We start from the raw sequence: 53,840 nt of genomic DNA, 5'->3' as shown, positions 1-53,840 counted from the left end.
CCTTCTACGTCGGCCGTGCCGTGGCCGCGCTGGCCGCCGACCCGGACGTCACGCGCTGGAACGGCCGCTCGCTCTCCAGCGGGCAGCTCGCCCGGGAGTACGGCTTCACCGACCGCGACGGCAGCAGGCCCGACGCCTGGCGGTATCTCGTCGAGGTCCAGGACGCGGGCAGGCCGGCGGATGTGACGGGGTACCGGTGAGCTCAGGCGGGACGCACCGGCGACAGCGGCCAGCGCGCGGAGTGGCCCGGGGGCAGCGCCAGATCGTTCCGCACGGCCGCGTAGTAGCCCTCGCGCCCGGCGCGCTGCCGCTCCAACAGGGTCTGCCATGCCTGCGGGTCACGCGTCCCCTCGCGCAGGAACTGCTCCATCTCCATCACCCTGACGACCCACGTCCGGGCCCGTTCCACCACCTCCGGACTGCCCAGGAGGATCAGCGTCTCCCCGGACGGATCCCGCGCGAGGGTGGCCTCGGCCAGCAGCGGCTCCGCCTCCTGCGGGGACAAGGGGTGCGGGTGCGGGTCGTTGCCCAGGTGTGACGCCACCCGGTAGGTCAGAGTGACGCTCTTCTTGAGCGACCGCGCGTAGTCGGCGTACACCGCGAGCCGCCGTTCCTCCCATCGGGCCGTCTGCTCCCGGCGGAAGCGGGCCCGATCGCCTCGCACGATCGCCAGATATGAGCCCAGCGCACCGATGACCACGCCGATCAGTGCCGGAAGTTGTTGTATGAACGCGGACATGGGCGCACGGTATCTGTCATGAGGCGCTTTGAAGGATACGGAGTTCTGATCACGGGCGCGGCCCGCGGCATCGGCGCGGCCACCGCCCGCCGGCTGGCCGAGGAGGGTGCTCGGGTGCTCGTCACGGACGTGGACCCGGCCGAGGCGGAGAAGACGGCCGCCTCGATCCGCGAACTGGGGGCCCGGGCAGAGGAGTTGGCGTGTGACGTGGGGGACCGGGCGGCGGTGGAGGCGGCCGTCGCGTACGCCGTGGACTCCTTCGGCTCGCTCGACGTCCTGGTCAACAACGCCTACGGGTGCTCTCCCGACGCCCCGCTCTTCGAGGACGAGCCGGACGAGGTGTGGGCGCGTGACCTCGACCTCACCCTGACCGGCGCGTACCGCTGCAGCCGTGCGGCCCTCCCGCACCTGGTGGCCTCGGGCCGGGGCGCCATCGTCAACATCGGTTCGGTGAACGGCATCCAGGACTTCGGCAACCATGCCTACAGCGCGGCCAAGGCGGGCCTCATGTCCCTCACCCGTACGCTCGCGGGGCACGCGGCCCCGCGAGGTGTGCGGGTCAACCTGGTCGCGCCGGGCACGGTCCGCACCCCGGCGTGGGAGGGCCGCGACGACGATCTCGCCCAGGCGTCGGGGATCTATCCGCTAGGACGGGTCGGTGAACCGGACGACATCGCGGCCGCCGTCGCCTTCCTCGCCTCCCGGGACGCGGCATGGATCACCGGGACCACGCTGTGCGTGGACGGCGGCCTCACCGCCGTCAACACGGGTTTCCGGAGCGCGGTGAGACCGTGAGGGCGGCCGACCGCAGGACGGAGAACACCCTCTCGGTGTCGGCCTTGGTCGTACGCCAGTTGCTGAACGCGGCCCGCAGCCCCTGAGTCCCCGCGTACACGGTCGGCGTCACGTAGGCCTCGCCCGAGGCCGCGACCGCCGCCGCCAGCGCGTGCACCCGCTCCCGCGTGGGCTCGTCCGCGAGGGTGAAGCAGACGACGTTGAGCCGCACGGGCGCCAGGAGCCGCAACTCCGGTACGTCCGTGATGCGTTCGCCCAGCAGCCGGGCGAGCGCGATGTTCCGCTCGACGATCTCGCGATGCCCCTCGCGTCCGTACGCCATCAGCGAGAACCACGCCGGGAGCGCCCGCAGCCGGCGCGAGTTCTCCGGTGTGAGGTGCAGGAAGTCGGGGTCGCCGGTCGGCAGGCCCAGGTACGGGGACTCGTTGTGGAAGACCCGGACCTGGAGGTCCCGGCGGCGCGTGAACTGCACGGCCGCGTCGTAGGGGACGTTGAGCCATTTGTGCAGGTCGACACAGACGGAGTCGGCCGCGTCGAGCCCGTCGACGAGATGCGCGTACGACGGTGACAGCGCGGCGAAGCCGCCGAACGCCGCGTCCACGTGCAGCCAGAAGTCGTACCGCTCCTTGAGCGCGGCGATGGCCCGCAGATCGTCGAAGTCGACGGTGTTCACGGTTCCGGCGTTCGCCACGACGATCGCCGGGCGCCCGTCGAGCGCCTCGAGGGCGGCGGCGAGCCGCTCGACGTCGACGGCCTCACGGTTCCCGGGCAGCACCGGCACCGTACGCAGCCGGTCCCGGCCGATGCCGAGCACCGAGAGCGCCTTGGTGACGCTGGAGTGCGCGGAGCCGGACAGGACGTCGACCGGTCCGAGCGCGGCGGCGCCCTCCCGTGACACGGACACGCCCAGCCGCTCGCCGAGCCACTCCCGCGCGATCGCCAATCCGACCGTGTTCGAGACGGTCGCGCCGCTCACGAACGCCCCGCTGTGCGCCTCGCCCAGTCCGAACAGCTCGCGCAGCCAGCCCACCGTCTCCCGCTCCAGCGCGCTCGCCGACGATCCGCCGCCGCCGGACACGTTCTGGTCGTACGCGCCGGTCAGCCAGTCCCCGGTGAGCGAGGCGGGCGTCGCGCCGCCGGTGACGAAACCGAGGTAGCGGGGCCCCGCGGAACCGGAGAATCCGGGCGCCCAGCGCTCGCCGAACCGGCTCAGCGCCCCCTGCGCGCCGTGTCCCTCGGCGGGCAGGGGCTCGGGATCGGGCACCTTGCCGGGGTGGGCGACGGGACGCCCGTCCAGTCCGTCCACCTCCCCGGCGGCGAAGTCACGGGCGGACTGCAGGAGCTCGGGAAGCCGGGAGAGATCGTCGGCGAGTGTGCGGTGCATGGCGGCAGCGTAGATCGGGCGGCGCACCCGGAGCCTGGTCCAATCCGGGGTAACTGGACTGCTCCCAATGTCACCGTTTCGTCGCAGACCGGACAGCCGTACAACGCCTGCGCCCCGACGCGGGTCTAGCAGGCGGAGAACGAGGGAAACACCCGGGAACACGCAGACAGAAGGGCCTGACATGGGGGACATACGCAGACGGGGAGCCGTCGCTCTGGGGATCACCGGACTGGTCGCGCCGCTGACGCTCGCGCTGGGCATGGCGCCCGCGCAGGCCGCGAGCTGCACGACCCAGACCGGCCCGTACCAGAAGCAGGTGGAGAAGTTCCTCGGCCGACCGGTCGACGGCCGGCAGTCCACCGCCGACTGCAAGGCGATCCAGGCCTTCCAGACCAAGCACGGCATCACCCCGAACGCGGGCTACGCCGGGTCCGTCACCTGGGGCGTGATGGACCTGATGAACAAGCAGAAGGCCGTCGGCAACAAGCCCAACAAGGACGGCAAGTGTCCCGTCAACAAGGGCCGCATCGCCTGCGTCAACCTGACCCTCCAGCTCAGCTGGATCCAGGACGGCAGCAGGCTCGTCTACGGTCCGGTGCCGGTCCGCACGGGACGCAACGGGTACGAGACCCGCACCGGTCTGAAGAAGATCTACTGGCGGGACATCGACCACGTCTCGAACATCTACAACGTGCCCATGCCCTACAGCCAGTTCTTCGACGGCGGCCAGGCCTTCCACTCGGTCGGCCTGAGCATGTGGAACCCGCCCGGCTCGCACGGCTGCGTCAACATGACCACGACCACCGCCAAGAAGTACTGGTCGCTGCTGAAGAACGGCGACGACGTCTTCGTGTACGGCCGCAAGCCGGGCACCTGACGGCACCCGGCCCCGCCCGGGGACCTCACGCCCCGGGCGCGTCCCCGAAGTCCGGGATCTCCAGCCTGACCCCGCCCTGCCGCGCTGACTCGTGCGCGACGATGCCCGGCAGGGTGTAGCGGGCCGCGACCCACGCGTTCACCGACGGCAGCGTCCGGGTGTTGACCGCGGTCACGAAGTCGTCCACCAGGAAGTGGTGGCTGCCCTCGTGCCCGTTGTGCAGGTGGTCGAACTCCCGGGGGAGCCGCGCCCGGTCGTGCACGGGCGCCGACCCGGACGTGAACGCGGCACGCAGCGCCGGCGCGATGTGCTGGAGCGAGGGATCGTCCGGCGCCATCGTCGGCTTGGGCTCGAGCAGCTCCGTGATGTCCTTCACCCCCTTCTTGTCCTGCCAGAAGCTCACCGTGGCGAGCTGCTCCATGCTGGCGTCGGTCCCGAAGAACCGGAAACGGGACTCCCGGATGTGCGAGGGATATCCGACCCGCCGGAACTCGTTCGTACGGAACGAGCCGCCGCCCGCCACCTCGAACAGTGCCGTCGCGTTGGAGAAGTCGTTGCCGAACTGGCTGACCTCCTTGTCGAACACCCCGTCCCCGCGCTCGTCGCGCACTCCGATGGCCGACACGCTCACCGCGTGCGTCCGCCAGGCGCCGAGCACCCCGCCCACCGAGTGCGTCGGGTAGAGCAGCGGGGGATAGCTGGCGGTCGCCTTCCAGTTCTCGCCGCCGCTGTACCGGTACGCCTCGTAGAACCCGAGATCCATGTCGTGGACGTAGTCGCCCTCGGCGTAGAACAGCCGCCCGAAGGCGCCCTCGGCGATCTGGTTGCGGGCGTGGACCGTGGCGGGGTTGTACTGGCTGGTCTCGCCCATCATGTACGTCAGTCCGGTCGCCCGTACCGCGTCGATGATCGCGGCGATCTCGTCCCGGGTGATGGCCATCGGCACCGCGGAGTACACGTGCTTGCCCGCCCGGAGTGCCTGAAGCACCAGCGGCCCGTGGGTCCAGCGCTGGGTGAAGATCGCGACGGCGTCCACCGCCTTCGACTCCAGCATCGCCTCGTACGAGGGGAAGGTGCCCGACAGCCCTTCGGCGCCCGCCAGTTCCTCCGCCCGTTCGGGGAGCAGATCGGTGACGTGGACATCGGCGACGCCGGGGTGGGCGAGGAACAGCTTCGCGAACTGGCCGGAGAACTGGCCGGCGCCGACGATGCCGAGAGAGAACGCCATCTGAGCAACATCCTTCACTGGTGGAGACTTCACGGGTCGGGCTCGTCCTGGACTCATTTACTTTTGATGCGGAACAATCGAAGCGTCAAGAGTCCTGTACGCATCTTTTCCGGCGAACTGCCGCGCCATACAGTGATGTCATTAATTCCGAGGCGAAATGAAATCTTCTGGGAGCCCGACCCTCATGACCACACGCGCCGCCGGCTGGCTGCCGCTGAGTCCGGGTGAGCGTGCGGTGGCGATCGAGGTGCTCGTGCACGGGCCGCTGTCGCGCAGCGAGATCGCACGCCGCCTGAACCTGTCGGCGGGCAGTCTCACCCGGCTGACCAAACCGCTGATCGAGTCCGGCCTGCTGATCGAGGCCGCCGAGTCGGGGGAGGGGGAGAGCGCCGAGGTACGTCAGGGGCGTCCCTCACAACCCCTGGACATCGTCGCCGAGTCCCGCTCCTTCATCGGATTCAAGATCACCGAGGACATGGTCTACGGCGTCGTCACCACCCTGCGCAGCGACATCGTGGCGCGGCACGACCGCCCTCTCACCACCCACACCCCGGCTGAAGTCGCCGACCTGCTGGCGGAGATGACCGAGGAACTCACCCGGTCCTTTCCCGCGCCGGCCGGAATCGGCATCGGAGTCGGCGGCCGTGTCGAGAAACGATCGGTCGTCGCCGAGTCGGCCTTCCTCGGCTGGACGGACGTCCCGCTGGCCGAACTCGTCGAACCGCGCACCGGGTTGCCGGTGGTCGTCGAGAACGATGTCGCCGCCCTCGTGGAGGCCGAGACATGGTTCGGCGCCGGCCGCGGACTCGAACGCTTCGTGGTCCTCACCATCGGCGCCGGGATCGGCTACGGCCTCGTCCTCGGCGGCAGCCGGGTCGCCTCCGTCGAGGACGGGCGGGGTGTGGGCCGCCGCTGGATCGTGAACCCGTACGGCCCCCTCACCCCCGAAGGGGAACGCGGCAGCGCCATCTCCCTGCTGACCATCCCCAGCATCCGCTACCAGGTCAGGGCCGCCACCGGCGAGGACCTGAGCTACGAGGAGATCCTCGCCCGTGCCGCAGCGGGTGACCCGCTGTCGGCCCGCGTCCTGGACGAGGCGGCCCGCGCGCTCGGCACCCTCGTCGCGCAGATCGCCAACTTCGCCATGCCGCAGAAGATCCTGCTCGCCGGAGAGGGTGTCGGACTCGTCGACGTGGCGGGCCCGGCCGTCGAGGAGACGATCCTCACACACCGCCACCCGCAGGCCGATCCGGTCGATCTGGAGACGAAGGTCTCCGACTTCCACGACTGGGCGCGCGGGGCCGCGGTGCTGGCCATTCAGGTGCTGGTGCTGGGGACGGGGGAGAGAGGGTGAGCAGGTGCGGACGGTGATCCCACGTCGGACGAGTGATCAGGTTCACGGTCCGTAATGTCGTAAGGCGTACCTTTACTCACAACGCCTTCACGCCAAGGCCCGTATGCTTCACACCATGTCCACCACTCCTGAAACCGACTCCGTGCGGTCCGCCGCCGATGTCAACGAGGAGATCCGGGCCCTGTGGTTCCGGGCCGGTGGGACGCTGAGCATGGAGGAGCGGCGGGAGTACCAGCGGCTCGTCCTGGAGTGGGCGGAAGCCGCCCCCCAGTCGCCCACACAGGCGGCGTGAGCCCGCTCGGCCGCCCCCCGGGTCCGTGACGAACGGGGCGTGACTCCTGGTTGCGAGTCTCCGCCCCGTCACCTCGTCCGCCGCCCCGGCCTCAGCCCCAACTCTGCGAGTACTGCCGCCGGTAGCGGTTGCGATCCTGTTCCGTACGGATGTACCGCGTGGCGACCAGCGCGATGATGCTGCCGGCGATGACCAGCAGCCCCGGACCGATGTTCTGCGGGTCCGTGAGGCGGGTGAGGAGTGGCTCGGAGGCGCCCGACCCGACCGCCTGGACCGAGCCGGGCGCGGCGGATCCCGGCACGACGGCCGCGCCCTGCGAGGACGCGGGGGCGGGGGAGGACTGGGCGGTGGCTCCCGCCGCGCCCTGGGCGGCGGCACCCGGTCCGGTCAGTTTCACCCCGAGCGCCGTGAGCGCCTTGGTGATCGGCTGGAAGAACGTCGTACCGCCCGCCGTGCAGTCCCCGTTGCCCCCCGAGGTCACGCCGAGCGCGATGCCCTCCGAGAACAACGGACCGCCGCTGTCGCCCGGTTCGGCACACACATTGGTCTCCACCAGACCGGTCACGGTGCCCTCGGGGTAGTTGACCGTCGCGTTGAGCGCCTTCACCTCACCGTCGTGGAGTCCACTGGTGCTGCCGCTGCGGAAGACCCGCTGGCCGACCGTCGGATCGGCGGCGCCGATGATCTGGACGCCCTTGCCGCCCCCGATCGAGACGACGTTGTTCCCGGTGTCGTTCTGGCCGTTGTTGTACTGGATGAGGGAGAAGTCGCTGCCGGGGAACGCCGTGGTGACCGTCTGCCCCAACTGCTTGGCGCCCTGGTTGTCCCCGAACCAGACGGACCCGGCCGGCCCGCAGTGCCCGGCCGTCAGGATGAACTCGTTACGCCCGTTGGTCACGTTGTAGCCCGCCGAACAGCGCCCGCCGGTCGAGAACATCGGCAGGGCGGCGTTGAGCCGTGTGGTGAACGTGCCCTCGGTCCGCTCCATCCGGACCGAACTGCCCATGCTCGCGGCGAGCTTCTTCATCCGGGACCAGTCGGAGGCGGACACGGTGCGGTCGGCCTGCACCACCACCTCGTTGTGGACGTAGTCCATGGCCCAGGCGGTGCCCGCGACCCGTGGCGCCGCCTTCAGCGCCTTCGTCACGGACGTGAGGTCCTCCATGCTGTGACTCACGACCTTGGGGCGGGCGCCCGCCTTCTTCACCTCGTCCGCCGCGGCCGAGTCGGTCACCGCCACGACAGGGTGCCCGTCGGCGGCGATCCAACTGCCCGCCGTACGCGCGGTGCCGAGGGTCGACACCAGACCCGCGCCCTTGCCCGCGGCGGCCAGGGTGGCGCTCTGGGGGGCACGTGACGCGGCGGACGGCTCGCTCGCCATGGCGTGCGTCACCATCAACCCTCCGCAGAGGACCCCGCCGACGGCCGCGAGTCGCGCCCCCCGTCGGACGATCCGTCGTCGTGCGTGCCTCATGCATGGGCTCCCGAAGCCGTACGGTGCGGCGTCGACGCCGCCGGGGCTCCGGTCGTGAGCCCTCCTTCCATACGTGCGCCCGTGCCCTCGCGTTCACCCAGGCCGCATTCCGGTTCAGGGTTTGCGGCCCACCCCGCCGAACATGGCCACTTCCGCCGGTTCGTCCCCGTCCGTCGGCTGCGGACGCCAGCGCGAACAGGAGACGACACCGGGCTCCGTGCGGCCCTCGGGGGCACTGGTGAGCAGGGCGCGGGCGTGCGCCAGGACCAGCGGGTCGTTGTCGGCGTAGACGATCCGGGCGTCCGGTGCGAGCCGCTGCGCCACCTCGTGCGTGTTGTCCGCGGTCGGCAGGCCGGTGCCTATGTCGAGGAACTGGTGTATTCCGCACGCGGTGACCAGATGGCGTACGGCGCGTCCCAGGAACAGCCGGTCCGCCCGCGCGTAGTCGCCGATGCCCGGGTGCAGTTGGCGGATCCGCTCCCCGGCCGCCCGGTCGACCTCGTAGTAGTCGCCGCCGCCGAGCCAGTAGTTCCAGATCCGGGCCGTGTGCGGGCGGGTCGTGATGATCCGGCTGAGTACCCCCTCGGCGGGGAGTTCCGAGGTGGCCGGGTTCTCGGGCGCGGAATCAGCTCCTGGGCATTTCCTGTGATGACGTGCAGACCGGCAATGTAGGCGTCAACAGGCCATCGGGGAAGGGAAGTTGTCACTCTCCTGTCGGCCGTACCGGTGGCAACCCCGGGGCCTGCCATGATGGGCGCATGCGCGTGCTGATGCCGGTACCCGACCGCGACTTCGACGTCACCGAAGTGGCCGTTCCCTGGCGGATCCTCACCGATGCGGGGCACGAGGTGGTGCTCGCCACCGAGCGCGCGGGCACCCGGCCGGCGGCGGACCCGCGGCTCCTGAGGGGGGTGCTCTTCGGACAACTGGGCGCCGCCGAGGAACCCCGGCGGTTCTACGAGCAGCTGACGAAGTCACCGGAGTTCACCGCCACCGTCTCCTGGGCCGGGGTCGACATCGAGGAGTACGACGGTCTGTTGCTGCCCGGCGGACACGCACCCGGCATGCGGCAGTACCTCGGCTCGACGGCGCTTCACCAGCAGATCGCCCGCTTCTGGGCGCTCGGGCGGCCCGTCGGCGCGATCTGCCACGGCGTCCTCGTGCTCGCCCGCGCCCGCGACCTCACCACCGGCCGGGGCGTCCTGGCCGACCGGCGCACGACCTGCCTTCCCACATACATGGAACGCACGGCCTACTTCACCACCGCCTGGCGCCTCGGCCGCTACTACCGCACCTATCCCGCGTACGTCGAGGCCGAGGTCAGGGCGGCCCTCGCCGACCCGGGAACGCAGTTCGTACGCGGCCCCCGCACCCTGACCCGGCGCGGCACCGCCACCGACGACACGGACGCGTTCGTCGTCGAGGACGGCCGCTATCTCTCGGCCCGCTGGCCGGGTGACGCCTACCTCTTCGCCCGCCGCTACCTCGCCCTCCTGAACAGCTCCGCCTCCGCGGCATGATCCGCCGGACAGGCCCTAACGGCTCAGGCGGGCGGCGACCTGCTCAGGCGTCAGGTAGTGGTCGGTGTGCTCGAATTCCCGCAGGGTCCCCTTCCGGTCGGCGAGGAAGCCGGTGCGCACGAAGTCGTCGCCCGCGACCGCGTTGAGGAACCAGTTGGCGGCCGTACGGAACCTGGCCGAGCCCGTGCGCAGCGCGTACAGGTGGTATCCACGGGCCACGACCTGTGCGGGCACGCCCTTGAGACCGATACCGAGCGGCTTGGACACCGCGTCGTGGCCGCCGAGGTCGACGACCAGGCCGAGGTCCTTGTGCTTGTACGGCGTCATGGGCTGTCCCTGCAGCAGTGCCGTCAGGTTCTTCGCCGCGTGCCGGCCCTGCCGGGCGGCGTGCTGGGCGGTCGGCGGACAGTAGGAACCGTCGGCCCTGGCCAGGTCGGGCACGGCGGCGGCGTCGCCCAGCGCGAACACCCCGTCCAGGCCCGGCACCTTGAAGTCCGGCTCGGTGAGGAGCCGGCCGCGTACGGTCTCCGCGCCCAGTGAGTCGACCAGCGGACTCGCCGCGACACCGGCCGTCCACACCAGTGTCCGTGACGGCAGTACCCGGCCGTCCGTGAGGGTGATCTTGCCTTCCGTGACCGAGGCGACGGTCGTCTCGAGGGAGATCTCCAGACCGCGCTCGCTCAGCAGGCGCAGCGCACTCGCCCCGAGCTTGTCGCCGAGCTCCGGGAGCAGCTTGGGGGCGACGTCCACCAGGTGCCACTTGATGAGCCCCGGATCCAGGCGCGGGTGGTAGCGCTTCGACGCGGCGGTGGTCAGGCGCTGCAGGCAGGCCGCGGTCTCGGCGCCCGCGTATCCGCCGCCGACCACGACGAACTGCAGTCGCGCCGCCCGCTCGTCCTCGTCCGACGTGGCCGCGGCCAGGTCGAGTTGGGCGATCACATGGTCACGCAGATACACCGCCTGGGCGAGCGTCTTCATCCCGCGCGCCTCGTCGAGGAGACCGGGGATGTCGAAGGTGCGGGTCACGCTGCCGGGCGTGAGCAGCAAGTAGTCGTACGACAGATCGACGAACTCCCCCGTGATCTTGCGTACGACGCACCTCTTGGACGCGGGATCCACGCCGATCACACCGCCCGGCAGGAACGTCGTGCGGCGCAGGATCCGGCGCAGCGAGGGGGCCACGGACTGCGGGGTGACGACACCGGCGGCGACGTGCGGCAGCAGCGGCAGATAGAGCTGGTAGTCGGTGGGGCTGACCAGGGTGATCCGGGCGTCACCCGGCTGAAGGGTGCGCTCGAGCCCGCGTGCGCACTCGACGCCGGCGAACCCGCCGCCGACGATCACGATGTTCGGTGCGTCCATCCCAGCTACCTCTCTCCGTGTGCCAGACATCGCGGCCCGCGAGCCCAGGCTCACACGGGACGGCACCGAGTGCCACCCCGCGCCGGAAGGGAGGACGGCGGCCACGAGTTCTTCTACCGATCAGTAACTCCGTCTTCCCTTCTTGTACATCCTTAGGCACGATCATCTGTCCAGCGGCGATGGTCGAGGCACCTCGCCGCTCCGACATGAAAAGGGGACGAGCATGACAGGACGCGGTGTGGGGCGCCGGATCGGCGCGGTCTCGGCGGTCGTGGCGCTGGGCATCGGGGGGACGGTCACCGCTGCGGGGACCGCCGCCGCGGCTCCGGCCCAGACGGCGGTGAGCGCGACGGCTACGACGGCCGCGGTCGACTACGCCACCTGGCAGAGCGACGTCAAGGCGGTCATCGACCAGGCAAAGCCCTACGTCGAGCAGCGCACCGCGAACGCCGCCGGGCAGAAGCTGGCCCTCGTCTTCGACATCGACAACACCACGCTGGAGACGGACTTCCACCCGTGGTACGAACTGCCGACCCCGGCGGTCAAGCCCTCGCTCGACCTCGCCCGCTACGCGCGCTCCCGCGGCGTCGACATCTTCTTCATCAGCGCACGTCCGGGCATCATCTCCTCCCTGACGCAGTGGAACCTGACGACCGTCGGCTACCCGGTCTCCGGTCTCTACACGCGCGACCTGCCCGATCTCTTCGAAGAGGTCAGCGCCTACAAGACCGGCAAGCGCGCGGAGATCGAGTCGCGGGGCTACACGATCATCGCCAACGTCGGCAACAACGACTCCGACCTCGTCGGCGGCCACGCCGAGCGCACGTTCAAGCTGCCGGACTACAACGGCCAGCTGTCCTGAACGGGCGGCGTGGACTCCCGGCCGTGACTGCTTAGACTCCCCGCATGGACGAGACGAAACTGGACGCGCTCGCTTCAGGCAAGTTCCTGCTGATCACGAGCTACCGCAAGAACGGTACGGGGGTGGCGACGCCCGTGTGGGTGGTCCGGGACGGCACGGCGCTCGGCGCCTGGACCAGCGCGGACTCGTGGAAGGTGAAGCGGATCCGCAAGCGGGCCGACGTCCTGGTGGGTCCGTGCGACGTGCGCGGCAATCCGACCGGCGAGCAGATCCCCGCCACGGCGGAGATCCTCGATCCGGCCGCCACCGCGCGCTACCGCCGGCTGATCGCCGGCAAGTACGGCATCCTCGGCCGTCTCACCCTCTTCGGCAGTCGACTGCGGCGGGGCACGGACGGCACGGTCGGGATTCGCATCTCCCCGACCACGTGAGCAGGGGGTGAGGGCCCGGCCACCGCCGGGCCCTCACCCCCTGCTGTCCGTTTCCCTGTCCGTGTCACCCGTGGAACGGTCCCGGAGTGCTCCAGGCCGTCGTCCCGAGGACGGGACAACTCACCTGTACCGGCGGGAAGTTCACGTAGAACTTCGGCCCCTCGTCCGAGGGCCGCTCCTCAGGGGGTTCCGTAGCCGGTCCAGGCATGGAGCTTGTCGGGGTTGAGGACCATCCACACGTCGGTGATCAGACCGTCGTGGATGTCCAGGGCGACGACGGCGATCGTGGTACCGGCGATGCGGACGCTGACGCCGGGGGTGCCGTTGACGTCCTCCTCGACGAGTTCGACTCCGGGTTCGTTGCGCATGAGGCCGAGGAAGAGGCGGGCGACCTTGTCCCGGCCGATGATCGGGCGCAGGGCGGCGCGCACCCTGCCGCCTCCGTCGCTGCGTGACTCGACGGCGGGGTCGAGGAGCGCGACGAGGGTGTCGAGGTCGCCGGTCTGGCAGGCGTGGCGGAACGCGGTGACGATCTGCCGGTGTTCGTGTGCGGTACTGCTGCCGGGCCGCTGGTCGGCGATACGTCGGCGGGCGGAGGAGGCGAGCTGGCGGCAGGCGGCGGGGGTGCGGCCCACGGTGTCGGCGATCTCGGTGAAGGGCATGCCGAAGATGTCGTGGAGCACGAAGGCGACTCGCTCCGCGGGCGTGAACGACTCCAGGACCACCAGCATGCCCATGCTGACCGACTCGTCGAGGGTGATCCGGTCGGCCGGATCGGCCCCGCCCTCATCGCCTGCGCTGGTCCATGTGGCACCGTGCCGGACGGGCTCGGGCAGCCACTCACCGGTGTATTGCTCGCGGCGGACGCGCGCCGAGGTGAGGTGGTCGAGGCAGATCCGGGACGCGACGCGCGTCAGCCAGGCCAGCGGTGCGCCGATCGCCTGCTGTTCCTCCTCCGGCAGGCTGTACCAGCGGGCGTAGGCCTCCTGGACCACGTCCTCGGCGTCCTGCAGGGATCCGAGCATGCGGTAGCCGAGGTTGAGCAGGCGGCGGCGTTCGGTCATGAGGGTGCCGAGGGTGGGGTCCTGGGCGGGTCCCGGGGGTGTGGACACGGGGCCGTCATCCTCCCTGGTGGGCGTGGTGAGCGGTGTGGCGGGTGAGCCATTCGTCGAAGGTCTGGCTGCCGCGGGGGCCGGGTCCGGCGGGGAGCAGGCCGTCGCCGGTCATGGCCGTGCCGGTGGCACCGGGCATTTTCACGGGCAGCAGCAGCCGGTGCTGGTGGCGGGCCCGCAGCAGCCGGCCTGTCATGTCGACGACCTGTTCGACACGGGGTCCGGCGAGTTCGGGGGCCATGCCCTGCGCCGGGGCGGAGACGAGTTGTACGAGGTGGTGGGCGACCTCACGGGCGGCGACGGGCTGGGTCCGCATCCGGGGTACCACCGCGAGTGGTCCCGGGACGCGGTCGAGGGTCTGCTGGGCGAACTCGTGGAACTGGGTGGCGCGCAGCACCGTCCACGGTGTCCGCCCGCTCTTGAGCACGCCTTCCTGGCGCAGTTTTCCCTGGTAGTAGCCGAGGCCGACCCGGTCGATCCCGACGATCGACAGCAGGACGTGGTGGCGAACCCCGGCCTGTTCACCGGCGTCCTGGAGGGTGTGGGCGACGCGGTCGAAGAACGCGATGGCCTTCTTGCCGCTCGTGGTCGTCACGTTGGTGACGTCGACGACCGCGTCCACGCCGGCCAGGGCCCCGTGGAGTCCGGTGCCGGTCACGAGGTCCACACCCGTGGATCGGGCCAGTACCACCGGGTGGTGCCCGGCCGCCGTCAGCTCCTCGACCACATGCCGTCCCACCACTCCGGTTCCACCTGCCACCGCCACCCGCATGCCGGGCTCCTCCTTCGCGCTCACGCTGCCGTTGTCGCCGTTGTCGCCGTTGTCGCCGCTGTGGGTCATCGTGTGCGGTCCTGTCGTGCGGGGAGGGCAGTGAGGGTGGGGAACAGCAGCAGGGCCGCGAGCAGGATGAGTGCGGCGAGGAAGACTACGTTGAGGATCTGGTCGCGTGTGTTGTACATGTCGAGGTGCTGGACGTGGTAGCTGAAGTGCAGCACGTTGAAGAGCAACCACACGGCACCTGTCGTCTGGACCAGCCGGGTGTTGTGTACGGAGCGCAGGGCGATGACGGTCAGGACGGCAAGGGCCAGGAACATGGCTCCGGCGTCCTTGGCGAGGTGTTCGTTGTAGGGGCCCAGCTGGGGCAGCCAGCTCAGTCCGAGGCCGGGGAAGTTCGCGTACCAGCTCGTGGGGGAGCAGTAGGCCCAGATGCCTGTGTACAGCCCGGTCACGGCCAGGAGGCCGAGACTGGCGTACCTGATTTTCGAGTTCATACCTCTATGACGAGACAGCCCACTCGAATGTGAGGCGGGTTGCCCCGACCGTGTGAGGCCGGCCGACGGCGACGGCCCAGGCCATGGCCCGCCATCCGCACGGTGCCGAACGCCTACGCCTGCCGCCACGCGCATCCTCGGTAGGGCGGCGTCCGGAGTGACGGGGCCCGCCGTTCGGCCGTATCGCGTTGAACAACCAAGCCGAGGCCATGACTTCATCCGATGCTGTCAGGTCATGGACAAACCTTCAATCAAGCGTCTCCCGGTCCGGTCAAAGGGTCTACCCGCATAGACGCTCCTGGTGCTGTCATGCGCACGACCGCCCGGAACTCCTGCCGGGCACCACATCGGGAGACCCCCACGATGTCGCGCATATCCCGCCCCCTCATCACCTCCCTGTCCGCTCTCGCCCTCGCCGCCGCCGGCCTCACCGTCGCCACCGGCAGCGCCCACGCCGCGGCGTGCAGCCAGGCGTACCTTCCCCTGCCGGACCCCAGCTGCCAGCCCGGCGACCTCAACCCGGACGTCACCCAGTCCACCATCGCCTCCACGATCTGTGTCTCCGGCTGGACCGCGACCGTACGGCCCTCCAGCTCGTACACCACCGCCCTGAAGAAGAAGCAGATCGTCGAGTACGGCTACACCGACACCAGCACCTCGGACTACGAGGAAGACCACTTCGTGCCCCTGGAACTCGGCGGTGCCCCGAAGAGCGAGCTCAACCTCTGGCCCGAGCCGCAGTACGGCACCAAGACCGCGGCCAACAAGGACACCGTCGAGAACAAGCTCAAGAAGGCCGTCTGCGCGGGTACGGTCCCGCTCTCCGACGCCCAGGACGCCATCATCAACGACTGGACCACCGCCCTCTCCGACCTCGGCCTCAGCTGACGCGTCACCCGTCGCGACGCGGCCGGACAACCTCGCCGGGCCCGATCCCTCCGCGGATCGGGCCCGGCTTCCTTGTGTCCACCGACCGGGCGGGGCGCGGGAGTCGACCGGATGTGTTCTGCGCGAAGCGTTGACTAGAAAGCGCTTGCCCCTTACGTTTCCCGTTCAGCAGCCTGACCCGCTCCTGACATCTCATACGCGAGACATCAGACCTCCGAGCCGCACCACCTGGGAATGTGCGCACTCCCTGGAGCCGACGATTCTCGATGCAGGTGTCATGAGCGCCTCATGCTGTTCGCCATGGTGTACATCGTTCGCGTACATGACCTACGGCACTCCCGAAGGGACGCACCCGCATGCGTACTCGCCCCCCACGGACACGCACTCGCAGGCTGACCCTGGTCACGGCCACCGCCGCCGCACTGGTCGTCGCCGCCGCTCTCGTCCTCCCGTCGTCCGCCTCGGCCGCCGACGCCTCACCTGTCGGCTTCGGCGCCGGGACCACCGGCGGCGGGGGAGCCGCCGCCGTCACCGTCTCGACCCTCGACGCGTTCAAGGCGGCCATCACCGGCGACACCGCCAAGGTGGTGCGCGTGAACGGTCTGATCACGCTCAGTGGCCAGGTCGACCTCGGCTCCAACACCACCGTTCTCGGCGTGGGTTCGGCGTCCGGCTTCACCGGCGGCGGACTGCGGCTGAAGAAGGTGACCAACGTGGTCGTCCGCAATCTGAACATCAGCAAGCCGCTCAAGCCGGCCGACGGCATCACCGTGCAGGCGTCGACGAAGGTGTGGATCGACCACAACGCCTTCTCGTCCGACCGTGACCACGGAAAGGACTACTACGACGGTCTGCTCGACATCAATCACGGCTCCGACTACGTCACCGTGTCCTGGAACACCTTCAAGGACCACTACAAGGGCTCGCTCGTCGGCCACAGCGACAACAACGCGAGCGAGGACACCGGTCATCTGCGGGTGACGTACCACCACAACTGGTTCGACAACGTCAACTCCCGCATCCCCAGCCTGCGCTTCGGCACCGGTCACTTCTACGACAACTACGTCGTCGGGGCCGACACCGCCGTGCACTCCCGCATGGGCGCCCAGATGCTCGTCGAGAACAACGTCTTCCGCACCACGACGGTCGCCGTCACGACCAACCGTGACAGCGACGTCGACGGATACGCCAACCTGCGCGGCAACGACCTCGGGGGAGCCGCCACCGAGATCTCGCAGGTGGGCACCTTCACCACCCCGCCCTACAGCTACACCGCCGAGCCCGCCTCGAGTGTCATCGCCTCGGTGACGTCCGGCGCGGGCGCCGGACAGCTCTGACCGCCCCACGTTCGTTCAGAAGGAGGAATCGGGACATGACCTCATCAGTACGCCCGCGCACCCGACGGCGCGCCCTCACCGGCTCCCTGGCCGCAGTCGGCCTGTCGGCTGTCATGATCATGGCAGACGGCGGCCTGTCTCCGGCGAGTGCCGCCACCTGGCCCACCGCGAACGGCAGTCAGGCCGTCTCCGCCACCATCTCGGTCTCCGGTACCAAGGACTACGGGATGAAGCGGCTCTACGGCACCGGTGACCTGGGCTCCGGCAGCCAGGACGAGGACCAGGGACCGATCCTGGAGCTGGCCGCCGGCGCCGTTCTGAAGAACGTCATCATCGGCGCCCCCGCCGCGGACGGCATCCACTGCCTGGGCAGCTGCACGCTGCAGAACGTCTGGTGGGAGGACGTCGGCGAGGACGCGGCGACGTTCCTGGGCTCCTCGTCCTCCAACGTCTACACCGTCTCGGGCGGCGGCGCCAAGGAAGCCAGCGACAAGGTGTTCCAGTTCAACGGCGCCGGAACGCTGAACGTCTCGAACTTCGCGGTGCAGACCTTCGGTACGTTCGTCCGCTCGTGCGGCAACTGCAAGACGCAGTACAAGCGGGCGATCAACCTCAACGGGATCGAGGCCACCTACAAGGGAAGCAGGCTCGTCGGCATCAACACCAACTACGGCGACAGCGCGACCCTCAAGGCCATCAAGATCGTCGGGGATTCCAGCAAGAAGATCATCCCGTGCCAGAAGTACATCGGCAACAACACGGGGGCCGAACCGACCACGAACGGGACCGGCCCCGACAGCACGTACTGCAAGTACGCGACGTCCGACATCACGTACGGCTGAGGGTTCTCTCCCGGTGACTGGACGAACCGGCAGCGCGCGCCGGTTCGTCCAGCCGCCCCATGTCAACTCCAGCCGCGATAGGGGCCGTCGATGAGCTGGAACACCGGCTGGCTGCGCACCGGGTCCTGAGCGGTGGAGAGCTGGACCCGGTCGCCGCTGTGGACGTCGGCGGGCGCGCCCATCACCCGGCCGCGCACGGTGAACCCCTCCGCCATCTCGATGAGGGAGACGTTCCGAGCCGCCGGGGTGTTGCGGTGGACGATGGTGGAGTGGCGCACGACGCCGGCTCCCGCGCTCGTCTCCGTCCGCAGGTCGCTGCCCGCGCAGACCGGGCAGAGGAGGCGGTGGTACATCGCCGTCCCGCACCAGCGGCAGCGCTGGAAGAGGAGGGCGTCCGAGGTCGACGTCCCATTCGGCGCGGAGTCGCTGCCGAGTATGTCCGTCGCGGGTCCGACGCCCGGATGAAGGGCGATTCCTGAGGGGTACACGATGTCATCTCCCTGCACTGGGCCGGAGTCTGAGGTGCCCGGAACGCCGCGCACGAGCCACAGGGTATGGCACTGAGTGCCACTCGTAAAGGCACTCGGTACCCTCACATGAGGAAGTGGGTGCGATTCGGGGTCTCACTCCCGGCCGAGCGTGGACTCGATCTCCCGTACGACGCGCCACATCGGTGCCCCGCGCCGGGAGATGACGACGACCACGTCCTCCTGCTCCTCGGCCGGCGCGTCACCGGCTCCGGGGGAGCTGCCGAACGAGGTCTGTACGTATCCCAGCGCGTGGTCCACGGCGGTGTCGGGATCGCTCTGTCCGTCCGAACGCAGCCAGGAGCGCAGGGCGTTGTTGTGCGCGGCGACCACCGCCGCGGCGACGACGTCGGCCTGCAGGGTGCCGTCGGGCCGGCCGGCGAAGCGGTCGCGCAGATACTCCGCGAGCGCGCGCTCGTAACGCCAGACGACCGACAGCTCGTACGCGCGCAGGCCGGGGACCTTCTTGGTGAGGCGGTAGCGCTGCACGGAGAAGGTCGGATTCTCGGCGTACATGCGCAGCACCAGCCGGGCGGCGTCGCACACCCTGCGCACCGGCTCCTCCTCGCCGGTGCCGGCGCCCAGGAACGCCTTCATGTCGGTCAGGCAGCGCTCGTGGTCCGGGAAGACCACGTCCTCCTTGGAGGGGAAGTAGCGGAAGAAGGACCGCCGGCCGACACCGGCGAGCGTGACGATGTCGTCGACCGTGGTCTGCTCGTACCCGCGCTCCAGGAACAGCTGGAAGGCCGCCGCGACCAGCGCGTCCCGCATGGGCGGCTTCGCCGTCGTCGTGTCGGCGGTGTCGCGGCCACGGGGTTCCTCGCTCATGGACGGAACCTAGCATCGCGCGGAAAGTGTGGCACTCAGTGCACATGATCGAGGGAACTGAGTGCTCCCGGTGAAGGTGCTGGTTGATCGTGTGCCCCGTCGGCGTCGGCGTCGGCGTTGGCGTCGGCGTCGGCGTCGGCGTTGGCGTTGGCGTTGGCGTCGCTCTCGGTTTCGCCGTCGCCGTCGCCGTCGCCGTCGCCGTCGCCGTCGCCGTCGGCTTCGGTTTCGGTTTCGGCGCTTGGGCTGACGCGGGCGGCCGCGGACCGGCCGCCGTCGAGCCGCCGTGGAATCATTGATTCCCTATGTGCCGGAAATGTGGTGGCACGTGAACTCGTTGTGTTTTCACGGTGGTTGACAGTCCCTGCACAGTGATCGACTATGTGGTCGAGCTGTGGCCCATGTGACCAGTGGGCCCAGTGTTTCTTCGACCACTCATCCCCGGTGCGGCCCCCGGCTGCTTTGCGCTACCCCGCCGCCGACGACCGGGTCTTGGATCATCAAGATGGGATCTGCATGTCCATAGCGAGACGTGTCACCCTTCGCTGCCTGCTGGGGACGGGCGCGGCGGCCCTCGCCCTCTCCGCGGCCACCACCAGCGCCTGGGCCACGGGTACCCCTGGCGGAGACGGCTGGGACAGCGGCAACAGTGCCTACAAGCCCGGCCAGGGCGCCGGTACGGTGACCGCGGCGGATCGCTGCGAGTTCTCCCTGGACGGGACGAACTTCTACGACTGGGTCCGCGTCGACGACCAGAACCTGAAGCCCACCGAAGACGGCAAGGTGCACATCAAGGTGCGCGCGGCGGGCGACGCCGGGTCCTGCACCGCTTCCCTCGCGGCGTACCGCACCCACGGGGCCACCTTCAAGACCTCCGGTGAGCAGGTCTTCCACGACTTCGACAGCGTCAAGGTCAAGCCGGGCCAGACCGACTCCCTCGACATCGCGGTGCCCGACGCCGGCTGCTTCGCGCAGATCGACCTCTACAGCGGTGCCGTGAAGTTCGACGGCAAGTTCGACGCCAACGACGGCTTCGAGCACGGCGACCTGCCCAAGGGGCCGGACCGCGCGGTCATCAAGGACAAGCTGATCATGGCGTGGAACGGCGGCAAGAAGGACTGCACGGCGCAGCCGCCGAGCACGCCCGAGACCACGCCTCCGGCCTCGACTCCGCCGGCCTCCACGCCGCCCGCGGAGACCCCCGGCAGCCCGACCCCGACGACGCCCGACGAGCCGTCGACCCCGGAGACGACGCCGGCCACCCCGTCGGCCTCCGACTCGACCACGCCGCCGGCTCCCTCGCCGAACGGCGGTCAGTCGACGCCGCCCGGCGACCTCGCGGAGACGGGCGGTGGCAACACCCTGCCGATCGCCGCCGGTGCCGCGGCCCTGCTCGTGGCCGGTGGAGCGATCACCGTCGTCACTCGGCGTCGACGGTCGGCGCGCACCAGCTCGTGACGTCTGTCGTCTGACAGGTGTTTTTGAAATCTGAAATCTGTCATCTGTTATCTGTCGTCTGACATCTGACGTCGTCATCGGATCGCGACGACTCTTCGACGGGCCCCGGCACTCACCGAGTACGTGAGCGCCGGGGCCCGTTGTGTGACTCGGATTGATGAAGCGGGCTCACGGACATGAACATGGGATCACTTCCGCCGTGGAGGTGGCCTGCCTCGACGCGCAGGGCAGGCTCACCGGACGCCCCGTCAGCGATCTGCTGGGCGGCCGGGTCCGCGACTCCGTGCCCTTCGCCGCGTACCTCTTCTACACATGGGCCGAACACCCGGCGCTCGACGGCCGCCCGGCGATCGGCGACGGCTGGGGCGAGGCCCTCCCGGCCTCGGCGTCGAACTCGACCACGACGCCCTGGAGGACACCTGTTCGAGCAGAAACAGATCAGAAGATCACCACGGTACGACCCCCTTGTCATCGAACAGCCGGCCGGTGGGGCCGTCGTCGGGCAGAGCCGCCAACCGGATGGCGATCACCGCGCCCTGCTCAGGGGTCTGAGTACCGCTGAACCCATTGAGGTCGGTGGCCACGTAGCCGGGGCAGGCGTTGTTGATCAAGATGTTGGTGTCGCTCAACTCCTTGGCGTACTGGATGGTGACGGCGTTGAGGTAGGTCTTCGACGGCGCGTACGCCCCGCTGATGCCTCCGAGGTCGACACCGGGCGTGGTCTGCAGGGCCAGTGAGCCGACATGGCTGGACTGGTTGACGATCCGCGGGTGCGCCGAGCGGCGCAGCAACGGCAGCATCGCGTTGGTGACCCGGATGACGCCGATGACGTTGGTCTCCACCAGCCGCCGCACGGTCTCGAGGTCGATGGTCGTGGGCTCCTCCGGCCAACTGCCCGCAACGCCTGCGTTGTTGACCAGCACGTCAAGGCGTCCCGCGCGCTCCTCGATCAGCTGTGCCGCCGCGGTCACGCTCTCGTCGTCGGTCACGTCCAGGGGGACGCCGAACGCGTCGGCGCCCGCCGCGCGCAGTTTCGCCACGGCGTCCTTCCTGCGCCGCTCGTCCCGAGCGCCGACACCGACGCTCCAGCCCAATGCGCCCAGCCCGGCCGCGATCTCGTACCCGATTCCCTTGTTCGCGCCGGTGACCAGCGCGATTGTCTTCTCACTCATGACAGCGAGCATGGCCGCGCTTCGACCTGGCACCAACACCATCCAGGTCATGCAGCGATACCTGAGCGACATCGATCGACCGTGCGCCGGAGTTACTGTGAACGCATGGAGATACGCGAGTTGCGGTACTTCGTCGCCATCGCCGAGGAACTGCACTTCGGGAAGGCCGCCCGGCGTCTGGAGATAGCCCAACCGCCCCTGTCCCGCACGATCGCCCGGCTCGAACGACAGCTCGGGGTCACGCTGCTGGAGCGCACCAGCCGCAAGGTCACGCTCACCGAGGCCGGGGCCGTGCTGCTGTCCGAGGGGCGTGCGATCCTCAGCGCGGTGGCCGCAGCCGAGCGGCGTACCCAGCAGGCTGCGCAACGGCGTCCCCGCCTCGTCCTCGCCGTCAAGTCCGGCACCGCCGGGGAGTTGTTGGCCAAACTGCTCGACGCCTACCGCACGGAGCCCGGTGCGGCCACCGTCGATCTACTGCTCTGTGAGGCGCATCAGCATCAGAAACTGCTGCAGGACGGGCAGGCCGACGTGGCTCTGCTGCACTTGCCGTTCGATTCGACGCTCGGACTCGACACCGAAACCCTGTACACCGAGGGACAGGTGGCGATCCTGCCCAGCTCGCACCCACTGGCCGGCCGCTCTCAGATCCGGGTGGCTGAGGTCACCGCAATTCCGGAACTCCCGATGGCACGCTGGCCCGGTCCTGGTGGCAGCTATCCGGAGGGACCAGGGGCAGAGGTACGGAACCTGACACAGCTCTTCCAGCTGATCGCGCTCGGTCGTACCACCGTGATCATGCCCGAGTCCGCCGGCACCGACCTGCGCCGGGATCTCGCCGCCGTGCCGGTCCTGGATGCTCCGCCCGTGACAACGGTGATCGCCTGGCCCCCGCACAGCCGACTTCGCGCGGTCGCCGATCTGATCCGGGTAGCGACACGTCTTTGACCGGCCCTTCTCCTCAGGGGGGAGCCGTCAGCAGCAGGTGCAAGGACGGCTGCCCGGCTGAGTCAGCGGTCGCGCTCCCGTACGTGCAGGTGACCGGCGAGGGGGTAGGCGGGCGGTGCCGCGGGCAGGGTCGTGATCGGTTCGTACCCGCTCTTGTGCGCGACGCGGCACGACGCTGTGTTGTCCACTTGATGCAAGAGCTCAAGGCGCTTCGGTCCGTCATCGGGGAAGGCGGTGAAGGCCCAGTGCGTCAGCGCCCGCAGTGCTCGGGGTGCCACTCCCCGGCCGCGCGCATGCGCCGCGGTCCAGTAGCCGACCTCGGCGGACGAAGCGCCCGGGGTGACGTTCTTGAGGACCACGTGACCCACCAACTGCCCCTCCACGCCCGCGGCTTGGGATTCCACAACGGCAAATCCGAAGCGGTCTCCCGTCTCCCATCCCCGTTGCTGGCCCTGAATCCACCGTGCCGCGCTCGCCTCGTCGTGCACAGCTGAGCTCGTCCATCGGCGCAGGGTGTCATCCTGATACAGCTCAACCAGGTCGGCAGCGTCTGTCGGGCTCCAGGGACGCAGTATGAGAGCGGGGGCTGACGGCGTGGCGTCTGCCTCCAGCCGTGTAGTGATCTTGTCCATCGGTCGAGAGTACGTGGCCGCGGTGGCCTTCGGCACTACGTCTGGCTGTACAGCGGCCACCGGTGCGGCTCGGCGTCATCGGGGCGGCCGTGGGCGTCTCCGCCCCAGACGGCGGCGAGTTGCGGCCCTGCTGGTCGCAGTACGCGACGTGTCCTGTGACCAGCGCTCTCCCGGCGGGCTCTAGGCGCTGGTGCCGCCCGAGTAGTCGCTGTTGAAGGTGGTCTCGATGGTGGTGGCAACGGCTTGGGCCACGCCGGTGCCCGTGAGGATGATGCCCAGTTCCCGGTTGTTGCTGAGCGAGTTGCTGCTGATGTTCATGGAACCGGCTTCCACCTTCTGGGTGGACAGGCCGTAGTCGGCGACCATCGCCTTGGCGTGGATGTAGAAGCCGTTGGGGTCGGAGTATCCGACGACGGTGCCACCGGCCGCCTTGATCGCGGACACCTCGCTGGAGTAGCTGGAGGGGCTCTCCAGGACCAGCCGTACGGCGACGCCCGCCTGCGCCCTGGCCACGAGGGCGTTGACCACCGTGCTGTCGCTGAGTTCCAGTTCCTCGACGTCGAGCTTCGTGGTGGCGCCGTTGATCAGGGACAGCAGGCGGCTGCGGGAGTCGGTGGGGGACCAGAGCAGATGGTCGCCGTCGGTCGGGGTGATCGCGCTGCCCGCGTAGTCCGCGTTGAAGACCTTCTCGATCGAGGCGACGTCGCGGCTGTCGTCGTCGAACACGCCGTAGTCACGGCCGGTCGGGTAGTACTGGGAGGTGAGGTTCCCGGTGAGGATCAGTGACTTGGCGCCGTCCACCGTGACGGTCTTCTGGTGGGTGTAGACGAAGGTGGACGACGACCAGACCACTCCCGCGCCCGCGCTCGTCAGGGCGTTGTACGCCGACTGGTTGGCGGACTTGTGCGCGCCGTCCAGGACCACCCGTACCGTGACGCCCTTGTTCTCCAGGGCTATGAGGTCGTTGACGGCGGTGGTGTCCTCCAGCTCGTACATGGTCATGTCGAGGGAGGCGGTGGCCGAGTTGATGAAGTCGTAGATGGTCGGCTGGCTGCTGCTCTGCGAGAAGGCGAACGCGGAGTAGCTTGCGGCGTTCGCGGGGACGGCGGTGGCGAGCACGGCGGCACCGGCGGCCAGCGTGACACCCGCGCGGCCGAGGACCTTCCACAACATGCGTGGCTCCTAGTCGTGTTGATGCCCACCCGGGGGTTGGTGGGCACGTGCATGACAGCACGCGCGTAGAACGGTGAGGAAGGGAAGCTCGGTGAACGCGGAGTTACCGACCGTCCGCGTATACGGACAAAGGAGACTTCGTGCAGGTGGGAAGCGGTTCATGCGATCCTCGCGCGATCGCAAAATCTTCGTACTCGGAGTACTCGGGGCCCGAACCGGCCGGCGCCGCCGACTGACCGAAAAGGACTGCGAATTTCAAGCGGACGAACGTAGTCGTAGTCCCGTCGCGGCATCGTCGCTACGCCCCCCGCGGGGAACGGGTGTGCGGATGGGGGACGGGTGCGGCTGTCTCGGAGACGGGTGCGGCTGCGCTGCGGCACCTTGACCGCCGGGCTGTTGACCGGGCTGTTATTGGTGGGCTGTTCGGGAGCGGGCGTCTGCTCCCCACCGACCCCGCCACGATCGGCGACCACCGGCCCGCCTCGGCGCGGGCGGCATGGGTGTGGTCTACCTGGCCCGCTCGACGGGCGGCGCACTGGTCGCGCCGAAGGTCATCCGCGCCGAGTACGCGGCCGACCACGACTTCCGCACCCGGTTCCGCCGCGAGGCCGAGGCGGCGGTACCGGTCACCACGGCGGAACCGGAGGCCCGCGAGCCCTGGCCGGCGACCGCCTTCGTACCGGGCCCGTCGCGCTGCACGGGCCGCTGCCCGACCATACGACGGTGCGCGCCCTGGGCGCTCGGCTGGCCGAAGCGCTCACCGAGGTGCATGCCGCGGGCCTGGTGCACCGGGATGTCGAACCGGGCAACGTCCCGCTCGCCCTGGACGGGCCCCGGCTGATCGACTTCGGCATCGCGCGCTCCACCGGCGCCACCGCGCTCACCGCGAGCGATGTGGTGAGCGACTCGCCCGGCTACCTCTCGCCCGAACAGGCGCAGGCGCGAGCCGGTGACATCGGCCCGCCGAGCGACATCTTCTCGCTCGGTTGCGTCCTCGCCCACGTCGCGACCGGCCGCCGCCCGTTCGGTACCGGCACCGCGGCCGCCGTCATCTTCCGTACGGTTCACGAGGAACCGGACCTGGACGCCGTACCGTGGGCGCTGGTCCCGCTGCTCACACCGGCTGCCTCGCCAAGGACCCGCGGGCCAGGCCCATCGCGCGGGAGGTGGGGGACGCCCTGGCCGGTGAGGACGAACGGGAGGGCGGCTGGCTGCCGTCCGCGCTGCCCCGGCTGATCGCGGAACGCTCGGCCGCCGCCCCGGCACTGCCCGACCCCGGGCCGAACACACTCATCCACCCGCCGCAGCGGCCCGCCCTCTCACGGCGCCGCGTGCTGGCGCTGGGTTCAGCGGCCGGAGTGGCCGTGGCCGGTGGGGGATTGGCGGCCTGGGCCGCGTCCAGGTCCGCGGCGGGCGACGGCGCGGCGGGCCGGGGACCACTGTCCCGGTACGTCATCGGGCTGCACGGGGATCTGTCGGGAGCGGACGGCAGAGGCCGTGGTGTACGGCGGGGTCTCACCGCACCGGGCCGCCCGATTGGCCCGCGCGTTGGAACAGGCCCGCTTCAAGGGCACGCGCATGGCTCCGGAACCGGTCCTGGAGACCGCGTTCCTCACGGAGGCGGGACCGGTGGCCGAGGGCGGGTGATCAGCGCGAGCCACGTCGACCCGGCCGCGCTGCCCACTGCGGCGCGCTGTGCGGCGGCGTACAAGAAGGGCTTCGGGGTACGCGCCGTCGAGCGTTTCGCGGTGGAGGCGGACGGCGCGCTGCTCTTCGTCGCCCAGGGGCTGCGCGAGCTGGGCAACGTCGAGGGGCGAGCGGGGTGCCATGGTGCGCAGGCTCCTGGCGTCCACCTACAAGGGGCAGAAGACCTGATCCGGGGGCCTGTTGCCCACGCTCGGTCCCGTCCTGGCCGGGAGCGGATCAAGCTGGTGGTGCGCATCGCGCGACGCCGTCGTGGCGCGATTGGCGCCAGGCGTTTGTCGCCACCAGCGTGGCAAGGCCGGCCGCCGCCAGCCCGGCGAGCATGGCCGCTCGGTCACCGACCGCCGTGGAGGCGTGCGGTGTGCGGTCGACCGCGTCGGCGACCGCGGGAAGCAGCGCCGCTCCGATCGCGGCGCCCAGCTGCCGGCTCGTGTTGATCACTCCGCCGACCAGGCCCTGGTCGTGGTCGGCGACACCGGCACTGGCGGTGACCATGCTGCCGAACGCCATGCCGGCCGTGCCGCAGCCGACCAACGTCACCGCCGCGAGCGGCAGGTGGGATCCACCGCTCCCCGGGAGTCGGGTCAGGGCCGCGAATCCGATGGTCGCGGCGACTCCGGTCACCACCAGCACTCGTTGTATGCCGAGGCGCCGTGCCAACCGGGCGCCGAACAGGCCGGTCGCGAGCCCGACGATTCCCTGTGGGGCGATGGTCAGCCCGGCCGCGAGCGGGGACATGTGCAGGACTTGCTGGAGGTACACGGACAGCACGAGCATCTCGCCGCCGTTCCACAGGCCGAGCAGCAGCATGAGGGCGCCGGCGTTGCGCAGCCCGTGAAGACGCAGCAGCGCCGGCCGCATGAGCGGGTCGGCATGGTGGTGTTCGTTCGCTGCGAAGGCTGCCGCGGCCAGGGCGGACAGTGCGAGCGGGACCAGCACGCCGGCCGAGCCGATGCCGGTGCTGCCGCCGCGGGAGACGGCGAAGACCAGGGCGCCCACCGCCAGGGTGATGAGCAGCGCACCCGAAGTGTCCAGATGCCGCCCCGTACGCGGCGATCTCGACTCCCGCAGGGTACGGGGAGCGAGCAGCAGGGCGGCAAGCCCCACAGGAACGTTCACCAGGAACACCGAGCGCCAGCTGAGAAACTCCACCAGTACGCCGCCGAGCACTTGGCCGGCGACGAAGCCGACCGACGCCGTGGCGCCGTACAGGCCCAGTGCCCTGGTTCGGCGCGGGCCTTCGGGAAAGCCCGTGGTGATGAGTGACAGTGCGGCGGGCGCGACCATCGCGGCCCCGCCCCCCTGCACCACGCGGGAGGCGATCAGCAGTACCGGGTCGCGGGCGAGTCCGCCGGCCAGTGATGCGGCGGTGAACACGGCGATCCCGGCGAGGAACAGGCGTCGGCGCCCGTAGAGATCACCCGCCCGGCCGCCGAGGATCAGCAGGCCGCCGAAGGCGATGGCGTAGCCCGTGACCACCCACTGCACCGTGGCGGCCGAAACGCCGAGCTCACGCTGGATCGACGACAGCGCGACGTTCACGATGCTGAAGTCCAGCACCACCATGAAGGCGGCGACCAGGATGAGCGCCAGCCCCAGCCGTCCGTGCTCGGCCGTCGGGGCAGCGGCGGTGCCGGGGTGCTCCTGGTCCGCCACTGCTGCGACGGTGTCAGGGGGTTGCCTCCCTGCCGCGCACTGTGGGATTGGGTTCAGGGGGCAGGCGTTCGTCTTCATCGCCGTGCGTCCTTTCGCTGCGCCGCCCCGATCAGGCCGTGATGTAGACCGCGGACAGGTCGTTGTCGGCGTGCAGGAGGGCGGTCTGCCGCCAGCGGGGCAGCAGCGCTTCGGTCAGCGCGAGTCGAGTGCCACTGGAGTGCGCGGCCTGCACCGCGAGTTCGGCGTCCTTGAGGGCGTGTTTGAGCGCGAACGCGGGGGTGAAGTTGCCGGCCAGCATGGTGGTGGCCTTTTGCACCGCGTACGGGCTTCCGAGCGGGGTCGACCGCAGGAGTTCCACGATCGAGGAGGGGTCCAAGCCGAGGTGGCCGGCGAAGGACAGGGTTTCCGCGGTCGCTTCCACGAGGTTGACGAGCCAGCTGTTCAACACCAGTTTCGCCTTGGTGCCGTCGCCGGCCGGGCCCAGCCAGAGCGTGGCCCGGCCCAGCGCGCCGAACACGGGCGCAAGAACGCCCTGTACCCGATCGGGCCCGCTGGCCAGGATGACCAACTGTCCCTCCTGGGCCGGCCCTTGACTGCCGGAAACCGGAGCGTCCACGAACGTCACTCCCTGCCGGGCGGCCATGACCGCGAGTCTCGCCGACCAGCTGGCTCCCACGGTGGCCATCTGTACCCAGATCAGCCCGGGGAACCGGGCCAGGAACCCGTCCGGGCCGGTCGCGGCCCGCTCGGTGGCGGGCCCGTCGGCCATCATGCTGATGACGATTCCGGCGCCCTCGACGGCTTCGGCAGGGCTTCGCGCGATGAACGCTCCGTGCTGAGCGAGGTCTGCGGTGCGGCTGGTGGTCCGGTTCCACACTCGGAGCTCGAAGCCGCCGCGGGCCAGGTTGGCGGCCATCGGGCCGCCCATCCGCCCGGTGCCCAGGAACGCGATCACTGGTGTCTTCGTGTGGTGGCCCTCGCTCGGGCGGACCGCGACGCTGTGCTGTGCGGGGGTCTGAGGGGTGGTCATGCCATGCCTTCCGGGGTGGGACCGCCGACCGGTACGGCGGCGGTCATGATGCGGTCGATCTCGGCCAGGTCGCACCGGGTGAGGGTCAGGTCCAAGGCGCCGAGGTTCTGCGTCAGATGGGCCGGGGTGCGGGCGCCGACGATGGCGACCTGGACGGCAGGGTGGGCCAGCACCCAGGCCACCGCCAGCGTGGCGACCGATACGCCGCGATTGGCGGCGAAGGCGCGAAGGGCCGCGACGACGTCGAGATTGCGGGCGAAGCCGGGACCGGTGAAGGCCGGATGGTCGGCGCGCCAGTCACCGGAATCGAACCTGGTGCCCTCGGTGAGGGCTCCACCGAGCAGCCCGTGGGCCAGCGGCCCGTAGGCCAGCACCCCGATGCGGTGCGCGACGGCATACGGCAGCAGGTCGGCTTCGATGTCGCGGCGGAAGAGGTGGTAGGGCGGCTGGACGGTCGCCACCGGCAGCACCGAGGCGAACTCGGTGATCTGCGCTGGGCTGTAGTTGGAGACACCCACGTGGCGGATCATGCCTTCCCGCACCAGTTCGGCGAGGGCGGCGGCCGTGTCCGGGATGGGGGTGCCCGGGTCGGGCCAGTGCACCTGATACAGGTCGATGTGGTCGGTGCCCAGTGCTTCCAGGCTGGCCTCCACGCCCTTGCGCAGCCAAGCGGGGCCGGCATCCCGGACCAGCCGGTCGCCGTCCATGCGCAGTCCGCCCTTGGTGGCGATCACCACCGAATCGCGGGCCGAGCGCAGGTCGTGGGCCAGAGCCGCCCCGAGCAGCCGCTCGGACCGGCCGAACCCGTAGGCCTGCGCGGTGTCGAAGAAGTTGATGCCCATCGACCTGGCGCAGCCGATCGCCTCGCGGGCCGCGCCCTCGTCCACGGGCCCCCAGTCCCCGCCGAACTGCCAGGTGCCGTAGGCCAGAGGGGTCACCTTCAGGTCGGTCGCTCCCAGTGTCACCGTCTGCATGTCGTCCTGCATGTCGTCCTCCTTGGATGGCCGAGCCCTTGATGGCTGGGGCCTTCCTTGTCGACACTCACATCCGCGGGAACCGGCCGGTAGGGGTCCTTTGCCTGCCGGGATACAACCTGGCGTTGTGGCTGGTGGAGGGCAGTGCGGGGCGCAGTGGGGCCCCGTACCCGTACTCCGTCACATGCGCCGGGCCGACGCGGTCACCGGGTGGGCCCGCGCGGTCACTGGGCGGGATGGCGCGGTCACTTGGCGGGACGGCGCTTCTGCCTGCTGCCGCGTCGTTGATCGCGGTGGGTGAGGATGTGGGTGATCAGATCCCGTGCCACACCGCTGGGCGGGCTGGTGGCACCGTCCCAGATGACGCGCAAGGTCCTGCGCAGGTCGAGTTCAGGCGTCTGAACCCTGATGAGCCGGCCTGTGCTCAGGTCGTCCTCGACGGCCAGTTCGCTGATGACCGCCGGTGCCGAGCCGACCAGCGCGGCCGCGCGGACCGCCGCGGTGGTGGGCAGCCACTGCGCCGGGCCGGCTCGGGAGGAGCCGGGGCCGAGCACGGCGGCCAGCGCGGCCGCCAAGGTCTCCCAGGTACCGGAACCGGCCTCGCGGCTCACCAACGGAGTGGCGGCCAGCTCGGCGGCGCCGACCGGTCGGCGCCGGCCCGCCCAGGGGTGGTCCGGAGCGACGACCACCGCGAGCCGGTCGTGGCCTACGACCCTGCCGTGGAGCCCGGCCGGCCGCTGTGGGCCCTCGGTGAATCCGATGTCGGCCGTGCCCTCGGTGACGTGCGTGATGACCGTGGCCGTATTGATCGCTGTCAGGACGATCTCGGGGTCGGCATCGCCCACTCGTCCTGCCGCGCGGAAGGAGGCCAGCCAGCCCGGCAGGAGCTGCTCGGCGATGGTCAGGCTGGCACTGACCCGCAGCCGGGCGCGCCGGTCCGCCCGCAGGGCAGCGATCCCGGCGTCCACCTCAGCCGCGGCCTCCAGCAGCCGGGCGGCCCACTCGGCGATCATGACGCCTTCCGTGGTCAGCCTGGACCCGCGCGGGCTGCGGTGCACCAGCGTGACGCCGGTCTGGGCCTCCATTGCCCTGATCCGCGCCGAAACCGCCTGCTGGCTCACCCCCGCCGCCCTGGCGGCGCTGTTGAGGCTGCCCTCCTGGGCGACGCCGAGCAGCAACTCCAGCGCGGCCAGGTCGGGGACATGTGTGCTGAGCGCCATGACACCGTCCTCCCAGCTGCAAGCCGGGGTTGTATCCCCTCAAGTTTACGGCCGCTACCAGAGGCCCTCAGCGTCTGCCACCGTCGAAACACGACCGTGCCACGGCGGGGAGCGATTCGGCGGGACGCCAGGGGCGGGCCCTGTCCGCCAGGTCCGGCAGGTTTCTCGGTTCGCCCATCGGCGGCGCCGCGCTGACGCCCCCTGCTCCGGCGCCCTCAACAGCCGTGATCGGCAAGGAGGCACATCCCATGACCACGACGCTACTGCGGCCGACCGAGCACCAGGACAGGCGTTCGTTTCTCCTGCAGCGTGCGCAACCCGCCATGACCGGACTGATCGACGGCTCGCTGTCGACGCTGGCACCGATCTTCGCCGTCGCGTTCGCCACGCACCAGCCGCGCTACGCGTTCTTCGCCGGGCTGGCCACCGCCATCGGCGCCGGTGTCAGCATGGCCTTCTCCGAAGGCCTGTCCGACACCGGAGACCTGACCGGTCGCGGCAACCCCTATCTGCGCGGAGCCATCACCGGGGCAGGCACCTTTCTCGGCGGAGTGCTGCACACCCTGCCCTTCCTGATACCGCAGTACCACGCTGCCCTCGTCGTGGCACTGGCCACGATCACTCTCGAACTGGTGAGCCTGGCCTGGGCCCGGTGGCGCTTCTTCGGCACCGGCTTCCTCCGCTCGTTCGTCTCCATCGCGATCGGCGGAGCGATCATCGCCGGTGTCAGCGCGATGCTCGGTGCGGTCACCTGACGGGGAGCCCCATTACGTGGGAGACACCGATGCCGACGACGCGTTCAGCGGCTGCTCCACTTCGGGTCGTCCTTGCCGTCGCAGCTCCACAGTTGCAGGCGAGTGCCATTGGCGGTGCCCTTGTCCCGCACGTCCACGCACTTGTCGGCCTGCGGGTTCACCAGGTCGTGGGCGGGGTTCAGGCGGAACTGCTGGGCGGGGTTGCCGCTGCGGTTGGCGAGCAGGATCGTTGCGCCGTCCGCGGTGGATCCCCAGGCGACATCCATGCACTTGCCCATGGCGCGCACCGTTCCGTCGGACATGAACTGCCACTTCATCCGGGCGCCGCTGCCGCAGTCCCAGATGTCGAGCGGTGTGCCGTCCTTGCCCTGGCCGCCGGACACTTACGTCGATGCAACGGCCGGTGGCGTGGCTCCAGATCGAGACACCCACGACCGTGGTCGAGGAGGCACCGGACGAGCCCGAAGACCTGGAGGAGGTCTTGGTGCCGGACGAAGACGGCTTGTTCGCGGTCGTCGACCTCTTGCCGCCGGAGGGCTCTTCCCGCCCGCCCCGGCCTCGTCCGGCAGCGCGGCCTCCTCGCCGAGGTCCTCCGGCACCGGCAAGGTCAGGTCCCGCTCGGTGACGTCGGGTTGCGTGGCCGGACGGAACATCTGACGATCCACCATCTCCTCGAACACCCGCCGCGCCGCACGCCCGTTGCCGAAGCCGGTGTCCTTCGGTATCCGCTCGAAGTGCACGGCGAGTGCCTTGCGGGTGGTGTCGTCCAGCTCGTACTGGTGCTGGACACACATGCTCTCCATGATCGCCACCAGTTCGGGAACCGAGCAGTCCTCGAACTCGACGATGCGGGAGAAGCGTGACGACAGACCGGGGTTGGAGGAGAGGAGGGCCTCCATCTCGGCGGAGTACCCGGCGGCGACCACCGTGATGTCGTCGCGGTGGTCCTCCATGAGTTCAGCAGGGTGTCCACGGTCTCCCGCCGGAAGTCCGCGCCGGAGCCGCGGCCGTCGGACAGCAGGGTGTACGCCTCGTCCACGAACAGCACCCCGCCCAGCGCCCCTGGTGAACGTCTCGGTGGTCTTGATGGCGGTGCCGCCGACGATCTGTGCGACCAGGTCGGCCCGGGAGGCCTCGACCAGATGCCCGGAGCGCAGTGCGCCCAACTCCGCGAGGATCGTGCCGTACAAGCGGGCCACAGTGGTCTTGCCGGTGCCGGGCGGCCCGGCGAAGACGAGGTGGCGGCTCATCGGCGGTGCGGACATGCCGAGTTGGGCGCTCCGCTGTGCGAGCTGGGTGAGGTTGACGAGCGTACGGACCTGGTGCTTGACGTTGTCCAGGCCGATGAGTCCGTCGAGCACGGCCGGCGGTCCGTCCTCGGGGGTCAGCCCCCCGCCGTCGTGCTCGCCACAGGCCGCCGGGTCGGTACCCTCGACGTCGCCGATGCCCCACGCGTCCCTGCGCCGAAGGGCGGACCATCCGGCGCAGTCACAGAGTGTCGATGTCCGCGGGAAAGCATTCCGCTGGCGGTATCGATTTGTCCTGTTATCATCACTACGTAGAGTGATGAATCATTGCGTGGCTGTGAGCGTCCTAGTCGTACAGCCCGTGCGTGATGTTCGGGAACGCGAGTGTGCCGGGACGGCCGGCCCCGAAGGGGTGTCCCAGCGTATAACCAGGTCTGAGGGCATGACATGTCACTGTTTGTGCGGTTATTTCTTGATCGCCCTATGCTGATGCCGTGCGAACTCGGGCAGTCGACGGCCGGTCCTGAGCCGGCGGGAAGCGGGCTTCCATGAGTGAGCGGTTGAGCAGGTCGGGGTTGGTAGGCGAGCTGTCGGCCGAATTCGCGGGCACCATGATTCTCATCCTCTTCGGTTGTGGCGTGGTGGCCCAGGTGGTCGCCGGCGGAGCGCTCACGACTCCACCAGGTGGCCTCGGAAACCACGACAGCATCTCCTGGGCGTGGGGCCTCGGCGTCACCTTGGGTGTCTACGTCGCGGCACGGCTGAGCGGCGCCCATCTCAACCCCGCGGTGACCGTCGCCCTGGCCACGTTCAAGGGATTCCCGTGGAGCAAGGTAGCGCCCTACGCACTGGCGCAGACGGCGGGCGCCTTCGTGGCGGCCCTCCTCGTACGGTGGAACTACACCGAGGCGCTGGCGAAGGCCGACCCCGGTCACACCTTCAAGACGCAGATCGTGTTCTCCACGCTCCCCGCCAACGGCAACACGAACCTGCCGGTCTACGAGTGGGGCGCGTTTCGCGACCAGGTCATGGGTACCGCCATCCTGCTGCTGCTGATCCTGGCCATCACGGACCTGCTCAACACACCCCCCGGCGCCAACCTGGGCCCCTTCATCATCGGCCTGGTCGTCGTGGGCATCGGCATGGCCTGGGGCACCAACGCGGGCTACGCGATCAATCCGGCACGTGACTTCGGTCCCCGTCTGGCCAGTTTCCTCACGGGGTACGGCGACGCATGGCGAGATCAGTACGGGAACTTCTACTTCTGGGTGCCGATCCTCGGTCCCCTGGTCGGCGGTCTGGTCGGCGGGGCCCTGTACAAGTTCTTCGTCGGCCGGTTCCTGCCGACAGGGGAGCCCGAGCCCCCGGGCCGCATCCCCGCCCCCGAGGACTGACACCTACGAAAAGGTGGCACCCATGGCGGATTTCGTCGGCGCGGTGGACCAGGGGACCACCAGTACCCGGTTCATGATCTTCGATCATGCGGGCAACGAGGTGGCGAAGCACCAGCTGGAGCACGCCCAGATCCTTCCTCGCTCCGGGTGGGTCGAGCACGACCCGGTGGAGATCTGGGAGCGCACCGACTCCGTGATGCGCAACGCCCTGCGGCACGGGAACCTGTCCCCGACCGACCTGGCCGCGATCGGCATCACCAACCAGCGGGAGACCACGGTCGTCTGGGACCCGCGCAACGGCCGCCCCTACTACAACGCCATCGTCTGGCAGGACACCCGCACCGACTCCATCGCCGCGGCCCTGGAACGCTCGGGCCAGGGAGACGTCATCCGCCACAAGGCGGGCCTGCCGCCGGCGACCTACTTCTCCGGAGGCAAGATCCAGTGGATCCTGGAGAACGTCGACGGCGTCCGCGAGGCAGCCGAGCGGGGACACGCTGTCTTCGGCAACACGGACTGCTGGGTCCTGTGGAACCTGACCGGCGGCCCCGACGGCGGCATCCACGCGACCGACGTGACCAACGCCAGCCGCACCATGCTGATGGACCTGGAAACCCTCGACTGGGACGACGAACTGCTGGGCTTCTTCCACATCCCCCGGGAGATGCTGCCCACCATCAACCCCTCGTCCCATAGGGAGGCGTTCGGCACGACGCGCGCATCAGGGCCACTGGGCGCCGCCGTTCCGATCGGCGGGGTGCTCGGCGACCAACAGGCGGCCACCGTCGGACAGGTCTGCTACGCGCCCGGCGAGGCCAAGAACACCTATGGCACCGGCAACTTCCTGGTGCTCAACACCGGCACGGAACCGGTCCGCTCACAGCACGGCCTTCTCACCACGGTGGCGTACCAGTTCGGCGACAGCCCGGCGGTCTACGCCCTGGAGGGCTCCATCGCGGTCACCGGGTCCGCGGTGCAATGGTTGCGCGACCAGATGAAGATCATCAGTAGCGCGGCCGAGAGCGAGACCCTGGCCCGCACCGTCAAGGACAACGGCGGCATGTACTTCGTCCCGGCGTTCTCGGGCCTGTTCGCCCCGTACTGGCGCTCCGACGCCCGGGGCGCGATCGTCGGCCTCGCCCGGTACAACGACAACGGCCACCTGGCCCGGGCGACCCTGGAAGCCATCTGCTACCAGAGCCGCGACGTCGTCGAGGCCATGGAGCAGGACTCCGGAGTCCACCTCGACGTACTCAAGGTCGACGGCGGTGTCACCGCCAACGACCTGTGCATGCAGATCCAGGCCGACGTCCTCGGCGTACCGGTCAGCCGCCCGGTCGTCGCCGAGACCACCGCGCTCGGCGCCGCCTGCGCGGCAGGGCTGGCCACCGGCTTCTGGCAGGACACCGACGAACTGCGCACCCACTGGCAGGAGTCGAAACGCTGGGAGCCCCAGTGGTCCGAGGACCAACGAGCGGACGGCTACGCGGGCTGGAAGCAGGCGGTGGAGCGCACGCTCAACTGGGTCAAGGTAGAAGTCCCATAGGAGTCCCTTGGAAGTCGCCCCGAACCCCGCAGCCATGACACCGTCCTGCTCGGCACGGTCGTTCGGCCGGCCTGTGCGGTGAGGCGTTGTAGTGCGGCGTGTGCGGGTGGGCCCCAGGTGGGCTTGCCGCCGGGGCGGCCGTGGAGGCCTTTCTCCCCCGGTTCGGACACTGTTCGGCCTGGCCGGCGTTGCCGGTGCCGGCGTGATGGTGATCAACCGGTCAGCCCCGCCGCCCGCCTCCGCCCTGCGTCGGTGACGTCTCAGCCGACGCTGTCGCGCGGAAGCACCAGGCTGCGGACGTCGTTGCAGCCCGCCGATGGAGAGTCGCCCGGAACCGGCCATGTCTGGTGGGACTGAAGAGCGAGGCTCACCAGGGTGAGGAGCAGGCCGATGTCGGCGTCCACTTCGAGGCGTATCGTCACCCACCGCGACTCGGGCACCATCCGGACCGCGGTGGCGCCCCTGAGGTGATCCTGGAAACGGTGAATGGCACGCGCTGTGAGGTGCAGGTCGACATCGTGATCCGAATGGAAGTGCACGATCTCGCCCTGCACCGAACTCAGCGCCCGCCCTGTGCCGCAGCTCGGCCGGGCCTCCGAGAGGTCCGGCCAGCCCGCCAGTTGCGTCATGGCACGCGAGGCCAACGTCATGCGCCCATCATGACGAGCTCACCGTCCGGCCACCAGGACTTGAGCAAGCCGTAACTGAGCCGTAGCCCACGCATGTCCGGAAATAGCGGGTGGACGTCAGGGGTGTTCCTCCCCGAGCGGGCCGCGTTCTCCGAGGTCGAGGGCGAGGTCGTACGGGACGGGTGGGTCAGGCGGGGTCGAGTGCCTTGAGCTGGAGGGCGAGGACGAGCCTGGTGTCGGGATCGGCGAGATTGATACCCACGGTCTGTTCGATCTTCGTCAGTCGGTAGCGCAGGGTGTTGGCATGGATGTGCAACCGCTGCGCGGCGGTGCGGATGTTGCCCTGGTGCTCCAGCCAGGCGTGCAGCGTGGGGAGGTAGTCCGTGCCGTGGGCCGTGTCCTGCTCGCGCAGACGCCACAGGGGCGTCACGGTCTCCAGGTCGGCGACCACGGTCGGGTCGAGCACCCGGATGAGGGCGGCGCGCGCCCAGCAGTCCTCGAAGGCGAGCGGGGCGCCGGGCGCCGGCCCGAGGCGGGCCACGGCCAGCGCCCGCTCGGCCTCCTTGCGTGACCTGGGCAGTCCGCCGCGGTCGTCGGCCGCCGAACCGACGCCCGCGTAGATGGGCATACGGTCCCCGGTCCCGTCGTCGAGCAGGTCCCGCAGCCAGTCCTGTACCGTCGCCGCGGAGTTCTCCTGCGGACGGCCGACCGTCAGGACGAGGTACCAGAGGTTGGACAACTGCCCGGCGTGCACGGTCAGATCCCGGGACCGCTGCATCAGCGCGAGCCCGTGTTCCAGCCGGGAGCGGGTGATGGCGCGTTCGGAGGGGTCGTTGGGGGCGACGGCCAGCGCGGCGACCCAGTGGGCGCCGCGCGGGAGTTCGATGGAGTCGCCGGAGCCGGTGACGGCGGGACCGCCGTGCAGCAGGACGGCCAGCTGTTCCATCTCGACCCGGTGGGTGCGGTAGTCCTCGGTCCTGCGCCGCATCAGATGCACCGCGACCCGGTGGGCGATCCGCGCGAACGCCGTCACCTGCCGCCGCTCGGCCCCGGACACCACCGCCCACATCGACCCGAGGCCGAAGCTCCCGGCGCGCAGCCCCACGGCGAGCCGGTCGGCGGCGCCCTCCGCCACCCCGCGCACCACGACCGGGCCCTCGCTGCGAGCGATCTCCTGCGGAACCCCGCGCGCCGCGAGCGCCTGCGAGAACCCGGCCGGCGCACGGCGGCCCAGCAGCGTCTGCGCCCGCACCGGATCACCTCCGGTCTGGTCACTGGAGTAGGCGAGCAGCCAGCCCCGCGGGTCCTCGATCGTCACGGGGCCGCCGACCGCGTCGGCCGCCATGTCGGCGAGTTCGAACAGGTCGACGCCCGCGGACGGCTCCGGACCGGAGTCGGCGGCGTGCCGGGCGATCTCGCCCTGCAGCAGGGCCACCGCCTGCAGCCAGTCGATGCCCTCGTCCAGTACGAGCACGCCGCACCCGGAGTCCGCGGCGGCCCGCAGGACGTCCGCGTCGTCCTGGACACGGCACTTCGTGGCCACCGCCGCGGCCACTCCGCCGAGCCGGCGCAGCAGCGCGGTCACCGCCGTCACGTCGTCCATGCCGATGGCGAGGACGATGTCACCGCGCCCGGGACTCTGCGCCGTGCCCGGCTCGTGCACCCGTACGCCGCCCACGGGCAGGGACGGTTCGGGCAGCAGTACCGCGCGCAGCACGTCGTTGCCGAGTGCGGCGGTCAGTGTCTCCAGCGTGCCGCTCGCGCCGCCGGCCGTGTGGGTGGTCATCTCGGTCCGTCCTCAGATCGCCGTCATACCGCCGTCGGCGACGACGGCCGACCCGGTCATGAACGAGGACAGGTCCGAGGCCAGGAACAGCGCGACCGCCGCGATCTCGTCAGGGCGCCCCTCGCGCCCGATCGGCTGCCAGGACGGCAGGGCGTCCCGGACCGACTCGATCCCGCCCATCCGCTCGGCGTGGGCGAGGTTGATGGGCGTGTCGACCCAGCCGGGGCAGATGCAGTTGCAGCGCACGCCGGAGGTGGCGAAGTCGCGGGCCACCGCCTTGGTCAGCATCAGGACGCCGCCCTTGCTCGCGGTGTATCCGGCCAGCACCGGTTCCGCGACGAGGCTGTTGACCGAGCCCATGTTGATGATCGAGCCACCGCCCGCGCGCAGCAGCGCGGGCACCGCGTACTTGCAGCCGAGGAACACCCCGCGCAGGTTGACCGCGAGCATGCGGTCGAAGTCCTCGACGGAGGTCTCCAGCACATTGCCGGGAATCGAGACGGCCGCGTTGTTGACCATCGTGGTGACGCGGCCCCAGGTCCGCTCGGCCGTCTCGACGGCCGCGGCGACGTCGTCGGGGTCGGAGACGTCGGCGCGCAGCGGCTCGACCGCGGTGGGGTCGTCGCACAGTTCGGCCGTGCGCCACACCCCCGCCTCGTCGATGTCGGCGGCGAGCACCTTCGCCCCGGCCGCCACGAACCCGCGCGTGATGGCCCGTCCGATACCGCTGGCCGCGCCGGTGACCACAGCCACCTTGCCGTCGAGATCGATCAATTCGTGCCCCCGGTGATCGTGCGGGCCTTCGGAAGGTCCCACGGATCGAACGCTCGATTGTTGGGAGATCGTCCAATGACTTATGGGCCCGGACGCCCCAACATTAGGGCACCTCCACGGCGAAGACACAGACCAGAAGCGCTCTCTGGTCTGTGATCGCCTGCTCCCCGCAGCTCGACCGGACGGGTCGTTGGCGAATGTTCCAAGCGTCAAAACGCGTCACGCGACCGGAAAGAGAGCCCATGGCAACTCCGACCACCACCCCCTCCGCGCCGCCCACGGGCCGGGTCGCGGACAAAGTCTGCGTCGTGACCGGCGCCGGATCCGGCATCGGCCGGGCGATCGCCCACCGGCTGGCGGAGGAGGGCGGCAAGGTGCTGTGCGCCGACCTGTCCGAGAACACCGCGCGGGAGACGGCCGCGGAGATCACCGCGGCCGGCGGAGTGGCCGAGGGCCGCGCGGTGGACGTGTCCTCCAGCGCCGAGGTCGACGCGATGGTCGAGGCCGCGGTGGCCCGCTGGGGCCGCGTGGACGTCCTGGTCAACAACGCGGGCGTCAACCTGCCGGGGCTGCTGCACGAGGTCCCCGACGACATCATCGACAAGACCCTCGATGTGAACGTCAAGGGCCAGCTCTACGGCTGCCGCGCGGTCATTCCACACATGCTCACCGCGGGCGGCGGCTCGATCGTGAACATCTCCAGCGTCAACGGGCTGGTCAGCGAGCCCTTCCTCACTGTTTACTCTGCCTCCAAGGGTGCCAGCGTGATGCTCACGAAGGGCGTGGCACTGGACTACGTCAAGCAGGGCATCCGCTGCAACGTGATCTGCCCGGGATGGGTCGACACGCCGATCAACCACGCGCACGCCAAGCTCCTCGGCGGCCTTGAGCACGTCTACGACACCATCGATTCCTTCCAGCCCATCGGGCGTCCGGGGCAGCCCCGCGAGATTGCGAACGTGGCCCTCTTCCTCGCCTCCGACGAGGCGAGCTTCATGACCGGAAGCGTCGTCGCGGTCGACGGCGGCATGACGTCGCAGTAGCCGTCACCCACCCGCCACCCGCCACCGCGCCGCTCGCGCCCTGCGCGCGAGGTGCGCCGTCCGCGCCGTACACCCTCCCAACCGGCCCAGCACACAAAGGGGATCACCCGTGGCTTCGGACAACACCCTGGACAAGACCGGCTCACCCGGACCGAACGACAGCGCGGCACCCACGATGACCGACGACGAGGCCCGGCTGCACGAGCTCGGCTACGCGCAGGAACTCGAGCGCAGCATGTCGCCGTTCTCGAACTTCGCCGTGTCGTTCACGATCATCTGCATCCTCTCCGGCTGTATGACGCTCTACGGCTTCGGCATGAACACCGGCGGCCCCGCCGTCATGGTGTGGGGCTGGCCGATCGTCGGTGTCCTCACCCTCACCGTCGGCCTGGGCATGGCCGAGGTGTGCTCCAGCTACCCGACCGCGGGCGGCCTCTACTACTGGGCGGCCAAGCTCGCCAAGAGCAGAGGCCCGGCCTGGGCCTGGTTCACCGGCTGGTTCAACTTCCTCGGCCAGGTCGCCGTCACCGCGGGCATCGACTTCGGTCTGGCCCAGTTCCTCAACGCCTTCCTGGACCTCCAGTTCGGCTTCACCGCCACCCCCGGCCACACCGTGCTCCTCTTCGGCATCACCCTGCTCGTCCACGCGCTCCTGAACGTGCGCGGCGTCAAGCTCGTCGCCCTGCTCAACAACATCAGCGTCTGGTGGCAGGTCATCGGGGTCGCGGTCGTCGTCCTCGCGCTGGTCGTCTTCCCCTCCCACCACCAGTCGGCGGGCTTCGTCTTCGGCCACTTCGTCAACAACACCGGCTGGGGATCCGGCCTGTACGTCTCCCTGCTGGGCCTGCTGCTCGCCCAGTACACCCTGACCGGCTTCGACGCCTCCGCCCACATGACCGAGGAGACCCACGACGCGGCCCGCTCCGGACCCCGCGGCATCGTCAACTCCATCCTCGTCTCGCTGGTGGCGGGCTGGATCCTGCTGATCGGCGTCACCTTCGCGATCCAGAGCTACGACGGTGCGCTCGGCAGCTCCACCGGTGTGCCCCCGGTGCAGATCTTCCTCGACGCCCTGGGCGACACCGGCGGCAAGCTGCTGCTCCTCATCGTCATCGGCGCCCAGTTCTTCTGCGGGATGTCCTCGGTGACCGCCAACTCCCGGATGATCTACGCCTTCTCGCGGGACGGCGCGCTGCCAGGGTCGGCGTTCTGGCACCGGATCAGTGACCGCACCCGCACGCCGTCCAACGCGGTGTGGCTCGCCTCGGGCGGCGCCTTCCTCCTCGGCCTGCCCTACCTGATCAACCCCACCGCGTACGCCGCCGTCACCTCGATCGCGGTCATCGGACTCTTCATCGCCTACGTCATCCCGATCTATCTGCGGCTGCGCCAGGGCGACGACTTCGCGGCCGGCCCCTGGAACCTCGGCCGCTGGAGCAAGCCCGTCGCGGTCGTCGCCGTGGGCTGGGTCGCCTGCGTGACCATCCTCTTCATGCTCCCGCAGGTCAGCCCGGTCACTGCCAAGTCCTTCAACTACGCGCCGATCGCGGTCGTCGTCGTCCTCGGCTTCGCCGGCGCCTGGTGGTTGCTGTCGGCCCGCAAGTGGTTCACCGGCCCCAAGGTCCAGGGCAGCGCCGACGAGCTGGCCTCCATCGAACGCGAACTCATGGGCAACTGAGCATCACCGCCCCGCACAGCCGAGCGGCCCCGGACTCCACAGTCCGGGGCCGCTCGGCGTCGGCACATGGGCTCACGCCATCCAGAAGAAGACCGCGGTCATCCGCTTGTCCTCCATCGTGCTGCCCCAGTAGGCGGTGGCGCTGTGCATCAGGTTGGCGTGGTAGAGGAGCAGTCGGTTGTAGCGGTGCGGGACCTCGAGGTCCTCGACGAAGGAGTCCGGCGCCACGAACCGCGTACCCAGCGCGTCGACCAGGTTGTTGTGCGGAGCCGCCACCACGTTGCCGCCGAGCCGGCCGCCGGGCAGGCTCTGCCGGTAGAAGCTCGTTCCGCAGCTCTTGGGTACGACCGGGTTGAGATAGAGCACGGCGGCGTACCGGCACAGCGCGCGGGAGTCGGTGTGCGGGCGCGGTTGGCCCTCGTCCTTGCCGACCACCTGGACGCAGTTGTGGTTGAGCGTGCCCCCGGAGGGCGTGCTCTGCACCCACAGCTCCTTCGCGCCGGTGGCCTTCTTCACCAGCCGTTCCACACGGGCCAGTTCGCCCGGATCGAGACCCGGCATCGTCCGCAGGCCCGGCCAGCTCTCCGAGGTGTACGGGTAGCCCTTGGCCCACTCGTCCTTGGCGAGACAGCGCGCCCGGACGGCGTCCACGTCGGGCAGCACATCGTCGAAGACCCAATAGTCCCGGTCACGGGTCGGTTTCCGATACGGGAGGACAGGGAGGGCCGGAGTCCGTGGGGGGTGTGAGGACATGCGGCCGACCATAGTGGCGGCCTCGGTCACCACTCGCCTTGGAATTGGTCAACAATCTGTCAACTTCACTTGGCCGCAAGGCTGTCGGCGCGCCCTCTGTGCCTCGCGCATGCTCCGTGCGCAGCCGGTACGCGCCCCGCGCGCCAGCTTGGAAATGAGATCCATTTTCAGATAGCGTGAGCCGTGTCCACCTACCTTGGAGACCGACATGGCCGTGCCCAAACGCAAGATGTCCCGCAGCAACACCCGCCACCGCCGCGCCCAGTGGAAGGCCGCCACGGCGCGACTGGTCCCGGTCACCGTCGACGGCGCCTCCCACCTCGTACCGCAGCGACTGGCCAAGGCGTACGAGCGCGGCCTGCTGCGCCCGGAGGGCTGACATGCGCGCGGCCTTCGTCGGAAAGGGCGGCAGCGGCAAGACCACACTGTCGGCCCTCTTCTCCCGCCGGCTGGCGCACTCCGGCGCGCCCGTCGTCGCCATCGACGGCGACATCAACCAGCACCTGGCACACGCCCTCGGCCTCGGTGACCACGAGACCTTCGCCGCCCCGCCCCTCAGTGCGCGGCTCGGCGAGATCAAGGCCCACCTGCGCGGCAGCAACCCGCGCATCACCTCGCCCGAGGCCATGATCAAGACCACTCCGCCGGGCCGCGGCTCACGCCTGCTGCGCCTGCTCGGCGACGACCCGGTGCACACCCCGCACCTCCAACGGGTCGGCGGCGTACCGCTGATGGTCACCGGTGAGTTCGACGAGAGCGATCTCGGCGTGGCCTGCTACCACTCCAAACTCGGAGCGGTGGAGCTGTACCTCAACCATCTCGTCGACGGGCCCGGCGAGTACGTCGTCGTCGACATGACCGCCGGTGCCGACGCCTTCGCCTCCGGACTCTTCACCCGCTTCGACATGACCTTCCTGGTCGCCGAACCCACCCGCAAGGGCGTCTCCGTCTACCGCCAGTACCGCGACCACGCCAGGGAGTTCGGCATCCCGATCGCGGTGATCGGCAACAAGGTCACCGGCGAGGACGACCTGCTCTTCCTCAAGGAACACGTCGGCGACGACCTCCTGACGTACGTCCGGCACTCCTCCTGGGTGCGCGCCCAGGAGCAGGGGCGCCCCCACGGCGACCTCGAACCGCACAACATCCACGCGCTGCGCCACATGCGGACGGCCCTGGACGCCCGTACCAAGGACTGGACGGCCTTCCAGGAACACGCCGTCGCCTTCCACCTCCGCAACGCCGCGGCCTGGGCCGACCGGGCCACCGGGACCGACCTGTCCGCACAGATCGACCCCGACTTCCGGCACGGCCCCACCGCCCTCGAGCCGTCCGCCGACTGACCCCCCGCGCACGGCCGGAGTGCGACCGGCGCACCACCGAACCACCTAGCGACAGGACTGCCACTCTCATGTCACTCGACGTCTCTCCGAAGCTGCTCGCCGAAGCCGAACGCGGTCCGGTCCGCGAAGCGGACTTCGTGGACACCGTCCGTACGTCCCTGCCGTACGCGTACGACCTCATCGCCGACCTGGCTCGTCAACTCCGCGACGGTACAGCTGAGTTCGCCGACAACCACACTCCGCCGCCCTCCGAGAAGGAACGCGGCCAGCTGCTGCGGGCGCTCGCCAGCGACGCGATCCGCGGCAGCCTGGAACGGCACTTCGGCGTCACCCTCGCCTTCATGAACTGCCACCGCGTCGCCGTCTTCCGCCCCGAGGACCAGGGCGGCGCGACCCACTCCCGGTTCACCTCGCAGCGTTCGCAGATCCTCAACCAGTCACCCGAGTTCCGCGACTGCTGAACCCCGCGGCCGTGCGGCCGTCTCCGTCACATCGTGGGCTGGGTGGTCAGCGACTGCTCGGCCCAGATGACCTTCCCCTCGGCGGTGTAGCGGGTGCCCCAGCGCCGGGTGAACTGGGAGATCAGGAACAGCCCGCGGCCACCCTCGTCGGTGGTCTTCGGATGCCGCAGATGCGGAGCGGTCGCGGCGCTGTCGGAGACCTCGCAGATCAGCGCCCGCTCGGTGATCAGACGCAGCCGGACCGGCCCCGAGGCGTACCGGATCGCGTTGGTGACGAGCTCGCTCACGACCAGCTCGGTGGTGAAGGCCAGCTCGTCCAGGCCCCACGCGCTCAGCTGCTCCGTCGCCACCTTCCTGGCCTCGGCGACCATGGCCGGGTCCGTGGACAGGTCCCAGGTCGCGACCTGCTCGGCGTCGAGCCGGCGGGTACGCGCCATCAGCAGCGCCACGTCGTCGTACGGCCGCGACGGCACGAGATCGTCCACGATCGTGCGGCACATGCCGTCCAACGGCTGACGGTGCGAGGCCAACGCGCCCCGCAACCGCTCCCGGCCCGCGTCCGGATCCCGTCCCGTGCGGGGCGTGGCGATCAGCCCGTCGGTGTGCAGGGCGAGCACACTGCCTTCCTCCAGAGTGAACTCCACCGATTCGAAGGGCAGCCCGGCGACACCCAGCGCGGGACCGCGGGGAAGGTCCGCGAACGTGACGGTGCCGTCGGGAGCGATCACCGCGGGTGCGGGATGCCCCGCGCCCGCCATCACGCACCGCCCGCTCACCGGGTCGTACACCACGTACAGACAGCTGGCTCCGACGGCCTGCATCCCGCTGGTGAGGGTGTCCGCGCCGCTGCCCTCCTCCCGGGCGGCCCGGCTGACCAGGTCGTCCAGGTGCGCGAGCACCTCCTCGGGCGACAGGTCCAGATCGGCGAGGGTCTGTACGGCGGCGCGCAGCCGCCCCATGGCGGCGGCGCCGTCGATGCCGTGACCGGTCACCTCGCCCACGACCAGTGCCACCCGGGCCCCGGACAGCGGAATGACGTCGAACCAGTCCCCGGCGAGGCCCGTCAGCTCGTCCGCGGGCCGGTAGCAGGCCGAGACCTCCACCGCGTTCTGCTCGGGGAAGCGGTGCGGGAGCAGATTGCGCTGGAGGACGAGCGCCGCGTCGCGCTCACGGGTGTAACGACGGGCGTTGTCGAGGCACAGGGCCGCCCTGCCGACGAACTCCTCCGCCAGGCCTAGATCGTCCTCGTCGAAGGGGTCCTCGCGCTCGCGACGGAAGAACGTGGTGATCCCCAGCGTGACGCCACGGGCCCGGACGGGCACGATCATCGCGCTGTGCAGCCCGAGGTCGAGGAAGGAGGCGGCCGGGCCTTCGCGGGCGCTCGTGCTCCACTTCCTGGCCTGCGGATCCAGCCGCGCCTCACGCCAGGACCGGCCCTCGGCCAGAGCGCGCACCGGGGGAGAGGTCGTCTGGTAGGTCGCGGCCTCACCCACCTCGACAGCGGTTTCGGGGACCCCTGCTCTGACCGACTGCTGTCCGGCACGGCGCAGCGACACCACGTCCGTGTCGCTCAGCCGGCCGGGCACCGGCTCGGCTCCCCTGAGCACGGACTCCAGCAGGTCCACGGTGACGAAGTCGGCCAGCCCCGGTACGGCGACATCGGCCAGCTCCTGCGCGGTGTGCAGGATGTCCAGACTGCGCCCGATGTGCTCGCCGGCCCGGTCGAGCAGCGCCAGCCGCCGTCGCGCACGGTAGTGATCGGTGACGTCGACGACGGTGTAGTACACCCCGATCGGATGGCCGTGGTCGTCCTCCAGCCGGATGAAGGACAAGGAGTGCGCGGACTCGCGATGCGGCGCGGACCGTATGCGGCCCACGTGCTCGTACCCGATGACCGGCCGACCGCTCTCCAGTACCCGGCGCATCTGCCCCTCGAGCGCCTCGGCGTCCAGGCCCGGCTGGATGTCGGCGAGCCTGTGCCCCAGCCGCCGGTGCGGCGGGCCCCCGCCGAACTGCTCCAGCGCGGCGTTCGACCACACATAACGCAGGTCCGTGTCCACGATGGCGATGCCCACCGGCGAGCGGGCGTTCATCCGCTCCAGCACCGACCGGCTCATGTCCCAGCCGGGGCCACCGGCCAGATCGGCGAGCAGCACCACCCAGCGCGTCGGCCCGGCGCTCTCCCGTATCGGGACGACACGGACCATCACTCGGACCGCGTGCCCGTCCCGGTGCAGCGCGGACAGCAGTCCCGCCCAGCCGTTGCCGTCGCGGCACCGCGCCGCAAGGTCGGGGATCCGTGCCGAGTCCTCCGGAAGCAGCAGGTCGGCGGCGCGGCGGCCCAGGACCTCGGAGGGCGCGTACCCCAGCAACCGCTCGGCGTCCGCGGTCCAGCTGGTCACCGTCATCCGGGCGTCGAGCAGCAGCGCCGCGGCGTCCGCCATGTTGAAACGTCGGCGGGCGGCCGGCACGTCTTGTTCCTCGCTCGCAGCCACGGCGACCCTCTCCGCTCCCCGAGGTGCTCCTACCCGCTATTTGCCCATTCTTCACGTTGTACGACCACGTGGGCTCGGGGGCCTGGGGCGCGGTTGAACCCCGGGGCCGTCGGCCGCGTATCACTCCACGGGGATGGCGTGAAACCGCGCGCACGGAAGGAGAGCAGTGTGCCGACACCGCCCGAACCAGGGCAGCCCGGGGGGCGACGGGCGATCGAACCCACCTATGTTCAGCGGCGCCGCCGGACGGAGGCACTCGCGCAACTCCTGAAGGAGGTGCGGGAGGAACAGCACGGGCCCGACGCGGACGAGAACTACGAGGTCATCGCCGTACCGGCCACGACGGTCGCCGTGACGCCGCCGGCGGCCGAGGACGCGACCGAGGAACTGCCACCCGTCCTGGTGGGCGAGGACTACACCCGGGGCGCGAGACCGGTGGGACCTCGCGGACCCTCCTCCGCCCCCCGCGTCCACCGCGGGCGCGGGCCCGCAGGAGGGCGGGCGTCCGGGTGGGGCACGGGGCACCGCCGCGCCGCGATCGTCATCGGGGTCACCGGGGCGGCCCTCGTAGGCTTCGCCCTCGCGCTCCTGCTGCCCGGCGGTGAGCAGGAGGCCGGCGCACAGGCCGGGCGAGCCCCGACCGGCGCACCCACGACGGCCGCTGCGCAGGCCCCGTCCGCGAGCGCCGACCCGGACGGTGCGGGCACCCTCCGCGAGGGGGACAGCGGCCCCGCGGTCAAGGACCTGCAGCAACGGCTGCTCCGGATCCCGAACGTCTACGACCACGGCTCCACGAACGGCACCTACGACGCCACGCTCACGGCCGCGGTCGCGCGCTTCCAGCTCTGGTACGGGATCCGGGGCGACGAGACGGGTGTCTACGGCAACGACACCCGCGCCGACCTCGAATCCCGTACGGCGCTGTGACCCCGTACGACGCCGTGATCCCGTACGGCTCTATGGCTCTGTGGTTCTACGGCTGTATGGCTGCCGAACGCGCCAGGATCTCCCGGACCGCCAGGATTGTCAGGTGGCCGCGGACGACCGGGTGAACTCCCGTATGGCACGGGCGAGTTCCGTCGGCCGGTCCAGCGGGACGAGTGTGTAGCTGTCGTCGATCTCGACCAGCCGCCCCCGCGGGAGCAGCGCGGCGAGGCGCCGGCCGTGCTCGGGCGGCATCACGCGGTCGCCGCGCGCCCAGACGACAAGGGCGGGGCGGTCGAAGCGCGGCAGCCGTTCGGCAGCGGCGAGCAGCAGACCGGTGTCCGCCGCCGCCGCGCGTAGGGTGCGTACCGCGTCGCGGCGGATCTCCGGCCGTTCGAGGACCGGCCTGATCCACCGAGCGGTGGCGGCGTCTCCCCGGAGCGTCAGCCACCCGAAGGCGACCGGCATGCGGCGCAGTGGCCGCAGCCGCATCTGTTGCATGAACATCCCGAACAGCCGTGGTGGGAGCCTGCCGCTGAGGACGAGCGTCCGGCCCGTCAGCCCGGGCGGGAAGTTGTCGAAGGCGTCGCACGACACGAGCACCACCCCCGCCACCCGCGCCGCACCGTCGCCCATCATGAGCTGGACGAGCGCACCACCGGTGTCATTGCCGACCAGGACGACGTCGCGCAGATCGAGCCGGTCGAGGAACTCCGCGACCAGCCGGGCCACCCCGGGCAGCGACAGGTCGGCGTCGGCCCGCATTCCGTGCCGATGCGCCCCGAGCGGCAGGGTCGGCGCCACGCACCGGTGGTCGGCGGCGAGCTCGGTGATCGTCCGGTCCCACAACGAGGCGTCCATCATCAGCCCATGCAGCAGCACCAGCACCGGACCGTCGCCACCCGTGTCCCGGTACGCGACCGTCCCCGCCGACAGTTCGATCTCCCTCGTCGTCATCCGCGCTCCACGGAGGCGACGGAGGCCACCGGGGAATCGAGCACATGTCGGCGCAGGAACGACAACTCGGCGTCGACCGCCCGTTCGTGCGCGTCCAGGAACGGCGCGTAGTGCCCGCCGGGCAACCACACGAGCTCCGCGCGGGGCGCCCGCCGTGTCGCGTGCACGGCCGCCGTGGGCGAGGCGGACTGGTCCTGCTCGCATACGACGACGAGCAGTGGACACCGTACGCGTGAGGCGTCACGGCCGGGACGGTAGAACCCGAGGCCGAGCGCCGAGCGGGCCGCGACCTCCTGCCGCCAGTCCGGATACCGGTCGCCGGGATTGAGCGCGCGCGGGGCGTCGGCCGTGTCCGGCGTGGTGAGGACGGCGACGGTGCCGGGCTCGCCGCCGAGTGGGACCAGCAGGGGCGGACGGCCGAGGAGGCCGCCGGCCGCGTCGAGGACCCCCCTGCCGAGCAGGCGCAGCAGGGCGAGTGGCTTCTGGTGGCGCGCCGCGAGGCGTGCGGCGGCCGGCCCCCCGACGTTCGGCGTCTGGGCGATCACCGCGGCGAGGTGCGGGGTGCGTGCCGCGACCCGGAGGAGGTGACCGGCGGATGCGGAGAACCCCCAGAGCGCCAGCCTGTTCCGGTCGACTCCCGGCAGGGTCGCGGCGAACGCGACAGCAGCTCGCCAGTCCGCCAACTGCCCGCTGACCGAGGCGACTTGGCGCGGCCGACCGCCGCTCTCACCGAATCCGCGATAGTCGAAGGCCAGCACGCCGAACCCGGCGTCGTGGAACCGCCGCGCGAACAGGTCGGTGCCCGGTTCCTTCGTCACGGCGAACCCGCCCGCCATGATCACACAGGAGCCGTCGCTCCCCGGATAGTGCCAGGCGGCGCACTCGCTGCCGCCACTGCTGAAACGGACCTTCTCCCGCTCCCCGGACACCGGACCGGTCACGTCGTTCATCAGGGCCTCCTGTCGTAAGGGCGTCTCGCGCATCAGGGCCTCCCGCGCGCGCCTGCCGCGTCTTTGCCGAGCGTCCGCATCCATGAGGGTTGATGGGGACTCCGGTGTGACATCGCCGCGAAACCTCGTGGGGCTCCCCGCCGGGAACGCACCGTGGCGCTTGAGGAAGCGGGGGATCGAAGCGAGGGCGGTATGGAGAGCCATGCGAGCATCAGCGGGTGACCGACGAAGAGGAGCTGTACGCCGCCGACCTGATCGGCAAACGGCTGCTGCGGGTGACCACGGCGTGGCACCACTACGCAGATGACGAGCCGTCGCTGTTGCACCTGTGGCTTCATCTCGAAGGGCTCGGCCCGGTCCACTTCCACACACCCGGCAATGGCCTGTCGCTGACGATCGACCAACCGCACGAGCCGTTCTCGATGGAGCAGTACGGCAGCATCGTGGTCGTCGAGGATCCGCCCGGCCTGTCGGTGACCCGGTTCATCGGCGAGCCGGTCCGCTCGGTCCGAGAGATCAGTTATCGGGACGCGCGCGTCGACTTCGGGGCCGGACTCACGCTCCAGTTCCCCGGTGGGAGCATCCGCCTGCTCGCCCTCGATGACGAGCTCGTCCTCGCCCACGAACAGCAACTGGGCCCTGTCGAGGCCCACTTGCGCGAGGACGTGATCCTCGCCCGGGTGGTGCAGACCGGCGGAGGCTTCCCGTCACAGTGGGACGCGTGGACGACCGGCGGCCAGTACCTGTATCTGCGGTACCGGCACGGGGAGGGGACCGTCGAGCAGCATCCGAGCGAGGACACCGACACGTGGGACGGTGAGGAGTCCAGGCTGTGGACGAAGTGGGACGACGGGACCGACGGTGGCCACATCGAACTCACCGATTTCCTCACCCTGGCCGGCCTACGTCTGGCCTCCACCGCCGAGATCTCTCCCGGATGATGACGCGGTGCCGAGCATCAGCGGCAACCAGGTGACGGAGGGGTGGGAATGGCGCTGGAGATGATCCCGGACAGGCCAGGTCGGGGGGCGGTGTTCGAGCCGCTCCTTGATGAGCTGTTGGCACTGTTCAGTCCGGACTGGGTCCTGCCGGAGCGGATGGTGGGGAAGCATCAGCGTCGTCGTTGCGGGGTGAAGCGCCGGGAGATCGGCCGAGCGGCTGAGGCGGATCCAGACCTCACCCGCCGGCATGCGGACCTCTTCGTGCATGCCGCCATGCACGATCAGTGCCGCAGCGGAATCAACCGACTCGTCGGGCCGCTGGTGAACGCCCTCGGATACCGCTGGGTACAGGAGGAGATCATTCGGTACGTGCGTACCGGCTCCGAGGCAGAGAAGGTCGGCGCGACCATGGCCTGGTACTTCGCACGCCCTCCTGTCGAGTACGCGGAGTACGCGTCGTGGGAGGAACGTATACCCACCTCGGCGAGCAAGGCAGCGGTGGAGGCCCTGTCGGATCTCCGTGACTGCTACCGCGATGCGGTCCTGGCTGCCTTCCTGTCCTGTGAGGACCCGGGGGTCCGCCAGGACCTCTCGCTGTGGGTGTCTCTCGATCCGTCCGTCTACCCGGACGACCTTCAGATCGCCCAGAAACGGGCCAAGGACATCATCCTGGACGATCCTGAGCACTACCGCTGGCTGCTCCAGCGCTCGGGCCATGGGTGACGGCCCGCTCCCCGTCGCGGCCGCAGACGCCCTCGCCCCTGGTCGGCGGACGAACTTCCGACGCGGCCTGACACATCACGATGACCGAACTGCTCGTCGTCGGGAGTCCGGGGCGATAGGGGGATGCGATGCTCTGTCGCTCAGCCGCGTACTCGCGGCATGGCCTCCCTGTCGCGAGAGCGACACTGTTCACGCCCAGGCGTCTTGTCTGCCGCAACTGCGGGCTGTCACGGGCGTCGACCGCCAGTCGCTTCTCGCTGAGCCGGGGTACGGCCCACCACATGGGTGCTTGGAGTGGGACGCTGACCGCCGCTCTCGGGCGTCGGGGGTGCCGGTGGCGAGTGCCGACTGGAGACAATGCATGACGTGACCGCTCCGGAAGAGATCTCCCGTGATGCCCTGCTGCGCCAGGGCTTCGTCCTGGAATACGCCACGCTGGCCTGGAACGCCATCGGCATCGTGGTGCTCGCTGTCGCGGCGGTCTCCGCCCGGTCGGTGGCGCTGGCCGGGTTCGGACTGGACTCCCTGATCGAGATCGGCGCCTCGACGGTAGTGATCTGGGAGCTGTCGGGCACCGGTGAAGCACGTCAGCATCGCGCGATGCGGCTGATCGGCGTCGGATTCGCGGCGCTCGCGGTCTACCTGCTGGTGCAGTCCACCTGGGTGCTGGTCGCCGGCCACCACCCGCGCCATTCGCCGCTGGGCATCGGGTGGACCGCGGTCACCGCCGTCGTGATGTTCGCCCTCGCCGCGGGTAAGGCCCGTACCGGCGCCGCCCTGGACAACCCGGTGCTCAAGACCGAGGGCCGCGTCACGCTGATCGATGGCCTGCTGGCCGTGGCGGTCCTGCTCGGCCTGGCCCTGAACACCGCCGTCGGCTGGTGGTGGGCCGACCCGGCGGCCGGCTACGTGCTGGTCTACTACGCAGTCCGCGAGGTCCGCGAGATCTTCACCGGCGGCCACTGAACAGACAGTCACACGAGGCATTCCTCGCCGGGTGGCGCGATGGCGGATACCAGGTGAAGTACGACCTGGCCACCAAGCCGGTCAATGAGCCGGTCAATGAGCCGGTCGAGGCTGCCGAAGAGAGGCAGTTGACCGGTCATACTCCGATGTAGCTCACTGTTTCTGTCATGTCCGCCCGCCCGGTACGCAGTCGTGGCACGCCTTCCTTCTCGAACCCCACCGCGACACCGCAGAACAGCACGAGCCCGTCATCGGCTCCGACCACCTCGCTGACGGTCTCGCGATACATCGTCCACATCACCTGGGGACAGCTGTGCAACCCTTCCGCCCTCAGCAACAGCATGACCGTCTGCAAGTACATCCCCGCGTCCCCCCACTGCCCGGGCCCCATCGTCCGGTCGAGGTAGCAGAACAGCACGACCGGCGCCCCGAACGCGTCCGAGTTCACCGCGGCGATCTTCCTGGGTCTGTCGGGGTCGTCGCGCTTGATTCCCAGCGCTTTGTACCGCTGGGCAGCCGCGGCGGAGAAACGGTCCAGATACGGTGAGGTCAGTTCGGCCGGGTACATCGGATACTCCCGCTCATCGCCCGGGTCTCCTGCCAGTGCCCTGGCCGTCGCGCGTCTCTTCAGTTCGGCCAAGGGTTCGCCGGTCACGACATAGATGTGCCAAGGCTGGAGATTCCCACTCGATGGCGCCCGCGTCGCTGCAGCCAGCACTCGTTCGAGCACCTCTTTGGGTATCGGCTCATCGCTGAACGCCCGCACAGCCCTGCGACTGTCCACGGCTTCATACACATCCACGTCTTCTCGTCCTCTCACTCCATGGCGGCCAGCGAAGACACGAGGATGATCGTCGCATCAGGCGAGCAGACCGGAAGGGAGTTGGACGTTCGCTCCGGTGCGGAGACGTCGCCGTGGATCACGTCGGATGAGCTGTGGGACTGGAACGAGGCGGGAGTCCGGCAGCGGCTGCACGAGGTCCTGCTCACCGAACTCAACGCGGCCTCACGCCTGGACCGGTCCCGCTGCACAGTTGATTCCGCCCACGTCAGGGCCCGAAAAGGGGGAGCCAGGCAGGTCCGTCTCCAGTCGGCCGGGGCCGAGCCGGCTCGAAACGCCACTCGTTCACCGATGGACACGGCACCCCGCTCGCGGTGTTCCAGCAGCCCGTGCGTGGCCCCTGCCCCGTCCACCCGCACCAGGATCTTCGCGGTCGAGGAGGCGGGGATCTGAGCGAGAGCGTCGGTGAGCACGGCGACGTGGTCGGCCACCGTGTCCGCTCCGGCATTCCCCGGCCGCAGGACCATTGGCCAACGACTCGGTGGTGTTCGCGCACCACGCGGCCAGCGATTGAAACCCGAACGTCTTCTTGAAGGTGACCCCTGCCCC

The 53,840-nt window shown here is 70.0% G+C and carries 56 protein-coding genes and 4 pseudogenes (1 of these 60 only partly in view); 28 read left to right on the top strand and 32 right to left on the bottom strand.

The features are described 5' to 3' along the window. A protein-coding gene (locus AQJ27_RS00435) for an SDR family oxidoreductase (protein WP_067360024.1) crosses the window boundary here: on the top strand, window positions 1–200 show its 3' end. The gene continues 715 nt to the left of window position 1, outside the view; 200 of the gene's 915 nt are visible here — the last part of the coding sequence; its start codon lies beyond the left edge, outside the window; its stop codon occupies window positions 198–200. A 2-nt stretch (window positions 201–202) separates the two neighbouring features. Here the strand turns inward: AQJ27_RS00435 and AQJ27_RS00430 are convergent, their stop codons facing one another. Continuing rightward, window positions 203–739 carry a hypothetical protein gene (locus AQJ27_RS00430; RefSeq protein ID WP_067360022.1) on the bottom strand — a complete coding sequence of 179 codons (537 nt, stop codon included), beginning with the start codon at window positions 737–739 and terminating at the stop codon, window positions 203–205. 18 nt (window positions 740–757) lie between these two features. Between AQJ27_RS00430 and AQJ27_RS00425 the strand changes: the two genes are divergently transcribed. After that, window positions 758–1,534 carry an SDR family NAD(P)-dependent oxidoreductase gene (locus AQJ27_RS00425; protein WP_067360020.1) on the top strand — a complete coding sequence of 259 codons (777 nt, stop codon included), beginning with the start codon at window positions 758–760 and terminating at the stop codon, window positions 1,532–1,534. Here the strand turns inward: AQJ27_RS00425 and AQJ27_RS00420 are convergent. Next, window positions 1,500–2,918 carry a pyridoxal phosphate-dependent decarboxylase family protein gene (locus tag AQJ27_RS00420; protein ID WP_067362540.1) on the bottom strand — a complete coding sequence of 473 codons (1,419 nt, stop codon included), beginning with the start codon at window positions 2,916–2,918 and terminating at the stop codon, window positions 1,500–1,502. The two genes, AQJ27_RS00425 and AQJ27_RS00420, sit on opposite strands and share 35 nt — an antisense overlap. Window positions 2,919–3,099: 181 nt before the next feature. Between AQJ27_RS00420 and AQJ27_RS00415 the strand changes: the two genes are divergently transcribed. Continuing rightward, entirely contained in the window at window positions 3,100–3,795 is a 696-nt protein-coding gene (locus AQJ27_RS00415) for a L,D-transpeptidase family protein (RefSeq protein WP_067360017.1), read from the top strand. Window positions 3,796–3,820: 25 nt separating this feature from the next. Here AQJ27_RS00415 and AQJ27_RS00410 read toward each other — a convergent pair whose 3' ends face one another. Further along, a complete protein-coding gene (locus tag AQJ27_RS00410; RefSeq protein WP_067360015.1) occupies window positions 3,821–5,023 on the bottom strand; it encodes a Gfo/Idh/MocA family protein in 1,203 nt (400 codons plus the stop codon). 184 nt (window positions 5,024–5,207) lie between these two features. Between AQJ27_RS00410 and AQJ27_RS00405 the strand changes: the two genes are divergently transcribed. Together AQJ27_RS00405 and AQJ27_RS00400 are read left to right on the top strand one after the other, a co-directional pair. Further along, window positions 5,208–6,377, top strand: coding sequence for an ROK family transcriptional regulator (locus AQJ27_RS00405; protein WP_067360013.1), 1,170 nt, complete (start codon window positions 5,208–5,210; stop codon window positions 6,375–6,377). A gap of 103 nt (window positions 6,378–6,480) precedes the next feature. Then, entirely contained in the window at window positions 6,481–6,669 is a 189-nt protein-coding gene (locus AQJ27_RS00400) for a hypothetical protein (protein ID WP_060896602.1), read from the top strand. A 91-nt stretch (window positions 6,670–6,760) separates the two neighbouring features. Here the strand turns inward: AQJ27_RS00400 and AQJ27_RS00395 are convergent, their stop codons facing one another. Both AQJ27_RS00395 and AQJ27_RS00390 read right to left on the bottom strand, forming a co-directional pair. After that, complete coding sequence (locus AQJ27_RS00395; protein WP_067360011.1) at window positions 6,761–8,143, bottom strand: S1 family peptidase; 1,383 nt, start codon at window positions 8,141–8,143, stop codon at window positions 6,761–6,763. Window positions 8,144–8,257: 114 nt separating this feature from the next. Beyond that, window positions 8,258–8,710, bottom strand: a complete 453-nt coding sequence (locus tag AQJ27_RS00390) for an SAM-dependent methyltransferase (protein ID WP_067360008.1) — start codon at window positions 8,708–8,710, stop codon at window positions 8,258–8,260. Between the two features lie 191 nt (window positions 8,711–8,901). Between AQJ27_RS00390 and AQJ27_RS00385 the strand changes: the two genes are divergently transcribed. Next, a complete protein-coding gene (locus AQJ27_RS00385; RefSeq protein WP_067360006.1) occupies window positions 8,902–9,663 on the top strand; it encodes a type 1 glutamine amidotransferase domain-containing protein in 762 nt (253 codons plus the stop codon). Between the two features lie 15 nt (window positions 9,664–9,678). On the opposite strand, the gene AQJ27_RS00380 is transcribed toward AQJ27_RS00385, so the two are convergent. Continuing rightward, a complete protein-coding gene (locus tag AQJ27_RS00380; protein ID WP_067360004.1) occupies window positions 9,679–11,025 on the bottom strand; it encodes an NAD(P)/FAD-dependent oxidoreductase in 1,347 nt (448 codons plus the stop codon). A 223-nt stretch (window positions 11,026–11,248) separates the two neighbouring features. Here AQJ27_RS00380 and AQJ27_RS00375 point away from each other — a divergent pair, with 223 nt between their 5' ends. Both AQJ27_RS00375 and AQJ27_RS00370 read left to right on the top strand, forming a co-directional pair. Continuing rightward, a complete protein-coding gene (locus AQJ27_RS00375; RefSeq protein WP_067360002.1) occupies window positions 11,249–11,887 on the top strand; it encodes an HAD family acid phosphatase in 639 nt (212 codons plus the stop codon). A 44-nt stretch (window positions 11,888–11,931) separates the two neighbouring features. After that, entirely contained in the window at window positions 11,932–12,318 is a 387-nt protein-coding gene (locus tag AQJ27_RS00370; RefSeq protein ID WP_067360000.1) for a PPOX class F420-dependent oxidoreductase, read from the top strand. 179 nt (window positions 12,319–12,497) lie between these two features. Here AQJ27_RS00370 and sigJ read toward each other — a convergent pair whose 3' ends face one another. Genes sigJ through AQJ27_RS00355 form a run of 3 tightly spaced genes read right to left on the bottom strand, consistent with a single transcriptional unit; the run spans window position 12,498 to window position 14,702 of the window. Continuing rightward, window positions 12,498–13,430 carry an RNA polymerase sigma factor SigJ gene (gene sigJ / locus AQJ27_RS00365; protein WP_235613428.1) on the bottom strand — a complete coding sequence of 311 codons (933 nt, stop codon included), beginning with the start codon at window positions 13,428–13,430 and terminating at the stop codon, window positions 12,498–12,500. A 7-nt stretch (window positions 13,431–13,437) separates the two neighbouring features. After that, on the bottom strand, window positions 13,438–14,271 hold the full coding sequence (locus tag AQJ27_RS00360; protein ID WP_235613429.1) for an SDR family oxidoreductase: 834 nt from the start codon (window positions 14,269–14,271) through the stop codon (window positions 13,438–13,440). Then, window positions 14,268–14,702, bottom strand: coding sequence for a hypothetical protein (locus tag AQJ27_RS00355; RefSeq protein ID WP_079064706.1), 435 nt, complete (start codon window positions 14,700–14,702; stop codon window positions 14,268–14,270). The genes AQJ27_RS00360 and AQJ27_RS00355 overlap by 4 nt, the downstream gene beginning before the upstream one ends. Before the next feature lie 363 nt (window positions 14,703–15,065). Between AQJ27_RS00355 and AQJ27_RS00350 the strand changes: the two genes are divergently transcribed. The 3 genes from AQJ27_RS00350 to AQJ27_RS00340 all read left to right on the top strand — a co-directional run bounded on the left by AQJ27_RS00350 (window position 15,066) and on the right by AQJ27_RS00340 (window position 17,769). Further along, a complete protein-coding gene (locus tag AQJ27_RS00350) occupies window positions 15,066–15,590 on the top strand; it encodes a hypothetical protein (protein WP_067359997.1) in 525 nt (174 codons plus the stop codon). Window positions 15,591–15,946: 356 nt separating this feature from the next. Then, window positions 15,947–16,927 (top strand): pectate lyase family protein, encoded by a 981-nt coding sequence (locus AQJ27_RS00345; RefSeq protein ID WP_067359994.1) that lies wholly within the window; start codon window positions 15,947–15,949, stop codon window positions 16,925–16,927. Between the two features lie 35 nt (window positions 16,928–16,962). Further along, window positions 16,963–17,769, top strand: coding sequence for a pectate lyase (locus AQJ27_RS00340; protein WP_067359991.1), 807 nt, complete (start codon window positions 16,963–16,965; stop codon window positions 17,767–17,769). Window positions 17,770–17,831: 62 nt separating this feature from the next. Here AQJ27_RS00340 and AQJ27_RS00335 read toward each other — a convergent pair whose 3' ends face one another. The 3 genes from AQJ27_RS00335 to AQJ27_RS56225 all read right to left on the bottom strand — a co-directional run bounded on the left by AQJ27_RS00335 (window position 17,832) and on the right by AQJ27_RS56225 (window position 19,417). Beyond that, complete coding sequence (locus AQJ27_RS00335; protein WP_067362528.1) at window positions 17,832–18,206, bottom strand: Zn-ribbon domain-containing OB-fold protein; 375 nt, start codon at window positions 18,204–18,206, stop codon at window positions 17,832–17,834. 186 nt (window positions 18,207–18,392) lie between these two features. Continuing rightward, entirely contained in the window at window positions 18,393–19,067 is a 675-nt protein-coding gene (locus AQJ27_RS00330; protein WP_079064797.1) for a TetR family transcriptional regulator, read from the bottom strand. A 92-nt stretch (window positions 19,068–19,159) separates the two neighbouring features. Beyond that, entirely contained in the window at window positions 19,160–19,417 is a 258-nt protein-coding gene (locus tag AQJ27_RS56225) for a hypothetical protein (RefSeq protein ID WP_067359985.1), read from the bottom strand. A gap of 220 nt (window positions 19,418–19,637) precedes the next feature. On the opposite strand from AQJ27_RS56225, the gene AQJ27_RS00320 reads away from it, so the two are divergent. Both AQJ27_RS00320 and AQJ27_RS58330 read left to right on the top strand, forming a co-directional pair. Further along, window positions 19,638–20,579 (top strand): LAETG motif-containing sortase-dependent surface protein, encoded by a 942-nt coding sequence (locus AQJ27_RS00320; RefSeq protein ID WP_067359982.1) that lies wholly within the window; start codon window positions 19,638–19,640, stop codon window positions 20,577–20,579. 175 nt (window positions 20,580–20,754) lie between these two features. Then, a pseudogene (locus AQJ27_RS58330) lies at window positions 20,755–20,955 on the top strand (glucarate dehydratase); the annotation flags it as partial. A gap of 70 nt (window positions 20,956–21,025) precedes the next feature. On the opposite strand, the gene AQJ27_RS00315 reads toward AQJ27_RS58330, so the two are convergent. Continuing rightward, window positions 21,026–21,763, bottom strand: a complete 738-nt coding sequence (locus AQJ27_RS00315; RefSeq protein WP_067359979.1) for an SDR family oxidoreductase — start codon at window positions 21,761–21,763, stop codon at window positions 21,026–21,028. Window positions 21,764–21,856: 93 nt separating this feature from the next. Between AQJ27_RS00315 and AQJ27_RS00310 the strand changes: the two genes are divergently transcribed. After that, window positions 21,857–22,696: a LysR family transcriptional regulator gene (locus AQJ27_RS00310; RefSeq protein WP_067359977.1), complete on the top strand. Its 840-nt coding sequence runs from the start codon at window positions 21,857–21,859 to the stop codon at window positions 22,694–22,696. A gap of 62 nt (window positions 22,697–22,758) precedes the next feature. On the opposite strand, the gene AQJ27_RS00305 is transcribed toward AQJ27_RS00310, so the two are convergent. From AQJ27_RS00305 to AQJ27_RS60695, 3 genes are all read right to left on the bottom strand, one after another. Then, entirely contained in the window at window positions 22,759–23,328 is a 570-nt protein-coding gene (locus tag AQJ27_RS00305; RefSeq protein WP_067359975.1) for a GNAT family N-acetyltransferase, read from the bottom strand. Window positions 23,329–23,508: 180 nt separating this feature from the next. Next, window positions 23,509–24,501 carry a phospholipase D-like domain-containing protein gene (locus tag AQJ27_RS00300; RefSeq protein ID WP_067359973.1) on the bottom strand — a complete coding sequence of 331 codons (993 nt, stop codon included), beginning with the start codon at window positions 24,499–24,501 and terminating at the stop codon, window positions 23,509–23,511. A gap of 507 nt (window positions 24,502–25,008) precedes the next feature. Next, window positions 25,009–25,218: a hypothetical protein gene (locus tag AQJ27_RS60695; RefSeq protein WP_425275174.1), complete on the bottom strand. Its 210-nt coding sequence runs from the start codon at window positions 25,216–25,218 to the stop codon at window positions 25,009–25,011. A 6-nt stretch (window positions 25,219–25,224) separates the two neighbouring features. Here AQJ27_RS60695 and AQJ27_RS60690 point away from each other — a divergent pair, with 6 nt between their 5' ends. Then, on the top strand, window positions 25,225–25,737 hold the full coding sequence (locus tag AQJ27_RS60690; protein WP_425275173.1) for a protein kinase domain-containing protein: 513 nt from the start codon (window positions 25,225–25,227) through the stop codon (window positions 25,735–25,737). Window positions 25,738–25,847: 110 nt separating this feature from the next. Here AQJ27_RS60690 and AQJ27_RS60685 read toward each other — a convergent pair whose 3' ends face one another. The 5 genes from AQJ27_RS60685 to AQJ27_RS00270 all read right to left on the bottom strand — a co-directional run bounded on the left by AQJ27_RS60685 (window position 25,848) and on the right by AQJ27_RS00270 (window position 31,085). Continuing rightward, window positions 25,848–26,330, bottom strand: a complete 483-nt coding sequence (locus tag AQJ27_RS60685; protein WP_425275172.1) for a hypothetical protein — start codon at window positions 26,328–26,330, stop codon at window positions 25,848–25,850. Between the two features lie 94 nt (window positions 26,331–26,424). After that, window positions 26,425–27,861, bottom strand: a complete 1,437-nt coding sequence (locus AQJ27_RS58320) for an MFS transporter (RefSeq protein WP_067359967.1) — start codon at window positions 27,859–27,861, stop codon at window positions 26,425–26,427. A 109-nt stretch (window positions 27,862–27,970) separates the two neighbouring features. Then, window positions 27,971–28,891, bottom strand: coding sequence for an NAD(P)-dependent oxidoreductase (locus AQJ27_RS00280; RefSeq protein ID WP_079064703.1), 921 nt, complete (start codon window positions 28,889–28,891; stop codon window positions 27,971–27,973). Further along, on the bottom strand, window positions 28,888–29,877 hold the full coding sequence (locus AQJ27_RS00275) for an aldo/keto reductase (RefSeq protein ID WP_235613430.1): 990 nt from the start codon (window positions 29,875–29,877) through the stop codon (window positions 28,888–28,890). The genes AQJ27_RS00280 and AQJ27_RS00275 overlap by 4 nt, the downstream gene beginning before the upstream one ends. Before the next feature lie 233 nt (window positions 29,878–30,110). Then, window positions 30,111–31,085: a LysR family transcriptional regulator gene (locus AQJ27_RS00270; RefSeq protein WP_067359965.1), complete on the bottom strand. Its 975-nt coding sequence runs from the start codon at window positions 31,083–31,085 to the stop codon at window positions 30,111–30,113. Window positions 31,086–31,333: 248 nt separating this feature from the next. Here AQJ27_RS00270 and AQJ27_RS00265 point away from each other — a divergent pair, with 248 nt between their 5' ends. Further along, window positions 31,334–31,840 carry a VIT1/CCC1 transporter family protein gene (locus AQJ27_RS00265; RefSeq protein WP_067359963.1) on the top strand — a complete coding sequence of 169 codons (507 nt, stop codon included), beginning with the start codon at window positions 31,334–31,336 and terminating at the stop codon, window positions 31,838–31,840. 44 nt (window positions 31,841–31,884) lie between these two features. On the opposite strand, the gene AQJ27_RS00260 is transcribed toward AQJ27_RS00265, so the two are convergent. Continuing rightward, complete coding sequence (locus AQJ27_RS00260; protein WP_067359961.1) at window positions 31,885–32,223, bottom strand: RICIN domain-containing protein; 339 nt, start codon at window positions 32,221–32,223, stop codon at window positions 31,885–31,887. 159 nt (window positions 32,224–32,382) lie between these two features. Next, a pseudogene (locus AQJ27_RS00255) lies at window positions 32,383–33,300 on the bottom strand (AAA family ATPase); the annotation flags it as partial. Window positions 33,301–33,635: 335 nt separating this feature from the next. On the opposite strand from AQJ27_RS00255, the gene AQJ27_RS00250 reads away from it, so the two are divergent. Both AQJ27_RS00250 and glpK read left to right on the top strand, forming a co-directional pair. Continuing rightward, on the top strand, window positions 33,636–34,481 hold the full coding sequence (locus AQJ27_RS00250) for an MIP/aquaporin family protein (RefSeq protein WP_067359956.1): 846 nt from the start codon (window positions 33,636–33,638) through the stop codon (window positions 34,479–34,481). A gap of 22 nt (window positions 34,482–34,503) precedes the next feature. Next, window positions 34,504–36,027: a glycerol kinase GlpK gene (gene glpK, locus AQJ27_RS00245; protein ID WP_067359954.1), complete on the top strand. Its 1,524-nt coding sequence runs from the start codon at window positions 34,504–34,506 to the stop codon at window positions 36,025–36,027. Between the two features lie 68 nt (window positions 36,028–36,095). Here glpK and AQJ27_RS58315 read toward each other — a convergent pair. From AQJ27_RS58315 to AQJ27_RS00230, 4 genes and pseudogenes are all read right to left on the bottom strand, one after another. After that, window positions 36,096–36,185, bottom strand: a pseudogene (locus AQJ27_RS58315) (phosphotransferase); the annotation flags it as partial. Window positions 36,186–36,287: 102 nt separating this feature from the next. Beyond that, window positions 36,288–36,677, bottom strand: coding sequence for a luciferase domain-containing protein (locus AQJ27_RS00240; RefSeq protein WP_067359952.1), 390 nt, complete (start codon window positions 36,675–36,677; stop codon window positions 36,288–36,290). Window positions 36,678–36,843: 166 nt separating this feature from the next. Next, window positions 36,844–38,442: a PucR family transcriptional regulator gene (locus tag AQJ27_RS00235; protein WP_067359950.1), complete on the bottom strand. Its 1,599-nt coding sequence runs from the start codon at window positions 38,440–38,442 to the stop codon at window positions 36,844–36,846. Window positions 38,443–38,454: 12 nt separating this feature from the next. Next, window positions 38,455–39,258 carry an SDR family NAD(P)-dependent oxidoreductase gene (locus tag AQJ27_RS00230; RefSeq protein ID WP_235613431.1) on the bottom strand — a complete coding sequence of 268 codons (804 nt, stop codon included), beginning with the start codon at window positions 39,256–39,258 and terminating at the stop codon, window positions 38,455–38,457. Between the two features lie 200 nt (window positions 39,259–39,458). On the opposite strand from AQJ27_RS00230, the gene AQJ27_RS00225 reads away from it, so the two are divergent. Then, window positions 39,459–40,259 carry an SDR family NAD(P)-dependent oxidoreductase gene (locus AQJ27_RS00225; protein WP_067359945.1) on the top strand — a complete coding sequence of 267 codons (801 nt, stop codon included), beginning with the start codon at window positions 39,459–39,461 and terminating at the stop codon, window positions 40,257–40,259. Between the two features lie 175 nt (window positions 40,260–40,434). Further along, window positions 40,435–41,937: an amino acid permease gene (locus AQJ27_RS00220; RefSeq protein ID WP_067362519.1), complete on the top strand. Its 1,503-nt coding sequence runs from the start codon at window positions 40,435–40,437 to the stop codon at window positions 41,935–41,937. A gap of 72 nt (window positions 41,938–42,009) precedes the next feature. Here AQJ27_RS00220 and AQJ27_RS00215 read toward each other — a convergent pair whose 3' ends face one another. Further along, window positions 42,010–42,690 carry a DUF6445 family protein gene (locus AQJ27_RS00215; protein ID WP_067362516.1) on the bottom strand — a complete coding sequence of 227 codons (681 nt, stop codon included), beginning with the start codon at window positions 42,688–42,690 and terminating at the stop codon, window positions 42,010–42,012. 208 nt (window positions 42,691–42,898) lie between these two features. On the opposite strand from AQJ27_RS00215, the gene rpmF reads away from it, so the two are divergent. The 3 genes from rpmF to AQJ27_RS00200 all read left to right on the top strand — a co-directional run bounded on the left by rpmF (window position 42,899) and on the right by AQJ27_RS00200 (window position 44,494). After that, a complete protein-coding gene (gene rpmF, locus AQJ27_RS00210) occupies window positions 42,899–43,069 on the top strand; it encodes a 50S ribosomal protein L32 (RefSeq protein WP_067359943.1) in 171 nt (56 codons plus the stop codon). A 1-nt stretch (window position 43,070) separates the two neighbouring features. Then, window positions 43,071–44,033, top strand: a complete 963-nt coding sequence (locus AQJ27_RS00205) for an ATP-binding protein (protein ID WP_067359941.1) — start codon at window positions 43,071–43,073, stop codon at window positions 44,031–44,033. 68 nt (window positions 44,034–44,101) lie between these two features. After that, window positions 44,102–44,494 (top strand): SCO5389 family protein, encoded by a 393-nt coding sequence (locus tag AQJ27_RS00200; protein WP_067359939.1) that lies wholly within the window; start codon window positions 44,102–44,104, stop codon window positions 44,492–44,494. A 26-nt stretch (window positions 44,495–44,520) separates the two neighbouring features. Here the strand turns inward: AQJ27_RS00200 and AQJ27_RS00195 are convergent, their stop codons facing one another. Continuing rightward, window positions 44,521–46,938 (bottom strand): SpoIIE family protein phosphatase, encoded by a 2,418-nt coding sequence (locus tag AQJ27_RS00195; RefSeq protein ID WP_067362513.1) that lies wholly within the window; start codon window positions 46,936–46,938, stop codon window positions 44,521–44,523. Between the two features lie 219 nt (window positions 46,939–47,157). Between AQJ27_RS00195 and AQJ27_RS00190 the strand changes: the two genes are divergently transcribed. After that, window positions 47,158–47,916, top strand: coding sequence for a peptidoglycan-binding domain-containing protein (locus AQJ27_RS00190; RefSeq protein ID WP_067359937.1), 759 nt, complete (start codon window positions 47,158–47,160; stop codon window positions 47,914–47,916). Between the two features lie 99 nt (window positions 47,917–48,015). On the opposite strand, the gene AQJ27_RS00185 is transcribed toward AQJ27_RS00190, so the two are convergent. Beyond that, entirely contained in the window at window positions 48,016–48,870 is an 855-nt protein-coding gene (locus AQJ27_RS00185; protein WP_067359935.1) for an alpha/beta fold hydrolase, read from the bottom strand. Next, entirely contained in the window at window positions 48,867–49,820 is a 954-nt protein-coding gene (locus AQJ27_RS00180) for an alpha/beta hydrolase (RefSeq protein WP_067359932.1), read from the bottom strand. Before AQJ27_RS00180 ends, AQJ27_RS00185 begins: the two co-directional genes overlap by 4 nt. 218 nt (window positions 49,821–50,038) lie before the next feature. Here AQJ27_RS00180 and AQJ27_RS58310 point away from each other — a divergent pair, with 218 nt between their 5' ends. From AQJ27_RS58310 to AQJ27_RS00165, 3 genes are all read left to right on the top strand, one after another. Further along, on the top strand, window positions 50,039–50,761 hold the full coding sequence (locus AQJ27_RS58310; RefSeq protein ID WP_235613432.1) for a hypothetical protein: 723 nt from the start codon (window positions 50,039–50,041) through the stop codon (window positions 50,759–50,761). A 48-nt stretch (window positions 50,762–50,809) separates the two neighbouring features. Next, window positions 50,810–51,484: a hypothetical protein gene (locus AQJ27_RS00170; RefSeq protein WP_067359930.1), complete on the top strand. Its 675-nt coding sequence runs from the start codon at window positions 50,810–50,812 to the stop codon at window positions 51,482–51,484. 366 nt (window positions 51,485–51,850) lie between these two features. Then, window positions 51,851–52,450 carry a cation efflux transmembrane domain-containing protein gene (locus AQJ27_RS00165; protein ID WP_067362501.1) on the top strand — a complete coding sequence of 200 codons (600 nt, stop codon included), beginning with the start codon at window positions 51,851–51,853 and terminating at the stop codon, window positions 52,448–52,450. Between the two features lie 136 nt (window positions 52,451–52,586). On the opposite strand, the gene AQJ27_RS00160 is transcribed toward AQJ27_RS00165, so the two are convergent. After that, on the bottom strand, window positions 52,587–53,252 hold the full coding sequence (locus tag AQJ27_RS00160) for a nitroreductase (protein ID WP_067359928.1): 666 nt from the start codon (window positions 53,250–53,252) through the stop codon (window positions 52,587–52,589). Window positions 53,253–53,297: 45 nt separating this feature from the next. Here AQJ27_RS00160 and AQJ27_RS54505 point away from each other — a divergent pair. Beyond that, window positions 53,298–53,608: pseudogene (locus AQJ27_RS54505) on the top strand (IS5/IS1182 family transposase); the annotation flags it as partial. Window positions 53,609–53,840: the final 232 nt, after the last annotated feature.

It is taken from the genome of Streptomyces olivochromogenes (assembly GCF_001514115.1).
Classification (GTDB): Bacteria; Actinomycetota; Actinomycetes; order Streptomycetales; family Streptomycetaceae; genus Streptomyces; species Streptomyces olivochromogenes.
This window is presented reverse-complemented; position numbering and strand designations above follow the sequence as displayed.

Bases quoted from the DNA above. Each gene is read 5' to 3' on its own strand.
- AQJ27_RS00430 (WP_067360022.1), bottom strand. From the start codon at position 739: ATGTCCGCGTTCATACAACAACTTCCGGCACTGATCGGCGTGGTCATC.
- AQJ27_RS00425 (WP_067360020.1), top strand. From the start codon at position 758: ATGAGGCGCTTTGAAGGATACGGAGTTCTGATCACGGGCGCGGCCCGC.
- AQJ27_RS00420 (WP_067362540.1), bottom strand. From the start codon at position 2,918: ATGCACCGCACACTCGCCGACGATCTCTCCCGGCTTCCCGAGCTCCTG.
- AQJ27_RS00415 (WP_067360017.1), top strand. From the start codon at position 3,100: ATGGGGGACATACGCAGACGGGGAGCCGTCGCTCTGGGGATCACCGGA.
- AQJ27_RS00410 (WP_067360015.1), bottom strand. From the start codon at position 5,023: ATGGCGTTCTCTCTCGGCATCGTCGGCGCCGGCCAGTTCTCCGGCCAG.
- AQJ27_RS00405 (WP_067360013.1), top strand. From the start codon at position 5,208: ATGACCACACGCGCCGCCGGCTGGCTGCCGCTGAGTCCGGGTGAGCGT.
- AQJ27_RS00400 (WP_060896602.1), top strand. From the start codon at position 6,481: ATGCTTCACACCATGTCCACCACTCCTGAAACCGACTCCGTGCGGTCC.
- AQJ27_RS00395 (WP_067360011.1), bottom strand. From the start codon at position 8,143: ATGAGGCACGCACGACGACGGATCGTCCGACGGGGGGCGCGACTCGCG.
- AQJ27_RS00385 (WP_067360006.1), top strand. From the start codon at position 8,902: ATGCGCGTGCTGATGCCGGTACCCGACCGCGACTTCGACGTCACCGAA.
- AQJ27_RS00380 (WP_067360004.1), bottom strand. From the start codon at position 11,025: ATGGACGCACCGAACATCGTGATCGTCGGCGGCGGGTTCGCCGGCGTC.
- AQJ27_RS00375 (WP_067360002.1), top strand. From the start codon at position 11,249: ATGACAGGACGCGGTGTGGGGCGCCGGATCGGCGCGGTCTCGGCGGTC.
- AQJ27_RS00370 (WP_067360000.1), top strand. From the start codon at position 11,932: ATGGACGAGACGAAACTGGACGCGCTCGCTTCAGGCAAGTTCCTGCTG.
- AQJ27_RS00360 (WP_235613429.1), bottom strand. From the start codon at position 14,271: ATGACCCACAGCGGCGACAACGGCGACAACGGCGACAACGGCAGCGTG.
- AQJ27_RS00355 (WP_079064706.1), bottom strand. From the start codon at position 14,702: ATGAACTCGAAAATCAGGTACGCCAGTCTCGGCCTCCTGGCCGTGACC.
- AQJ27_RS00350 (WP_067359997.1), top strand. From the start codon at position 15,066: ATGTCGCGCATATCCCGCCCCCTCATCACCTCCCTGTCCGCTCTCGCC.
- AQJ27_RS00345 (WP_067359994.1), top strand. From the start codon at position 15,947: ATGCGTACTCGCCCCCCACGGACACGCACTCGCAGGCTGACCCTGGTC.
- AQJ27_RS00340 (WP_067359991.1), top strand. From the start codon at position 16,963: ATGACCTCATCAGTACGCCCGCGCACCCGACGGCGCGCCCTCACCGGC.
- AQJ27_RS00330 (WP_079064797.1), bottom strand. From the start codon at position 19,067: ATGCGGGACGCGCTGGTCGCGGCGGCCTTCCAGCTGTTCCTGGAGCGC.
- AQJ27_RS56225 (WP_067359985.1), bottom strand. From the start codon at position 19,417: ATGATTCCACGGCGGCTCGACGGCGGCCGGTCCGCGGCCGCCCGCGTC.
- AQJ27_RS00320 (WP_067359982.1), top strand. From the start codon at position 19,638: ATGTCCATAGCGAGACGTGTCACCCTTCGCTGCCTGCTGGGGACGGGC.
- AQJ27_RS00315 (WP_067359979.1), bottom strand. From the start codon at position 21,763: ATGCTCGCTGTCATGAGTGAGAAGACAATCGCGCTGGTCACCGGCGCG.
- AQJ27_RS00310 (WP_067359977.1), top strand. From the start codon at position 21,857: ATGGAGATACGCGAGTTGCGGTACTTCGTCGCCATCGCCGAGGAACTG.
- AQJ27_RS00305 (WP_067359975.1), bottom strand. From the start codon at position 23,328: ATGGACAAGATCACTACACGGCTGGAGGCAGACGCCACGCCGTCAGCC.
- AQJ27_RS00300 (WP_067359973.1), bottom strand. From the start codon at position 24,501: ATGTTGTGGAAGGTCCTCGGCCGCGCGGGTGTCACGCTGGCCGCCGGT.
- AQJ27_RS60695 (WP_425275174.1), bottom strand. From the start codon at position 25,218: ATGGTCGGGCAGCGGCCCGTGCAGCGCGACGGGCCCGGTACGAAGGCG.
- AQJ27_RS60685 (WP_425275172.1), bottom strand. From the start codon at position 26,330: ATGGCACCCCGCTCGCCCCTCGACGTTGCCCAGCTCGCGCAGCCCCTG.
- AQJ27_RS00280 (WP_079064703.1), bottom strand. From the start codon at position 28,891: ATGACCACCCCTCAGACCCCCGCACAGCACAGCGTCGCGGTCCGCCCG.
- AQJ27_RS00275 (WP_235613430.1), bottom strand. From the start codon at position 29,877: ATGCAGGACGACATGCAGACGGTGACACTGGGAGCGACCGACCTGAAG.
- AQJ27_RS00270 (WP_067359965.1), bottom strand. From the start codon at position 31,085: ATGGCGCTCAGCACACATGTCCCCGACCTGGCCGCGCTGGAGTTGCTG.
- AQJ27_RS00265 (WP_067359963.1), top strand. From the start codon at position 31,334: ATGACCACGACGCTACTGCGGCCGACCGAGCACCAGGACAGGCGTTCG.
- AQJ27_RS00250 (WP_067359956.1), top strand. From the start codon at position 33,636: ATGAGTGAGCGGTTGAGCAGGTCGGGGTTGGTAGGCGAGCTGTCGGCC.
- glpK (WP_067359954.1), top strand. From the start codon at position 34,504: ATGGCGGATTTCGTCGGCGCGGTGGACCAGGGGACCACCAGTACCCGG.
- AQJ27_RS00240 (WP_067359952.1), bottom strand. From the start codon at position 36,677: ATGACGTTGGCCTCGCGTGCCATGACGCAACTGGCGGGCTGGCCGGAC.
- AQJ27_RS00235 (WP_067359950.1), bottom strand. From the start codon at position 38,442: ATGACCACCCACACGGCCGGCGGCGCGAGCGGCACGCTGGAGACACTG.
- AQJ27_RS00225 (WP_067359945.1), top strand. From the start codon at position 39,459: ATGGCAACTCCGACCACCACCCCCTCCGCGCCGCCCACGGGCCGGGTC.
- AQJ27_RS00220 (WP_067362519.1), top strand. From the start codon at position 40,435: ATGACCGACGACGAGGCCCGGCTGCACGAGCTCGGCTACGCGCAGGAA.
- AQJ27_RS00215 (WP_067362516.1), bottom strand. From the start codon at position 42,690: ATGTCCTCACACCCCCCACGGACTCCGGCCCTCCCTGTCCTCCCGTAT.
- rpmF (WP_067359943.1), top strand. From the start codon at position 42,899: ATGGCCGTGCCCAAACGCAAGATGTCCCGCAGCAACACCCGCCACCGC.
- AQJ27_RS00205 (WP_067359941.1), top strand. From the start codon at position 43,071: ATGCGCGCGGCCTTCGTCGGAAAGGGCGGCAGCGGCAAGACCACACTG.
- AQJ27_RS00200 (WP_067359939.1), top strand. From the start codon at position 44,102: ATGTCACTCGACGTCTCTCCGAAGCTGCTCGCCGAAGCCGAACGCGGT.
- AQJ27_RS00195 (WP_067362513.1), bottom strand. From the start codon at position 46,938: ATGGCGGACGCCGCGGCGCTGCTGCTCGACGCCCGGATGACGGTGACC.
- AQJ27_RS00185 (WP_067359935.1), bottom strand. From the start codon at position 48,870: ATGACGACGAGGGAGATCGAACTGTCGGCGGGGACGGTCGCGTACCGG.
- AQJ27_RS00180 (WP_067359932.1), bottom strand. From the start codon at position 49,820: ATGAACGACGTGACCGGTCCGGTGTCCGGGGAGCGGGAGAAGGTCCGT.
- AQJ27_RS00170 (WP_067359930.1), top strand. From the start codon at position 50,810: ATGGCGCTGGAGATGATCCCGGACAGGCCAGGTCGGGGGGCGGTGTTC.